The sequence below is a fragment of the Azorhizobium doebereinerae UFLA1-100 genome (genome assembly GCF_000473085.1).
Taxonomy (GTDB): Bacteria; Pseudomonadota; Alphaproteobacteria; order Rhizobiales; family Xanthobacteraceae; genus Azorhizobium; species Azorhizobium doebereinerae.
The window spans coordinates 36249-92388 of sequence record NZ_KI421497.1 but is presented as its reverse complement, the minus strand read 5'-3'; the positions used below and the strand labels follow the sequence as shown (position 1 = coordinate 92388).

Annotated in this window: 50 protein-coding genes and 2 pseudogenes (1 of these 52 running past the window's edge); 23 read left to right on the top strand and 29 right to left on the bottom strand. The window is 70.2% G+C overall.

Annotated elements, in window-relative coordinates; genetic code table 11:
- The 6 genes and pseudogenes from guaD to YU1_RS0126695 all read right to left on the bottom strand — a co-directional run.
- On the bottom strand, positions 1-914 hold the 5' portion of the coding sequence (gene guaD / locus YU1_RS0126720; protein ID WP_029006627.1) for a guanine deaminase. 445 nt of this gene lie to the left of the window's left edge; 914 of the gene's 1359 nt are visible here — the first part of the coding sequence; the start codon lies at positions 912-914; its stop codon lies beyond the left edge, outside the window.
- The gene (locus YU1_RS0126715) at positions 911-2209 is read right to left on the bottom strand and encodes an NCS2 family permease (RefSeq protein ID WP_035716824.1); all 1299 of its coding nucleotides are present in this window, start codon (positions 2207-2209) and stop codon (positions 911-913) included. Before YU1_RS0126715 ends, guaD begins: the two co-directional genes overlap by 4 nt.
- A 24-nt stretch (positions 2210-2233) precedes the next feature.
- Positions 2234-4992 (bottom strand): annotated as a pseudogene (locus tag YU1_RS31590) (molybdopterin-dependent oxidoreductase).
- Positions 4989-5816, bottom strand: a complete 828-nt coding sequence (locus YU1_RS0126705; RefSeq protein WP_029006625.1) for an FAD binding domain-containing protein — start codon at positions 5814-5816, stop codon at positions 4989-4991. Before YU1_RS0126705 ends, YU1_RS31590 begins: the two are co-directional and overlap by 4 nt.
- 96 nt (positions 5817-5912) lie before the next feature.
- The gene (locus YU1_RS0126700; RefSeq protein WP_029006624.1) at positions 5913-6179 is read right to left on the bottom strand and encodes a hypothetical protein; all 267 of its coding nucleotides are present in this window, start codon (positions 6177-6179) and stop codon (positions 5913-5915) included.
- A gap of 68 nt (positions 6180-6247) precedes the next feature.
- A complete protein-coding gene (locus YU1_RS0126695; protein WP_029006623.1) occupies positions 6248-7681 on the bottom strand; it encodes a lipopolysaccharide biosynthesis protein in 1434 nt (477 codons plus the stop codon).
- Positions 7682-7850: 169 nt separating this feature from the next.
- On the opposite strand from YU1_RS0126695, the gene YU1_RS31585 reads away from it, so the two are divergent.
- From YU1_RS31585 to YU1_RS0126680, 3 genes are read left to right on the top strand one after another with little or no spacing between them, the layout of a single operon-like run.
- On the top strand, positions 7851-8711 hold the full coding sequence (locus tag YU1_RS31585; RefSeq protein ID WP_035716822.1) for a chorismate mutase: 861 nt from the start codon (positions 7851-7853) through the stop codon (positions 8709-8711).
- 13 nt (positions 8712-8724) lie between these two features.
- Positions 8725-9861, top strand: coding sequence for a histidinol-phosphate transaminase (gene hisC / locus YU1_RS0126685; protein ID WP_029006622.1), 1137 nt, complete (start codon positions 8725-8727; stop codon positions 9859-9861).
- Positions 9858-10793, top strand: a complete 936-nt coding sequence (locus tag YU1_RS0126680; protein ID WP_029006621.1) for a prephenate/arogenate dehydrogenase family protein — start codon at positions 9858-9860, stop codon at positions 10791-10793. The genes hisC and YU1_RS0126680 overlap by 4 nt, the downstream gene beginning before the upstream one ends.
- A 13-nt stretch (positions 10794-10806) precedes the next feature.
- On the opposite strand, the gene YU1_RS0126675 is transcribed toward YU1_RS0126680, so the two are convergent.
- On the bottom strand, positions 10807-11979 hold the full coding sequence (locus YU1_RS0126675; RefSeq protein WP_029006620.1) for a DUF2125 domain-containing protein: 1173 nt from the start codon (positions 11977-11979) through the stop codon (positions 10807-10809).
- A 337-nt stretch (positions 11980-12316) separates the two neighbouring features.
- Here YU1_RS0126675 and YU1_RS0126670 point away from each other — a divergent pair, with 337 nt between their 5' ends.
- A complete protein-coding gene (locus YU1_RS0126670; protein WP_051357445.1) occupies positions 12317-12907 on the top strand; it encodes a gamma-glutamylcyclotransferase in 591 nt (196 codons plus the stop codon).
- Positions 12908-12938: 31 nt separating this feature from the next.
- Here the strand turns inward: YU1_RS0126670 and YU1_RS33880 are convergent, their stop codons facing one another.
- The 5 genes from YU1_RS33880 to ftsE form a co-directional block, all read right to left on the bottom strand.
- Positions 12939-13352 (bottom strand): hypothetical protein, encoded by a 414-nt coding sequence (locus YU1_RS33880; RefSeq protein WP_210163774.1) that lies wholly within the window; start codon positions 13350-13352, stop codon positions 12939-12941.
- 68 nt (positions 13353-13420) lie between these two features.
- The gene (locus tag YU1_RS0126660) at positions 13421-14185 is read right to left on the bottom strand and encodes a lysophospholipid acyltransferase family protein (protein WP_029006618.1); all 765 of its coding nucleotides are present in this window, start codon (positions 14183-14185) and stop codon (positions 13421-13423) included.
- Positions 14182-14868 carry a YdcF family protein gene (locus YU1_RS31575; RefSeq protein ID WP_051357441.1) on the bottom strand — a complete coding sequence of 229 codons (687 nt, stop codon included), beginning with the start codon at positions 14866-14868 and terminating at the stop codon, positions 14182-14184. Before YU1_RS31575 ends, YU1_RS0126660 begins: the two co-directional genes overlap by 4 nt.
- Before the next feature lie 151 nt (positions 14869-15019).
- A complete protein-coding gene (locus YU1_RS0126650) occupies positions 15020-16003 on the bottom strand; it encodes a cell division protein FtsX (RefSeq protein ID WP_245263469.1) in 984 nt (327 codons plus the stop codon).
- Positions 15990-16649, bottom strand: a complete 660-nt coding sequence (gene ftsE, locus YU1_RS0126645; RefSeq protein ID WP_029006616.1) for a cell division ATP-binding protein FtsE — start codon at positions 16647-16649, stop codon at positions 15990-15992. Before ftsE ends, YU1_RS0126650 begins: the two co-directional genes overlap by 14 nt.
- A gap of 170 nt (positions 16650-16819) precedes the next feature.
- On the opposite strand from ftsE, the gene hpt reads away from it, so the two are divergent.
- Positions 16820-17356, top strand: coding sequence for a hypoxanthine phosphoribosyltransferase (gene hpt, locus YU1_RS0126640; protein WP_029006615.1), 537 nt, complete (start codon positions 16820-16822; stop codon positions 17354-17356).
- A gap of 180 nt (positions 17357-17536) precedes the next feature.
- Positions 17537-19276 carry a hypothetical protein gene (locus tag YU1_RS0126635; protein ID WP_156922522.1) on the top strand — a complete coding sequence of 580 codons (1740 nt, stop codon included), beginning with the start codon at positions 17537-17539 and terminating at the stop codon, positions 19274-19276.
- A gap of 102 nt (positions 19277-19378) precedes the next feature.
- Here the strand turns inward: YU1_RS0126635 and YU1_RS0126630 are convergent, their stop codons facing one another.
- On the bottom strand, positions 19379-22078 hold the full coding sequence (locus tag YU1_RS0126630; protein ID WP_029006613.1) for a TIGR02302 family protein: 2700 nt from the start codon (positions 22076-22078) through the stop codon (positions 19379-19381).
- 519 nt (positions 22079-22597) lie between these two features.
- On the opposite strand from YU1_RS0126630, the gene YU1_RS0126620 reads away from it, so the two are divergent.
- On the top strand, positions 22598-23722 hold the full coding sequence (locus YU1_RS0126620) for an FAD-dependent oxidoreductase (RefSeq protein WP_029006612.1): 1125 nt from the start codon (positions 22598-22600) through the stop codon (positions 23720-23722).
- Between the two features lie 36 nt (positions 23723-23758).
- Here YU1_RS0126620 and YU1_RS0126615 read toward each other — a convergent pair whose 3' ends face one another.
- The 6 genes from YU1_RS0126615 to YU1_RS0126590 form a co-directional block, all read right to left on the bottom strand.
- Positions 23759-24124: a PRC-barrel domain-containing protein gene (locus YU1_RS0126615; protein WP_029006611.1), complete on the bottom strand. Its 366-nt coding sequence runs from the start codon at positions 24122-24124 to the stop codon at positions 23759-23761.
- Between the two features lie 57 nt (positions 24125-24181).
- Positions 24182-24484 carry a PRC-barrel domain-containing protein gene (locus tag YU1_RS0126610; RefSeq protein ID WP_029006610.1) on the bottom strand — a complete coding sequence of 101 codons (303 nt, stop codon included), beginning with the start codon at positions 24482-24484 and terminating at the stop codon, positions 24182-24184.
- 111 nt (positions 24485-24595) lie between these two features.
- The gene (locus YU1_RS0126605; protein ID WP_029006609.1) at positions 24596-24961 is read right to left on the bottom strand and encodes a helix-turn-helix domain-containing protein; all 366 of its coding nucleotides are present in this window, start codon (positions 24959-24961) and stop codon (positions 24596-24598) included.
- Positions 24962-24971: 10 nt separating this feature from the next.
- On the bottom strand, positions 24972-25610 hold the full coding sequence (locus tag YU1_RS0126600; RefSeq protein ID WP_029006608.1) for a Smr/MutS family protein: 639 nt from the start codon (positions 25608-25610) through the stop codon (positions 24972-24974).
- The gene (gene mltA / locus YU1_RS31570; protein ID WP_035716853.1) at positions 25607-26794 is read right to left on the bottom strand and encodes a murein transglycosylase A; all 1188 of its coding nucleotides are present in this window, start codon (positions 26792-26794) and stop codon (positions 25607-25609) included. Before mltA ends, YU1_RS0126600 begins: the two co-directional genes overlap by 4 nt.
- A gap of 109 nt (positions 26795-26903) precedes the next feature.
- Positions 26904-27623: a Tim44/TimA family putative adaptor protein gene (locus YU1_RS0126590; protein WP_029006607.1), complete on the bottom strand. Its 720-nt coding sequence runs from the start codon at positions 27621-27623 to the stop codon at positions 26904-26906.
- A 308-nt stretch (positions 27624-27931) separates the two neighbouring features.
- Here YU1_RS0126590 and glk point away from each other — a divergent pair, with 308 nt between their 5' ends.
- A complete protein-coding gene (gene glk, locus YU1_RS0126585; RefSeq protein WP_029006606.1) occupies positions 27932-28876 on the top strand; it encodes a glucokinase in 945 nt (314 codons plus the stop codon).
- Between the two features lie 2 nt (positions 28877-28878).
- On the opposite strand, the gene YU1_RS31565 is transcribed toward glk, so the two are convergent.
- Positions 28879-29745: a LysR substrate-binding domain-containing protein gene (locus tag YU1_RS31565; RefSeq protein ID WP_035716820.1), complete on the bottom strand. Its 867-nt coding sequence runs from the start codon at positions 29743-29745 to the stop codon at positions 28879-28881.
- A gap of 109 nt (positions 29746-29854) precedes the next feature.
- Here YU1_RS31565 and YU1_RS0126575 point away from each other — a divergent pair, with 109 nt between their 5' ends.
- Positions 29855-30766: a DMT family transporter gene (locus YU1_RS0126575; protein WP_051357439.1), complete on the top strand. Its 912-nt coding sequence runs from the start codon at positions 29855-29857 to the stop codon at positions 30764-30766.
- Between the two features lie 13 nt (positions 30767-30779).
- Here YU1_RS0126575 and YU1_RS0126570 read toward each other — a convergent pair whose 3' ends face one another.
- Positions 30780-31547, bottom strand: a complete 768-nt coding sequence (locus tag YU1_RS0126570) for an RluA family pseudouridine synthase (protein WP_029006604.1) — start codon at positions 31545-31547, stop codon at positions 30780-30782.
- A 135-nt stretch (positions 31548-31682) separates the two neighbouring features.
- Between YU1_RS0126570 and YU1_RS34865 the strand changes: the two are divergent.
- The 3 genes and pseudogenes from YU1_RS34865 to YU1_RS0126560 all read left to right on the top strand — a co-directional run.
- A pseudogene (locus YU1_RS34865) lies at positions 31683-32264 on the top strand (EamA family transporter); the annotation flags it as partial.
- Between the two features lie 5 nt (positions 32265-32269).
- Positions 32270-32803, top strand: coding sequence for a DMT family transporter (locus tag YU1_RS34660; protein ID WP_245263468.1), 534 nt, complete (start codon positions 32270-32272; stop codon positions 32801-32803).
- 194 nt (positions 32804-32997) lie between these two features.
- Complete coding sequence (locus YU1_RS0126560) at positions 32998-33864, top strand: type 1 glutamine amidotransferase (RefSeq protein WP_035716850.1); 867 nt, start codon at positions 32998-33000, stop codon at positions 33862-33864.
- 378 nt (positions 33865-34242) lie between these two features.
- On the opposite strand, the gene YU1_RS0126555 is transcribed toward YU1_RS0126560, so the two are convergent.
- From YU1_RS0126555 to YU1_RS0126540, 4 genes are all read right to left on the bottom strand, one after another.
- On the bottom strand, positions 34243-36240 hold the full coding sequence (locus tag YU1_RS0126555) for an acetyl/propionyl/methylcrotonyl-CoA carboxylase subunit alpha (RefSeq protein ID WP_029006602.1): 1998 nt from the start codon (positions 36238-36240) through the stop codon (positions 34243-34245).
- Positions 36237-37013: an enoyl-CoA hydratase-related protein gene (locus YU1_RS0126550; protein WP_029006601.1), complete on the bottom strand. Its 777-nt coding sequence runs from the start codon at positions 37011-37013 to the stop codon at positions 36237-36239. Before YU1_RS0126550 ends, YU1_RS0126555 begins: the two co-directional genes overlap by 4 nt.
- Complete coding sequence (locus YU1_RS0126545) at positions 37010-38617, bottom strand: carboxyl transferase domain-containing protein (protein WP_029006600.1); 1608 nt, start codon at positions 38615-38617, stop codon at positions 37010-37012. Before YU1_RS0126545 ends, YU1_RS0126550 begins: the two co-directional genes overlap by 4 nt.
- A gap of 225 nt (positions 38618-38842) precedes the next feature.
- A complete protein-coding gene (locus YU1_RS0126540) occupies positions 38843-39466 on the bottom strand; it encodes a TetR/AcrR family transcriptional regulator (protein WP_245263467.1) in 624 nt (207 codons plus the stop codon).
- 370 nt (positions 39467-39836) lie between these two features.
- Between YU1_RS0126540 and YU1_RS0126535 the strand changes: the two genes are divergently transcribed.
- The 9 genes from YU1_RS0126535 (at position 39837) to YU1_RS33230 (ending at position 50206) form a co-directional block, all read left to right on the top strand.
- Complete coding sequence (locus YU1_RS0126535; protein ID WP_084540165.1) at positions 39837-40646, top strand: ABC transporter ATP-binding protein; 810 nt, start codon at positions 39837-39839, stop codon at positions 40644-40646.
- A gap of 8 nt (positions 40647-40654) precedes the next feature.
- Positions 40655-42622 (top strand): long-chain fatty acid--CoA ligase, encoded by a 1968-nt coding sequence (locus tag YU1_RS0126530; protein ID WP_051357437.1) that lies wholly within the window; start codon positions 40655-40657, stop codon positions 42620-42622.
- Positions 42623-43037: 415 nt separating this feature from the next.
- Entirely contained in the window at positions 43038-43931 is an 894-nt protein-coding gene (locus YU1_RS0126525) for a branched-chain amino acid ABC transporter permease (RefSeq protein ID WP_029006596.1), read from the top strand.
- On the top strand, positions 43931-45001 hold the full coding sequence (locus YU1_RS0126520) for a branched-chain amino acid ABC transporter permease (protein WP_029006595.1): 1071 nt from the start codon (positions 43931-43933) through the stop codon (positions 44999-45001). Before YU1_RS0126525 ends, YU1_RS0126520 begins: the two co-directional genes overlap by 1 nt.
- A gap of 86 nt (positions 45002-45087) precedes the next feature.
- Positions 45088-46374 (top strand): ABC transporter substrate-binding protein, encoded by a 1287-nt coding sequence (locus tag YU1_RS0126515; protein ID WP_029006594.1) that lies wholly within the window; start codon positions 45088-45090, stop codon positions 46372-46374.
- Positions 46375-46465: 91 nt separating this feature from the next.
- Complete coding sequence (locus YU1_RS0126510; protein WP_029006593.1) at positions 46466-47308, top strand: ABC transporter ATP-binding protein; 843 nt, start codon at positions 46466-46468, stop codon at positions 47306-47308.
- Between the two features lie 305 nt (positions 47309-47613).
- Complete coding sequence (locus YU1_RS0126505) at positions 47614-48858, top strand: phenylacetate--CoA ligase family protein (protein ID WP_029006592.1); 1245 nt, start codon at positions 47614-47616, stop codon at positions 48856-48858.
- A gap of 80 nt (positions 48859-48938) precedes the next feature.
- Complete coding sequence (locus YU1_RS33875; protein WP_156922520.1) at positions 48939-49421, top strand: hypothetical protein; 483 nt, start codon at positions 48939-48941, stop codon at positions 49419-49421.
- Positions 49418-50206 carry a DUF1828 domain-containing protein gene (locus YU1_RS33230; protein ID WP_084540164.1) on the top strand — a complete coding sequence of 263 codons (789 nt, stop codon included), beginning with the start codon at positions 49418-49420 and terminating at the stop codon, positions 50204-50206. Before YU1_RS33875 ends, YU1_RS33230 begins: the two co-directional genes overlap by 4 nt.
- 109 nt (positions 50207-50315) lie before the next feature.
- Here the strand turns inward: YU1_RS33230 and YU1_RS31555 are convergent, their stop codons facing one another.
- From YU1_RS31555 to YU1_RS0126490, 3 genes are all read right to left on the bottom strand, one after another.
- Positions 50316-50990 carry a YceI family protein gene (locus YU1_RS31555; RefSeq protein ID WP_084540163.1) on the bottom strand — a complete coding sequence of 225 codons (675 nt, stop codon included), beginning with the start codon at positions 50988-50990 and terminating at the stop codon, positions 50316-50318.
- Positions 50991-51064: 74 nt separating this feature from the next.
- Positions 51065-52372, bottom strand: a complete 1308-nt coding sequence (gene ispG, locus YU1_RS0126495) for a flavodoxin-dependent (E)-4-hydroxy-3-methylbut-2-enyl-diphosphate synthase (protein ID WP_029006591.1) — start codon at positions 52370-52372, stop codon at positions 51065-51067.
- Positions 52373-52539: 167 nt separating this feature from the next.
- Entirely contained in the window at positions 52540-53055 is a 516-nt protein-coding gene (locus tag YU1_RS0126490; RefSeq protein WP_035716819.1) for a Fur family transcriptional regulator, read from the bottom strand.
- Between the two features lie 199 nt (positions 53056-53254).
- On the opposite strand from YU1_RS0126490, the gene YU1_RS0126485 reads away from it, so the two are divergent.
- Together YU1_RS0126485 and YU1_RS0126480 are read left to right on the top strand one after the other, a co-directional pair.
- Positions 53255-54040: a 3-hydroxybutyrate dehydrogenase gene (locus YU1_RS0126485; RefSeq protein WP_029006589.1), complete on the top strand. Its 786-nt coding sequence runs from the start codon at positions 53255-53257 to the stop codon at positions 54038-54040.
- Positions 54041-54056: 16 nt separating this feature from the next.
- A complete protein-coding gene (locus YU1_RS0126480) occupies positions 54057-55097 on the top strand; it encodes a patatin-like phospholipase family protein (protein ID WP_029006588.1) in 1041 nt (346 codons plus the stop codon).
- A 137-nt stretch (positions 55098-55234) separates the two neighbouring features.
- Here the strand turns inward: YU1_RS0126480 and YU1_RS0126475 are convergent, their stop codons facing one another.
- On the bottom strand, positions 55235-55726 hold the full coding sequence (locus YU1_RS0126475) for a MarR family winged helix-turn-helix transcriptional regulator (RefSeq protein WP_029006587.1): 492 nt from the start codon (positions 55724-55726) through the stop codon (positions 55235-55237).
- Positions 55727-56140 lie beyond the last annotated feature (414 nt).

Genomic DNA, 56140 nt, shown 5'->3' with positions numbered 1-56140 from the left:
CCGAGGAACAGGTTCGAGGTCGGGCAGTGGGCGAGCGCCGCCCCGGTCTCGTGGCAGGTGCAGAACTGCCGCTCTTGCAGATGCACGCCATGGCCGAACACCGAGCGCGGCCCCACCAGCCCCGCATGGGCATAGATGTCGAGATAGTCCGCCCGCTCGGGAAACAGCCCGGCGATCCAGTCGATCTCCGTCCGGTTCTCGCTGAGATGGGTCTGGAGGAACAGGCCGTCGTGGCGCTTCAGCAGATGGCCGGCGGCTTCCAACTGCTCCGCCGTCGAGGTGCCGGCGAAGCGCGGCGTCACCGCATAGAGCTGCCGGCCGCGCCCGTGCCAGCGGGCGATCAGCGCCTCGCTCTCGTCGATGCCCTGGCGGACGCTGCGGTCCAGCAGGCCGTCCGGCGCGTTGCGGTCCATCAGCACCTTGCCGGCGATCATCAGCGTGTCGAAGCGTTCGCTCTCCGCGAACAGCGCCTCGGCGGACTGGGGATGGACGGTGCAATAGACCATCGCCGTGGTGGTGCCGGCGCGCAGCAATTCGCGCAGGAACACCCTGGCGATGCGGTCCGCATGGGCGGGATCGGCGAACTTCAGCTCGGTGGGGAAGGTGTAGGCGTCGAGCCAGTCCAGCAACTCACCCGCGAACGAGCCGATCATCTCGGTCTGCGGGTAATGCACATGGGTGTCGATGAAGCCGGGGCACAGGAGCGCGTCCGGAAAGGCGCGGATCTCAGTGCCCTCGGCCAGGGTCGGGCGCACCGCGTCATAGGCGCCGAAGGCGGCGATGCGGCCGCCCTCCATCACCAGCAGGGCGTCGGGCTCGTGGGTGAAGCAGTCCTCCGCCGGGGCAAGGAAGGGATTGCCCCGGAAGGAGATGGCGCCTGCGCGCAGGGCGATGCGGTGGCCGCCCGCCGTCACCCGGCGGCGCCTTCATAGACATATTTGAACACGAACACCGCCGCGATCAGCCACACGATCCACTTCACCTCCCGCGCCCGGCCGGTGAGCAGCTTGATGCCGGCATAGGAGATGAAGCCGAAGGCGACGCCGTTGGCGATGGAATAGGTGAAGGGCATCATCAGCGCCGTGACGGCGGCGGGGATGACCTCCGTGATGTCCTCCCAGTCCAGCTCGGTCAAATCGCGCAGCATCAGGCAGGCGACGTAGAACAGCGCCGGGGCGGTGGCGTAGGCGGGCACCGAGCCGGCGAGCGGGGCGAAGAACAGGCAGGCCAGGAACAGCACCGCCACGGTGACGGCGGTGAGGCCGGTGCGCCCGCCCTCCTGCACGCCGGACGCGCTCTCCAGATAGGCGGTGGAGCTGGAGGTGCCGAGCAGCGAGCCGACGAAGATGGAGGTGCTGTCCGCCAGCAGCGCCTTGTTGAGGCGCGCCATCTTGCCGTCCTTCAGCAGGCCGGCGCGGCGGGCGACGCCCATCAGCGTGCCGGTGGCGTCGAACAGCTCCACCAGGAAGAACACCAGCACCACGTTGAGGATGCCCGCGTTCAGCGCGCCCTTGATGTCGAGGGCGAGGAAGGTGGGGGCGATGGAGGGCGGCAGCGAGACCAGGCTGGAGAGCGAGTTGCCGGCGAACAGGAAGCTCAGCGCGGTGACGCCGAGGATGCCCAGCAGCAGCGCGCCCTTGATGCGCAGCACGGAAAGCGCGGCCACCGCGAAGAAGCCGAGGACGGCCAGCACCACGGTGGGCTGGTGCAAATTGCCCAGGGTGACGAAGGTGGCAGGGCTCGCGGCGATGATGCCGGCGCTCTTCAGCGAGATGATCGCCAGGAACAGGCCGATGCCGACCGTGATGGCGATGCGGATGGAATGGGGGATGCCGTCGACGATGGCGTCGCGGATGCGGAAGATCGTCACCAGCATGAAGCAGACGCCGGAGATGAACACCGCGCCGAGCGCCACCTGCCACGTGTAGCCCATGCCGATGACCACGACATAGGCGAAATAGGCGTTCAGCCCCATGCCGGGGGCGATGGCGATGGGATAATTGGCATAGAGCCCCATGACCAGGCTGCCGAAGGCCGCGATCAGGCAGGTGGCGACGAAGACCGAGCCGTGCGGCATGCCCGCGTCGGCCAGGATCTTCGGGTTGATGAAGATGATGTAGGCCATGGTGAGGAAGGTGGTGACCCCCGCCATGATCTCCGTGCGCACCGTGGTGCCGTTTTCCTTCAGCCCGAACACCCGCTCCAGCATGGCAAAGTCCCCCTCGTCCCAGCCTCAAAGATGCGCGCCCGCCCCGCCGCACGCGGCGGCGAGCGCGCTGAAAACCCTGTCACGCGCGAACGGCGTCGCCGTCAGGCGCACGCCCGTGGCATCGCGGATGGCATTGCCGAGCGCCGGCGCCACCGGATTGAACGGGCTTTCGCTCATGGATTTCGCCCCGAACGGCCCCAGCCTGTCATAGGTGTCGGCGAACAGCACCTGTGTGCGCGGCACATCGGCGAAGGCGGGGATGTGATAGTGGCGGAACGCCGGGTTCACCACCGCGCCGTCCTCGCCGATCAGCAGGTCCTCGAACAGCGCCGCGCCCAGCGCCTGCGCCACGCCGCCCTCCACCTGCCCGCGGCACTGCATGGGGTTCATCACCCGCCCGGCGTCCGCCGCCTGCACGCTCTTCAGGATGCGCACCTCGCCGGTCTCGCCGTTCACCGCCACGCTGAAGCCCTGCACGTTGAAGGCGATGGAGCGCGGCGAGCCGTCCGCGCGCCCCTCCGCCGCCAGCGGCATGCCCGTCGCTTCCGCCGCGCGGAAGAGATCGGCCAGGGGCAGCAGGCGGCCGCCCTCCACCGCGACGCCTTCGGGCGTCAGGCGGCAGCGTTCCGGCGTGGTGCCCGCCAGCCGGGCGGCGCAGGCGAGGAGGGCCGAGGCTAGCTTTTGCGCCGCATCCAGCGTCGCCCGCCCGGCCACCACGATGCCGGTGCTGCCATAGGCGCCGGTGTCGTGCCCTACCGCGTCGGTGTCGGCGGCGCGCAGGCGGATGGCATCGGCGCGGGCCGACAAAGCGGTGGCGGCGATCTGGGCATGAGTGGTGAGGCTGCCGTTGCCGAACTCCACCGTGCCCACCGCCAGCTCATAGGCGCCGTCGGCGGTGAGCGCGAGGCGGGCCTGGGCGTAATGGCCGCGCGGGGGAATGGTGTCGATCATGGCCAGTGCCATGCCCCGGCCCACCCGCCACTGCGGCCCACCCGCCACTGCGGCCCGTCCGGCGGCGGCTCGCCCGGCTCCGACAGCGCCTGCTCCACCAGGTCCAGGCACTGGTCGAGGCCGTAGCTGCCATATTCGATGTCGTGGGCGTGGAGGCTGTGGGCGACCATGGGGTCGCCGGGCCGGATCACGTTGCGGCGCCGGAGCGCGAAGGGATCGAGCCCGAGCTTGCGGGCCAGCTCGTCCATGGCGCTTTCGATGGCGAAGATGGTCTGGCTGAGGCCATAGCCGCGGAAGGCGCCGGAGGGCAGGGTGTGGGTATAGACCGCCTCGCCGGTCACCTTCTTGTTCGGGCAGCGATAGACCTGCACCGATTCGTTGCAGCCGTGGAACAGCGTGCCGACGGCATGGTTGCCATAGGCGCCGGTGTCGGACAGCACCTCCATCTCGAACGCGGTGAGCGTGCCGTCCGCCGTCGCCCCGAGCTTCACCCGCACCCGCATGGGATGGCGGGAGGTGGTGGCGGCGAACTGCTCCGCGCGCGTCAGCTCCAGCTGCACCGGCCGCCCGGTCTTCAGCACGGCGAGGCCGACGATGTCCTCCACCAGCATTTCCTGCTTGCCGCCGAAGCCGCCGCCCACCTGTCCGGCGAACACCCGCACCTGATCGCGCGGCAGGCCGAGGACGCCGGCCAAAGCATCGCGGGTGAGGAAGGGCACCTGGGTGGATGAGCGCAGGACGAGGCGGCCGTCCGCGTCCCGCCAGCCGATGGCGCAATGGGTTTCGAGATGGGCATGCTGGAGGCGCTGGGTGCGGACGGTCTCCTCATGGATCACGTCCGCCGCCGCGAAGCCGGCGGCCACGTCGCCCACCTCGCCGGCAAGGTGCGCCACCACGTTGCGGGCGGGGTCGAAGATGCGGCTCTCCGGCCCCTTGTCGCCATGCACCAAAGGCGCGCCCGGCGCGCGGGCAGCCTCCGGGTCGAGCACGGCGGGCAGCAGTTCGTAATCGACCGCGACTGCCCGGCAGCCCGCCTCGGCGGCGGCGACGGTCTCGGCGACGACGGCGGCGACCCGCTGGCCCACATGACGCACCACGGTGTCGAGGATGCGGGTGTCGTCCACGTCGTCGGCGGCGATCTCGTGCCGGCCGGAGGAATAGAGGGTGGCGGGAGCGTCCAGATGGGTCAGCACGGCGATGACGCCGGGCACGGCCAGGGCGGCGGAGGTGTCGATGGACCGGATGCAAGCGTGCGGGTGGGGCGAGCGCACCAGCTTCAGGTGGGTGAGGCCGGGCACGTCCACATCGAGCGTGTAGCGCGCCTGCCCGGTGACGATGGCGGGGCCGGCCGGGGCCGGGTGGCTGTGGCCGCAGGCCTCGCCCGCCAATCCGCGCTCGGCATGGGTGGTGCCGGCGACCGCATCGGCGATGGCGCGATAGCCGGTGCAACGGCACAGGTTGCCCTTCAGCGCGGCAGGCAGGTCCTGGCGCTGGGCCTGGTTGAGGGATGAGACCGTGAGGATGGCCCCGGCGGTGCAATAGCCGCACTGGAAGCCCTGGGCGTCGAGGAAGGCCTGCTGTACCGGGTGGAGCCTGTCGCCCTCCGCCAGCCCTTCGATGGTGGTGACGCTCCGGCCCTCGGCGCGGAAGGCCGGGGTGATGCAGCTGTGCACCGGCGTGCCGTCCACCAGCACGGTGCAGGCGCCGCAATCACCCACGTCGCAGCCGCGCTTGACGCCGAAGGCGCCCAGCTCGCGCAGCAGCGTGCGCAGGCACTGGCCGGGGCGGGGGGCGATGGCGACGGTGCGGCCGTTGAGAATGAGCGTGCTCATGCCGGGCCGCCCTCGGCCAGTTCGCTGCGGATTTGCTGCGCAAAAAGCTGTGTCATGGCGCGGCGCCACGCGGGCGCGCCATGCACGTCGTCATACCAGCCGTCGGCGGGTATAGCGGCGTCGAGCGCGGCCAGAAGTGCTGCGGTGTCAGGCAGGGCCGGGAAATCGAGGCGGAGGGGCCGGGGGGTGGAGGCGGTGACGGTGAGGGCGAAGCGGCCGTCCGCTGCCAGCGTGCCGATGAGGAGCGCGGCGGAGCGGCCGAGGTCGTTCAGGGCGATGCGGCGGAAGGCCCAGCGCAGGTCCATATTGCAAGCCGGCACAAGAATGCTGCGCAGCAATTCGCCCGGTGCCAGCACTGTGCGCTGCAGGCCGAGGATGAAATCCGCCGCCGCCACCTGCCGGCTGCCGCCCGCGGCGGGCCACAGGGTGAGGCGCGCGTCGAGCGCCACAATGAGCGCGGCCATGGGTGCGGCGGCGAGCGCGGTGCACAGGTTTCCGCCAATGGTCGCGGCGGTGCGCACCTTGAACGCGCCATAGAGCGCCGCGCAACAGGCCGGGAACAGGCCGGCGATCCGCGCCCCGGGCGGCAAGAGCGGCTCTTCCAGCTCGGCGAGGGTGCAGGTGGCGGCGATGTCCAGCCCGTCCGGCGTCAAGGCCAGCGCGGGCCAGCCGAGGGCCGTGAGGTCGATCAGCCGGCTCAGCCCCGGGTTCGGATCGGCGAACAGGACCGTGCCGCCCGCAAGCCAGGCATCGCCCGCCTGCCAGGGGCCGATCTCGTCACGGGTCCGGGGTCGGTGGAGGGCGGAGACGGTGTTGAGATCCATGGGCCTTCGCGCTGCGGGGACCGGCTGCCTCCGGTTTCCCATTCTCCCGCATGCGAAGCAAGAAGCACGCCGGAGCCGGGACGCTCGCACCCGGTGCTATCCGCCGAGCACCTTCATCAGCGCGATGGTGGCGCCGACGAGCGCGGCGCCGGCGCCCATGCCGGCGAAAGCCACCTGCCAGGGCGCCAGCGCGTGTTCGCGCGATGCGTTCAACGCCTCGGCGGTCAGCTTCTGCTGCTCCGCCATCAATTTCTGCTGCTCGGCGGCCAGCTTGTGGCTCTCGGCAACGAATTTGCGCGTTTCCTCCTGCATCCGCTCGATGCGGGCGATCTGCTCCTGAACGTCGATGGTGGTGTCGCTCATGGCCGTTCCTCAACCTTGCCGAGTATGGCCGCCGGGGGCGAGGCGCGCAATGCGGCTCCTCGGAGCGGCTACCCCAGCTTCAGCCGGCGGCGGATCGGTTCGGGCAGCTCGGCCGGGTCGATGCGGGGCAGCAGCTTGAAGCGCACCGCCATCCAGCCGATCAGCGGCAGGATGACCACGCCGGCCAGCGGCAGCACCAGCGGCGGCAGGGCGAAGGTGGCGAGCGCGGTCAGCACCACGGTGATGGCGGTGACGAGCCCGAGCCGGGCGAAGCGGTAGGGGATCGGCGCATAATGCTGCGACACCGCATAGGTGATGAGCACGCGGATGCTCTGGGCGACCAATGTGGCGCCGATGGCCCCGGCCACGCCATAGGTCGGGATCAGCGTGTAATAGAGCGCGATGGCGATGCCGGCGCCGATCAGGTTGATGATGAGGGGCGCGAAGCCGTCCTTGCGCAGGAAGCAGCCGATCTCCAGCAGGCTGCCGGTCTCCTGGATGGCGTAGTTGAGCGCGATGAAGGCGATGAAGCCGCTCGCCCCCCAATAGGCCTCGCGGGTCAGCACATGCACCGCGAACGGGCCGCCGAGGCTCACCCCGGCCATGGCACCGAGCACGATGAGATAGCCCAGCGAGACGATGTCGGCGCTGCGCTCGGCCCCGTTCTCCTCCGCCAGCACCATGAAGCGCTTGGGGAACCACCACATGTGGAACGGCTGGAGCAGCACCGCCGTGAGCACGCCGAGCCGCCCGGCGACGCCGTAGAGGGCGATGTCCTGCGGCGTCACATTGGCCGCCAGCACCCAGCGGTCGTAGGAGCCGAGCACGAAGGCGGCGAGCGCGGAGAGCAGCAGCGGGCCGCAATAGACGATCATCTCCCGCCAGCGCACGAAGCGCAGCGAGATGCCGCAGTCCCGCGCCAGATAGACCATCATGGCCGCGCCCTGGGCCAGCGCCGCGCTGGCCGAGGCGATCAGCACCCCTTCCACCCCGAAGCCCAGCGCCAGCAGCGTGGCGGTGACCGCCGCCTGGGCGAAGGCGCGGCTGAGGCTCATGATGAGGAAGGTGCGCGCCGCGCCGCGGATGCGCATCCAGGTAAGCCCGACGCCGAGCACGCCTTCCAGGCAGATGGCGCCGAGCAGGAGCAGGAATTCGGTGCGCGTCACCGGCTCCGGCAGGAGGCCGATGATGGGATGGGAGAATGCCGCGCCCAGCGCCACCAGCACGCCGCAGACGAGCAGCGCCAGCCCGGCATATTCGGCGCACACCGCCTTGCGCGCCTCCCAGGTCTGCGCATCGCCGACGAAGCGGGCGAGCGCTGAGGGCAAGGCGAGGCCGAACAGCAGCGCGCCCACGTCGATGAAGGAGAGCATCACCTCCAGCCGGCCGTATTCGGCGCTGGACAGGAAGTAGGTGTTCACCGGCAGCATGACGAGGCCGATGGCGCGCAGCACCACCAGGCCCACCGTGTAATAGAGCGTCTCGCGTATTGCGCCCGCCACCTGCCGCCTCCCGCTCCATGTTCCGCAATCGCCCATCCGCGCGGGGAAGTCCATGGCGATGCTTGTCCGGGCCCGCCGGCCGTGCGCGGGATGCGGGCCTGCCTTGTGCAACAATTCTTTGATTCGCCGCCCATCTCCCGCTACAGGTCGCGGCAATCCTCGGGTTCCCATGACAGACGCAGCTCAGACACCCTCCCTCGCGGACCTTCGCGCGGAGATCGACCGCATCGACGAAACGATGCACCGCCTGCTCATGGAGCGGAGCGAGATCATCGATCGCCTCGTCAAGGTGAAGCGCACCCAGACCGAAGGCTCCGCGTTCCGTCCGGCGCGCGAGGCCTCGATGATGCGCAGCCTGGTGCAGCGCCATCGCGGGCTGCTGCCGCTCGACACGGTGGAGAGCATCTGGCGCGTCATCATCTCCACCTTCACTTACGTCCAGGCGCCCTATGCGGTGCATGCGGACCTGTCGGTGGGCGAGCCGCTGATGCGCGACAGCGCGCGCTTCCATTTCGGCTTTACCGCGCCGTTCGTGCCGCACATGGGCGCGCGGGCGGTGGTGAAGACGGTGGAGGCCTCCAAGGGCGACCTCGGCCTGCTGCCTGCCGCCATGGTGCCCGGCAGCGATGCCTGGTGGACCGCGCTGGAGCCGGAACAGGCGCCCAAGATCATCGCCCGCCTGCCGTTCGTGGAGCGCGCCGACCATCCCGCCGGCCTGCCGGTGTTCGTGGTCTCCCATCCCATCGCCGACGCGGCGGTGACGGAGGTGGAGACCTTCAGCGTCCGGGTCGCCGGATGGAGCGCCAAGTCGGCGGCGGCGGTGTCGGCGCTGGCCGACGTGCTGGCGGTGTCCGACGGCGCGCTCGACGGCGCGGCGCTGCTGGTGTCGGTGCGCGAGCCCGGCGCCCGCGACGCGGTGCTGGACGCGCTCCGCCAGAGCGGCGCCAGCGTGCGGTCCTTCATTCCCGTGGGGAGCCATGCCGCCCCCTATCGTTTCGGCATGGACAGCGCCGGCTCCGCCCGGCCCTGATGTGGAGTAGGGTATGTCCGTTCCCGCCAAAGAGACCCAGCGTCACCCCGCCCGCCCCGAGCCGCGCCCCGGCGTCATGGCCATCTCGGCCTATGTCCCCGGCAAGAGCCACGCGCCGGGCGTCGAGAAGGTGTTCAAGCTCTCCTCCAACGAGACGCCGCTCGGCCCGAGCCCGGCCGCCATCGCCGCCTACCAGGCCGCCGGCGCCAATTTGCAGGATTATCCCGACGGCTCGGCCAGCGTGCTGCGCGAGGCCATCGGCAAGGCCATGGGCATCGATCCCGAGCGCATCATCTGCGGCGCCGGCTCGGACGAGCTGCTGGGCCTGATCGCCCATACCTATATCGGCCCCGGCGACGAGGCGGTGTTCAGCACCCACGGCTTCCTGGTCTACAAGATCGCCACCCTGGCCTCCGGCGGCACGCCGGTGGCGGTGCCGGACACCGACGACCTGGTGGCCGACGTGGACGCGCTCATCGCCGCGGTGACGCCGCGCACGCGGGTGCTGTTCCTGGCCAACCCCAACAATCCGACCGGCACCTATCTGCCGTTCGACGAGGTGCGCCGCCTGCACGCGGCGCTGCCGCCGCACGTCCTGCTGGTGCTGGACGCGGCCTATAGCGAATATGTCCGCCGCAACGATTACGAGACCGGGCTGGAACTGGCGCTCTCGGCCGAGAACGTCATCATGTGCCGCACCTTCTCGAAGATCCACGGCCTCGCCGCGCTGCGCATCGGCTGGGCGGTGTCCTCGGCCGCCGTCATCGACGCGCTCAACCGGGTGCGCGGGCCGTTCAACATGAACGCCCCGGCCATCGCCGCCGGCGCCGCCGCCATCGCCGATGCCGGCCATGTGGACCAGGCGGTGGCGCATAACGACCGCTGGCTGCCGTGGCTGGCCGGGGAGCTGACCGCGCTCGGCCTCAAAGTCACGCCCAGCGTGGGCAACTTCGTGCTGATCCACTTCCCGACCTCGCCCGGCCGCACCGCCGCTGAGGCGGATGCCTTCCTGACCCGGCGCGGCATCATCCTGCGCCAGGTCCGCGCCTATGGCCTGCCGAATAGCCTGCGCATGACCATCGGCACGGAGGAGGCCAACCGCCTGGTGGTGGCGGCCCTGTCCGACTTCCTGGCCGGGGCGGAGCGGTGAGCGCGCCCCTGGTCGGGCGCCTTGCGGTCATCGGTGCCGGGCTGATCGGCTCGTCCATCGCCCGCGCCGCGCGGGAGAAGGGGCTGGCCGGCACGGTGGTGGTCGCCGATCGCGATCCGGCGGTGCGCGCGCGCGTGCGCGAGCTGGGCTTCGCCGACGTGGTGGCCGACACCGCCGCCGATGCGGCGCGGGACGCGGACATCGTCATCGCCTGCGTGCCGGTGGGCGCGTCGGGCGCGGTGGCGGCGGAGGTGGGTCCGGCCCTGAAGCCGGGCGCGATCCTCTCCGACGTCGGCTCGGTCAAGGCGGCGGTGGTGGAGATGATGGCGCCGCACGTGCCGGCCCATGCTCAACTCGTTCCCGCCCATCCGGTGGCGGGCACGGAATTCTCCGGCCCCGACGCCGGCTTCGCCAGCCTGTTCGAGAACCGCTGGTGCATCGTCACGCCCACCGCCGATGCCGATCCCCAGGCGGTGGCGGCGCTGGAAGCGCTGTGGCGGGGCATGGGCGCGAACGTGGAGACCATGTCGCCGCAGCACCACGATCTGGTGCTGGCGATCACCTCCCACGTGCCCCATCTCATCGCCTACAACATCGTCGGCACGGCCGAGCACCTGGAGCACACGCTGACCTCCGAGGTGATCAAGTTCTCGGCCGGCGGTTTTCGCGACTTCACCCGCATTGCGGCGTCCGATCCCACCATGTGGCGCGACGTGTTCCTCTATAACCGCGAGGCGGTGCTGGAGATGCTGGGGCGCTTCACCGAGGACCTGTCCGCCTTGCAGCGGGCGATCCGCTACGGCGACGGCGACGCGCTGTTCGAACACTTCACCCGCACCCGCGCCATCCGCCGCTCGATCATCGAGCAGGGCCAGGAGACGGCGGCGCCCGACTTCGGCCGCCGGGTGATCAAGGACGGCGCGGCGGGCTGAGCCGCCGCGCGCGCTATTGCGCCGGAGCCGGCGTGGCCGGGGCGGGCGCCTGAGGCGTAACGGCTTGCGGCGTGATGGATTGAGGCGTGATGGACTGGGGCGCGGGCAGCGGCGCCACCGGCGGCGGGAACAGCGGCGGCACGATGCCGACCGGGATCTTGCCCAGCTTCAGCGCGCCCTGGTCGAAGGCGATGGAGAAGGTCACGCCCTTGCGGCCGGCCACGTCGCCCTTCTTGCCCGCCATGGCGAGGGCGCCGACGATGGGCACGTATTCCGGCGAGATGAGCCCGGCTTTGCTGAGGTTCCTCAGCGTGTCCTCGATGCCGGCGAAGCCGAGCACGAGCTGGCCGTTGAGCCGGCCCTGCCCATCCACCAACAGCGCGCCGGTCGCGTTGGCGGCGGCGGACGGCGTGGTCAGGGTGAAGCCCTGCAACTGCATCATGCCGCCGGACATGGCCCAGGCGCGCAGCCGGTCGGTCACCGACATGGGGCGCAGGTCGTCCACGGCGGTGACCGTCATCTGCACCGCCAGGTCCAGCGGGCCGGCGCTGCCGGTGCTGGCGAGCTGCGGGCTCTCCCCGCCGGCGATGGACAAGGCGAAGTCGATGCCGTCGCGGGCGCCGTTCTCGCCGGGACGGCGGCGGGCGTGGGTCTCGATCTGCTTGGCGGACAGCAGCGGCGTGGCGGAGGCATTGCCCGGCGCCTGCTCCACCATGGGCGTGTTGACCACGAGGTCGAACCGGACCGGGCGGCCGGTGCTGTCGCCGACGCCGCTCATCTGGAGCAGCGACCAGGAGGCGGTGTAGACCTGCCCGGTGGCCTGGTCCTCGATGCGCGCCGGCGAGGCGAACTCGGCGACGATGTGGCTCGGGTCCCACACCTGCGCCACCGCATGGGCGGCGGCGGCGGAAATGCGGAAGCTGTCTCCGCCCTGGGTGACCAGAACCGGGTCGCGGCACATCAGCTCGAAGCGGAAGGGAAAGCCTTCCAGCGCGCGCTCGGAGCAGCTCCACTGGCGGCCCAGCAGCTTCTCGCGGGCAATCCAGGCGTCGATCTCCCCGTCGGCGGTGCGGGCGGCATAGACCCACAGGCCGGACCAGCCGATGCCCAGGAGGACGAGGAGCGCCAGCGGCAGCGCGATGATCCAGGGCCGCCGGCGCCGGGGCGCGGGTTCGGTGACAGACATGCGTTCCCTTCGTGTCTCACGCTGGGCGCAACGGCCTCCGGATGGCAGCAGGTCCTGCGGCCACGCGAACACCTCCGGCCCGAGGGGCGGTCGAGAGCAGGTTCAGGGCTGTAGAGCATGTTTGGGACCAGTTGAAGACCCAAACGCGCCCCGGTGCCGCAGCTTTGATGGGCCTGCCCCGCATTTTGCCGGCCGGGCGGCGGCAGGCGGGTGGAGCAATCTGCGATTTGCCGGTGTGCGGAACCGCCCATGCCCTAATTCCGGCTTTATGCTTGCCGATCGAGACCCCTCGGCCACGGCGGTATCGCCGCAGCCCGCGCCAGACGTCCGGACCCGCATGCCTGCCGACCAGTCTTCCCCCCGCCTCCCCCCGGCCGGCCTCGTGCCGGTGCCGGACCACGACCCCTGGGTGTTCGCCTATGGCTCGCTGATGTGGAACCCCGGCTTTGCCTATGCCGAGCGGGTGGAGGCGACGCTGATCGGCTGCCACCGGGCGCTGTGCATCTATTCCTTCCATCACCGCGGCACGCCGGAGAAGCCGGGCCTGGTGCTGGGGCTGGATCTCGGCGGTTCCTGCCGGGGCATCGCCTATCGCGTGGCGGCGCAGGACTGGCCGGTGACCCACGCCTATCTCACCGAGCGCGAGCAGATTTCCGGCGTCTACCGGGAGACCATGCGGCGGGTGCGGCTGCGCAATGCGGCGCGCGCAGACGCGCCGGCGGTGGCCTATGTGGCCAACCGGGCGCACCCGCAATATGCCCGCGGCTTGACGCTGGACGACCAGCTGCACCTGGTGCGCCGCTCGCACGGCCAGTCGGGCCCCAACCGGGACTATGTGCTGGCGACCATGGAATTGCTGGCCGAGATGGGCATCGAGGACAGCGGCCTCGCCTGGATCGCGCAGAAGCTGCGCGAGGGGCACGGCTGAGCGGCCGGGATGGTGTCGCTGGGGCGAGGCCTCAGGCGGCGTGGCGGCGCTCGGCGTCCTGGGTGCGGCGGGCCGGGGCGGGCAGCGCCAGCATGTCCATGGCGCAGGGGCGCGGCGTCAGCAGCCGCCGGAGCGCCTCGGGCGCGTCCTCGCCCATCACATGGATGTGGATTTCTTCCGCCATCGCCCGGCGCGCGGCCCGGTTGGCCGCCTCTCCGGGCATGCCGGCCCACACCGCGATGGAGCCGGCGGGGGTGCGCCGGACCGCGATGGCGAGGGCCTCGGGATAGTCCGGCGCGTCGTCCGCCGGATACACCGAAAACACATGGCGGACGCCGTCCTGATCGCGCCAGAAACGATAGCGCGCACCCAGCGCGCCATCGGTAAGGCCGCTCAGCCGACCAGCGTCAGACAATGGAATGAGGAGCGAATCAGTGGCGTTCATGAGAACGAAACTAGAACGCCGATTCGGACCCCGCAACAGTTTTCCACAGGGTATGGTTACGGGGATAATTACGGAGCGGCGGGGACGGGGGCGGGCGCGTCCGGTCCCAGGTCCGCGCGGCCTTGCGCCAGCAGGCGGTCGCTGGCGGTCTCGATGTCGCTCTGGAGCCGGCTGAAGAACGCGTCCCGCGGCAGGCCGGGCGGGATCGGCGGCAGGATCTCCACCCGGATGGTGCCCGGCCGCCGGATCAGCGCGTTGCGCGGCCAATAGAGGCCGGAGTTCAGCGCGATGGGCAGGCAGGGCACGCCGAACGAGGTGTAGAGATGGGCGACGCCGAACTTGTAGGCGGGCGGCGCGCCGGGCGGGCGGCGCGTGCCCTCGGGGAAGATGATGATCTGGCGGCCGGTGGCGAGCTCGGCCCGCGCCCGCGCGGTCATGCTCTTCAGCGCGGCGGCGCGGGCGCCGCGATCGATGGGGATGACCCGACCCTTGGTCAGGTACCAGCCGAACAGCGGCAGCCACATCAATTCGCGCTTCAGGATGAAGGTGGCGTCGCTGAACAGCGGCAGCAAAGCGAGGGTCTCCCACGCCGACTGGTGCTTGGAGGCGATCAGCAGCGGGCCGGCGGGGATGTTCTCGCGCCCGACGACCTCCACCTTGGTGCCGACCACCACCCGCAGCAGGAAGCCGGTGATCCGCGCCCATGGCAGCACGATGCCGTGCCACATGGCCTGCCGCGATATGAACGGCAGAACCGGCAGGCACACCAGCATGTAGAGGATGGTGACGCTGTAGAACAGCAGCTGGAACAGCAGAGAACGCAGCAGGGTCACTCGGGCTTCCTGTCCGCCCCGTGAATCGATCCGGCCATGGATGCCTGCGCGCCCGGCGCGGGAGCGGGCGACGCCGCCGGCGCGGCCTTGGGCGCGACCGCCTGGGCGGGGCGGATCTTGGCCTGCGCCATCATGTACTTCAAATATTCCTTGAGGAGGAGCTTCACCGTCTGCGGGTCGGTCCACCACCGCGGCGCCTGCATCCGGTCCGTCACCACCGGATAGGGTTGCAGCTCCACTTCCGGCAGGGCGCGGCCCAGTTCCACCAGGGCGCGGGGCATGTGCCAGGCGGAGGTGACCACCACCAGCGAGCGGAAGTGCTGCGCCCGCGTCCATTCGGCCGCCTCGATGGCGTTGCCGAAGGTGTTCAGCGCCCGGTGGCCGAGATCGACGCAGCAATCCAGCAGGTGCTCGTTGTCCGGCAGGGTGCGGCGGATCTCGTCCGGCGAGGTGGTGCGGTTGACGCCGGTGATCAGCAGGCGCTGGCCGTGGCCGGAGGCCAGCAACTGGACGCCGTCGGAAATGCGCGAGGCCCCGCCCGTGAGCACGACGATGCCGTCGGACCGCTTGAGCTGCGCCGGCTCGCGCGGCGCGATGGCGGTGGTGAACACGACGAAGCCGCCCACGAACACCAGGGCGAGGCTGCCGAAGGCAAATGCCAGCACCACCGCCGCGCGGCGCACCCAGAAACCCGGTCCGCGCCGCGGCGCCCTGCCTGTCGACTGTTCGGGCCGGGTCGTGCCGGCCGTCTGGGTCACCGTCATGGCCGAAGGATGCCCGACAAATGCGGCAGACGCGAGGACTTCGGGGCAGCCGCGGGCGCGGCCCCGCGCCTCATGTGATGGTCCGCAGGGTGCGGTAGACGGTGATGCGCGAGGTCAGCGCCGTGACCAGCGCGATCACCACCACCGCGGCGACGATGCCGCCGAAGCCGAGCCAGCCGGGATCGAGCCAGGTGAGGATGCCGGGATTCTCCGGATCGGCCTCGAAGCCGAAGCGGGGCAGGCTCATGAGCGCGCCAAACAGCGCCGCCGCCGCCACCCCGCCCAGCACCCCGCCCTGGGTGCCGATCTTGAGGAAATGGCGCTGGAACTGGGCGGCGATGAAGCCGTCGCGGGCGCCGACGAAATGCAGCACCTCGACGATGGAGCGGTTGGTGGCCACCGCCGCGCGGGTGGCGAACACCACCGAGAGCACGGTGGCGGTGGCGACCAGCGCCAGCAGGCCGAAGCCGACATACATCACCCCCTCCGCCATGGCGCCGAGCCGCCGCGACCAGGTGCGGTGGTCGTCCAGCGCGGCGGTGGGGATGCGGTCGGTGAGGGTGCGGCGCAGCCGGGCGAGGTCGGCCGGGACCGATGGATCGAGCCGCAGCACCACGATGCGAGGCACCGGCAGGTCGGAATAGTCCAGCCCGGCGCCGAGCCAGGGCTCCAGCAGGCGGCTGGTCTCGGTGTCGGTGAGCACGTGGGCTTCGGCGATGCCCGGGGTCTGCCGGGCGAGGTCCACGGCGGTGCGCACCTGGGCGTCGGTCACCGCCTTGTCGCCGGCGCGGATCTGGATGGTCACCTCGCGGGTCACGTCGCTGCGCCAGGCGCCCGCCGTGGTGCGCACCGCCATGACCGAGCCGATGGTGAGCGCGGCGAGGAAGGTCATGATCGCCACCACCGCCACCAGGGCGCGGCCGGCCACCGTGGCGCGCGGCACGATGGGCGTGACCGGGGCGGCCTTCGGCTTCAGCTTCGCCGGGCGCGGCTTGTCCGGCGTGCCGGCCGGCGGCGGGGGGGCGGGGAGGGGGGGCGTCTCAGTCGTAGACATAGAGCCGTCCGTCCGCGATCACCAGGCGGCGGGCATCGAACTGGTCCATCAGCGCGATGTCGTGGGTGGCCAGCAGCACCGAGGTGCCGGAGCGGTTCAGCTCCACGAACAGGCGCAGCAGGCGGCGGGCCAGCGTCGGGTCCACATTGCCGGTGGGCTCGTCGGCGAGCAGGAATTCCGGCCGGCCGATCAGCGCGCGGGCGATGGCCGCGCGCTGCTTCTCGCCGCCCGAAAGCACCGGGGGCAGCACGTGCATGCGGTCGCCGAGCCCGACCCAGTGCAGCAGCTCCGTCACCTCGGCGCGGTAGCTTGCCTCCTCCTTGCCGAGCACGCGCAGCGGCAGGGCGACGTTCTCATAGGTGGTGAAATGGTCCAGCAGGCGGAAGTCCTGGAACACGATGCCGATGCGGCGGCGGATCACCGCCACCTCGTCGGGATCGAGCGAGGAGACGTCGCGCCCGAACATGGTGATGAGGCCGCGCGTCGGCTTCAGCGAGAGGAACAGCAGGCGCATCAGGGTGGTCTTGCCCGCGCCGGAGGGGCCGGTGAGGAACTGGAACGAGTTCGGCTCGATGCCGAAGGTCACGTCCTTCAGCACCTCCGGCCCCATGCCGTACCTCAGGCCCACATTCTCGAACCGGACCACGCCTTTCACCTTCCTCGAATCGCGACCGCCTTCGCGCGCCACCATAGAGCGGGAAGACGTCAGGGTGAATCCAGCGGAAGCCCGGCTTCCGCGGCGATTGGGGGCGCCCCGCCTGCGCGCCCTGGACGATCTCCCTCCGGCGCGGCATGCTCGGACACCACGGAGGAACCATGTCCTTACCACCCGTTAAAGTTCTGTTTGATGAGAACCGCATTGCCGCCCGGAATCGCGAATTGGCCAGCGAAATCGCCGGCGCGGGGCTGGAGAAGCTGCTTGTGGTCGCGGTCCTGAAGGGTTCGTTCATCTTCGCCGCCGACCTGCTGCGCGCCATGCACGCTTCCGGCATGGCGCCGGAAATGGAGTTCGTCCACCTCTCCAGCTACCGCGACGCGCAGGTGTCGTCCGGCCAGGTGGCGATCCTGCGCGACGTGGAGAGCGACGTGCGCGGCCGCGACGTGCTGCTGGTGGACGACATCCTCGAATCCGGCCGGACGCTCGCCTTCGCCAAGGATCTGCTGATGGCGCGCGGCGCCCGCCGGGTGCTGGTGGCCGTGCTGCTGGAGAAGCCCGGCAAGCGGGCGGTGCGCGTGGATGCCGACTATGTGGGCTTCGTCTGCCCGGACCTGTTCGTGGTCGGCTACGGCATGGACGTCGCCCATGCCTTCCGGCAATTGCCGTTCATCGGCCATATCGAGCAGTTGGGGTAGCAGCGCCGCGTCGCGCGTCCTGAAAGCCGGCCCGCGGGCCGGCTTTTTGCTGTCCGGTGCCGCTCGGCGGTCCGGTTGCATGCCTCGGAATGGATTGTTCCGGGTTGTATTGTTCTCTTTTTGTTCTATGCTGACTTCCAGCACATATGCCGAGGCGGGCGTTGGCCGGGGGGCTGGCTCATGTCGATGGAAAGCCATGTGATGTTTCGCGGCCCGCTGCCGTCCCGCGCGGCGGTGAACGGGGCGCTGAAGGAGCTGGGATTTCCCGTCGCCCTCGGCGGGCGGGGCGGGCTGGAGGGGCATCGCGGCCGGATGCCGGTGCGGCTGCGGCGCGCGGCCGCCGGGGTCGAGTTCGACGTGTTCGACGACCAGGAATTGCTGGCCCGGTTCGCCGGCGAGATCGATCCGGCCTTCGACCGCACCGCGAGCTTTCGCTGGGGCGGCGACACGGAGGAGATGCTCGCCGGCCTGTGCGCTGCCGCCGCCCTGGCGCATCTCCTGGGTGCGGCGGTGTTCGACGAGGCGGAGGATGCCCTGCTCGATGCCGACGGCGCCATCGCCGTGGCCCGCAAGAATCTGCAGGCGGCCGCGGCCGCTGCCGAGGCCGAGGCGGCCAAGGGGCGCCAGCCCGGCACGCGGCCGGCGGACCTCAAGCGCTATCTCGCTCCGCTGCTGGCCCTGCGGCCGGACCTGCGGCTGGTGGGCCGCTCGCTGGTCATCACGCCGGTGCGCCATCTGCTGCGCGGGGTGTTCTTCGACCGCACATCTGATCGCTATGCGTTTCGCATCGAGCGCCAAGTCCGGCCACTCTACCATCACCCCAATGGACCGATCGTGCGCAAGACACTGCACGATGGCCATTGGGCGGTCTGGGAGCCAGATTTCGTGCCGCTGCTGCTGGACCGCCTGGATGAGGAGGTATTCGCGCCGCTCGGTCCCATAACGTCCCTCGGCGCGTTCGCGCAGGACATCGCCGCCAGGTCCAGGATGCGCCGCTCCGAGTGGTCTCATGCCCTGTCGCCGGTGCGGGCCTTCCTCCTGGCCGGCGAACGGGCGCAGGCCGAGGCCTATGTGGAGGAACTGGAGCAGACGCAGCCGGCGACCGCCCGCGAACAGCGGTCATATCTGTCGCGGCCGATTGGAGAGTTGTGCGCCGAGCTGCACGCCCTGGAGGCTGCGGCGGCGGCAGAACTGAAGCTGGGAGAGGATTGGCTGCCGACGCCGTTTCCCGTCGAGCTGCCGCAGGAGGCGCCGGCGCGGCGGAACGCGTTGACCCGCGATCCCGAGTTCGCGCGCCAGCCCTGGCCGGAACCGCCTCGGTCCCTTTTCCAACCCTTGCCCGATGTGCCCGGCGAGGAGCGGTTCGCGAGCCGGTGGCTGCGTGTTGCCGACGGACCGAAGCTGGTCGGTCCGCTGTCGCGGGCGGAGGCCGAGCGGCGCTACGACCGGCGGGAGCGGTTTTGTGTCGCCTACCTTGTGCCGGAAACGGACACCCGCCTGCTGGTCAGCTATTGGGGCCGCGATCCGGGCGATCCCAGTCCCGTCATGAACCCCGAGCATGTTCCCGGCCGGCGCCTCGGCTTGTTTGTGCAGACGGCGCGCTGGACCCTGCATGTCTCGTTCAACGAAGCTTTGGGCAGCGGGGAGACGGTCGATTTTACCACTGTATCGGTCATGGACCGGGCGGAGGACTGCCGCGTGTGGGAATCGTCCTTCGTGGTGAAAAAGGCGGATTGCTCGGTCCATGATTTTCGCGACGGGCGCCAATACCGGACCTGGACCGCGAGCGACGCGGACCTGGCGGCGCTCACGGCGCCGCTGCCCGGCTTCGGCGACCATGACGGGCTGCTGGCGCGAACCGCCGCCTATCTGGAGAAGACCGGCTTCGGCGTCATCCCCGACCTGCGGGCCGACGCCTGACGGGCCGCATCGCGCATGGCGGCCGGCGCCTCGACCGGGGCCACACAGAGCCATCGGGAGAGCGGCCGGAGCGCATGTCCGGAGCGCGTTGTCCGAGGTCCCTCAGAAATTGCGCAGCAGGCGCTCGATATAGTCCAGCTCCTGCTGCGGCCGCTCGTTCTGCTCCAGGCGGCGGCGCAGTTCCTCCAGCACCTGGCGGGCGCGCTGGGCGTCCACCTCGTCCGGCACCTTCACCGAGAAATCGTCGCCATAGTCCTGGGTGCGCATGGGCCGGCCCAGCGGGTCGGTGCGCTGCGCGCTCTCGCCGGACGGGCCGCCGGGGCCGGGACCGTTGGGATCGCCCTGCTGGCCGTCGGCGAGCGCCTGCGCGCCCTGGCGCAGCGCCTGGAGCGCCCGGCCCTGGGCATCGAGCGCGCCCTGGCCGTTGCCCTCGCCCAGCGCGCCCTCGGCGTCGCGCATGGCCTGCTCGGCCCGGCCGAAGGCGTCGCCCGCGCGCCCGGCGGAATCGCCGCCGGGTTCGCCCTGGCCGTTCTGGCCCTGTCCCTGCTGCCCTTGCTGGCCCTGGCCGCGTCCCTGCTGCTGCTGGCGGAACTGCTCCAGCATCTGGCCGAGGCGCCGGCGCAGCTCCTGCTGGCCCTGCTGGAGTTCGCCGAAGCCGGTGTCGCCCTCCTGGCCGTCCTGGCCCTCGCCCGGCTGTCCCTGCTGGCCTTGCCCTTGCTGACCTTGCCCGCGCTGGCCCTGCTGTCCACGCTGGCCCTGTTGCCCCTGCTGTCCGCGCTGCCCGGGGCGGCCCTGCTGGTAGGTGCGGTCGCGCAGGCGCTGCTGCTCCTGGATCATGTTGCCCAGTTCGCTCTGGCCCTGCTGCCCCTGCTGGCCGGCCTGGCGGTTGCCCGGCTTCATGCCGTCCATCATGGCCTGCAATTCGTCCAGCAGCTGCTTGGCGGCGTCGCGCGAGCCGCTGCGGGCGAGGTTCTCGATGCGGTCCACCATGCGCTGGAGGTCCTGCGGGCGGATCACGCGGGTGTTCTGGTCGAGCGGGCGGGCGTCCTTGCCGCCGTCGCGCTGCGCCTGCTCGGCCATCTGGCGCATCATCTTGTCCATGGCCTGGCGCAGGTCCTGGGCGAGGCGCTTGATCTCCTCATCACTGGCGCCGCGCTCCAGCGCCTCGCGCAGAGCCTCCTGGGCGGCCTTCAGCTCGCGCTCGGCGGCGCTGAGCGTGCCGTCCTCGATCAGGACCGCGACCTCCCACAGATAGTCCACGACGCCGCGCAGGTCGTCGTCCGAGCGGGCGTTCTTCAGCCGGTAATAGGCCGTGCGCAGGCCGAGATACTCGCTGGAGGGGATGGCGAACTGGGCGGGCGCCAGGGTCAGGGCGGCGAGCACCGCCTCGACCCGGCCGCGGGCCGCGCCGTCGAGCGCGAGGCGGCGCCGTTCCTCGATCAGCGCCCGCGCCACCGGCTTGGAGAAGGTCCGGGCCGGCAGGCGCGCCACGCGGGTGTCACTGACGCCCTCGTTGCCGGCCTCGTCCTTGGCCTTCAGCGTCACCGCCACGCGGGCGCCGGCCCAGGGATGGGTCATCAGGTCCTTGGTGGTCTGCGCCGTGCCGCCGCGGCTGCTGCCCTGCGGCAGCGACAGGGCGAAGTCCGGCGCCGGCACCAGCGGCCGGCCGGCCACCGGCGCGGGCGAGCCGGGGCGGGGAAACAGGCCGCGTTCCGGCGCCAGCGGGGCGAAGGTGGCCTGGGCCTCCTTGACGCCATAGTCGTCCTCGACGCGATAGGTCAGCACCAGCGTGTTGCGCGCGCCCGGCTGCGGATCCTTGGTGAAGGCGATGCTGGGCTTGCCGTCCGGCACCGCGCCGATGCGCCAGGTGGCGCTGCGCTGGTCGGGACCGACGAAGCTCACGCCGCCGGGGCCGGCGATGGTGAAGCGCCGCTCGCCCGCGGCGGCGTCGGCCTTCTGCGCCGGGGCGGGCGCGCCGGCGTCTCCGGCGGCCGGCTCGGCCGGCTTCACCTCTTCCAGGCCCCCGTCCACCTTCAGGCCGGCAAGGCCGGTGCCCGCCGCGCGCACCACCAGCACGCTGCCGGCGGGAACCGAGACGGCGGCGGCCTGCGCCGTGGTGGCATCCTCCGAGCGCAGGCCCGGCAGCACCAGCGGCGGGCGGCCGGTATAGGCCGGCGGGTCGATCCAGGCATCGACGCGATAGGTCTGCGGCACCACGGCGCCGCGCCAGTCGAAGGCGGTGCGGATGCGGCTCCAATGGTCGCCCGGCGACAGGAAGAAGCCGGCGACGACGGCGAGCAGCGCCAGCGCCCGCAGCGCGCGCGGGTCGCGCGCGGCGAGGCGCGGGGCGGGCAGGCCGGCGCGCAGGGCGCGCGCGGCGGCAAGGGTGCGGGCCACATGGGCGCGCCAGAGGGCGGCGCCGATGGGATCGTCCGGCTTGGTGGCGAGCGTATCGCCCATGGCGGTGGCGGGACGGTGGGCGAGGCCGCTGGCCTGGTCGAGCCGCGCCAGCGCCTCGGCGCGCGAGGGCAGGCGCACGTGCAGCGCCGGCCACAAAGCGGCGAGGCCGAGGGCCAGGAACAGGACGATGCCGATGATGCGCCCGAGCGGCGGCAGGATGAGCCAGAGCCCGGCCCAGGACACCACGAGGAACAGGGCGAGGGCGACGCCGAAGGTGACGAGGGCGGGCCACGCCCGCTCCCACAGGATGACATGGCGCGCGCGCCGCAGGGCGCGCTCAAGCGCCTGGGCGGCCTGGCCTTCCACGCTGCGTGGCCTGTTCCCTTCCGGTGTCGCGGTCACGGACCCTCCGCTCGACACAGCCCGTCCAAAGAAGGGAGCTTAGCACGGGAGGGCCGTCCCGCCAGCGCGGGCGGGGCCGCCGGCGGTCACAAGGCTGTTGGGCCGCGCCCGGCCGGCGCGGCCCGGCACCGTCGGGAGGTCGCGTCCCCGGTCATTCACGCCCTGGAAGGACGGGATGCACCGGAACGGGCAGAGACGAGCGCCAGCGCTCAAGGCGGGTATTCCGGCGGGCTGTTCAGGGTGGGATGGGGCCCGCGACGCCGATGTCCTTGCGAGGGGCGGTAGCGCCGCTCGCGTGCGTCACTTCCGCCATTGGTCGGGACCTTAATTGTATCGCGCCGTCGATCGCTGTAACGTCGAACCGTCGCGAAAATGACGGCCCGTCCCAAGCCGTCGAATGCATCCTGGCCCAGCGTTTAGCGCGGTCAGGCCAGCGTCTCCCAGCCAATCGCCTGACGAGTCAGGCCTTCGCCGCCGTCAGCGTCTTTGCGCGCCGCGGCTGACGACAGGAGCGCGTCCATGCCTTTCCCCCTCACAATCATCGGCGCCGGGCTCGGCGGCCTCACCCTCGCCCGTGTTCTGCATCTCCGCGGCATCCCGGCGACGATCTACGAAGCCGAAGTCTCCGCCAGCACCAGAACACAGGGCGGGCTGCTCGATATCCACGCGCACAACGGCCAGATCGCGCTTAAGGCCGCCGGGCTTTTCGAGACCTTCCTCGACCGTGTTCGCACCGGTGAAGATGCCAAACGCATCGTCGAGAAGGATGGGACAATTCTGTTCGACAAGCCGGGGAGCCACAGAAATGATCGCCCGGAGATCGACCGTGGCGATCTTCGCCAGATGCTGATCGATTCCCTTCCGCCTCAAACGATCAAATGGGGTCACAAGGTCACCGGCATCGAGCCGCGCGGCGACGGACGGCACCGGATCAGTTTCGCCAACGGCTCCACGGCGGTGACTGACCTGGTGGTGGGCGCTGACGGCGCCTGGTCGAAGGTGCGCCCGCTGCTGTCGGACGCGACGCCGGCCTACACGGGCACTTCGTTTGTCGAAACCACGGTGCTGGAGGGCGCCACGCGCCTGAAGGCCAGCGCCGACGCGATTGGCGAGGGCACCTTGATGGCCGTGGCTCCGGGCCAGGGCATTCTTGCTCATCGTTACGCGGACGGCACGCTTCGCACCTACGCTGCCCTGAACCGGCCATGGGATTGGTTCGTGGCCCTGGATTTCAGCGACGCGGGAACCGGTCTTGCCCAGGTCGCCGAACAGTTCGCGGGTTGGGCGCTGCCACTCACCGCTCTCATCACGGCAAGCGACACGAGCCCAATTCTTCGGCCCATCTTCGCGCTTCCGGTCGGCCATCGCTGGAACCGCGCCCTCGGCCTGACCCTGGTCGGCGATGCGGCGCATCTGATGTCCCCCTTTGCGGGGGAGGGGGCGAACCTCGCCTTGCTCGACGGCGCCGAGCTCGCCGAGGCGATCATCGCCAATCCCGATGATATCGATGCCGCGCTCGCCAGATATGAGAACAGGCTGTTTCCTCGAAGCGCCGACGTCGCCGCCGAGACCGCCCGCAACCACGCGCGGTTCTTCGGCGTCGATGCTCCTCACAGCGTGGTGGCTCTCTTCAACCACCCTTGAGCCGTCGGTTCGCCGAGCCCGCCGGCCCCGTGAATGCTACATGCCCCAGTAATAGGGCGCGTGGTAGTAATCATGCAGGCGGGTTTCATAGTCGCGGTCCCAGCGCGGCCGGTCCTCGGCGCCGTAATGCGGCGCGCCCTTGAGCTGGTCGCGCGACAGGTCGACCACATAGCCGCCCTGGCCGACGTCATAGTCGAGCGTGGACCAGGGCAGGGGGTGATAGCTCTCCCCGAGACCGAGGAAGCCGCCGAACGACATCACCGCATAGGCCACCTTGCCCGAGCGCTTGTCGATCATCACGTCGTGGATGGCGCCGATCTTCTCGCCGGCGCGATTGTAGACGCTGGTGCCGGCGACCTTGTCCCCGGCGATGAGGCTGTGGGTTTCTTCGATCACGTCCATGGGATTCTCCTCTGGTGTCGTGCGCCCGGCGCGCTCCGGGCCAATTTGGACCTGCCGTCAGATGGCGGCGGCGTAGGGGGAGAAGGCCGGCGCGCCGTCCGGCTGGCGCAGCGGCACGCCGAGCACGTAGCCGCCCTGGCGGGTGTCGTACTTGAGGCTGACCCAGGGCACCTGCCGCTCGTCGCCGCCGAGCCCCAGCACGCTGCCGAAGGTCACGATCGCCCCGGTGATGACGCCGCTGCGCTTGTCGATGAGCACGTCGCCCACCATCCCGAGATGATTGCCCTCGGTGTCGTAGACGTCGGTGTTCTTCACCTTCCCGATGGAGATGAGCGAGGTGGTTTCATCGCGATGTTCCATGGCGGTTCTCCCGTTGCGGCGCCGGTCGTGCGGCGCCGTCTCCAGGAAGGAACGCCCGGAGCAAACCGGGGTTCCGCGCGGCCTGGCGTAAGGGAGTACCCGAAGGGGCGGTCAGGCCCGCTTGCGCAGGATCTTCAGGCGCCCGAGCAGCTCGGCCACCGCCTCCGGCGGCAGGTGGGCGATCTCGACCGCCAGCAGGTTGGCCAGTTCCGTGGCCTCGGGCGACAGGCCGGCGGTGTCCACGGTGACGCGCGGATGGGAGACCTCGGCGAGGCGCTGGAGGTCCTCCGCCTCGTCCCAGATCACGTTGAAATAGGCGATGATGCGCTGGACCATGGCCCAGGTGGGCTTGCCGCGCTTGCCGTTTTCCAGCGCCGACAGATAGGTCGGCGACACGCCGATGGCCACCGCCATGTCGGACAAGGTGGCGCCGCGCGCCGCGCGCAATTCCCGCACCCGGCGGCCGAACGGGGTCAAGGCCTTGTCCTCATGGCCGCGCCCGCCGGCGGCGGATGCGCACATAGAGCGCGCCGTCCCCGCCATGGTGCCGCGCGGCATTCTCGAAGCCCACCACATAGGCGCGCAGGGTGTGGTCGGTCAGCCATTGCGGCACGATCCGCCGCAGCACGCCCCGGCCGCCGTCGAGCCCGCCGCCGAAGGCCTCCTCGCGGCCGCCCTTGCCGGTGATGACGAGGACGAGGCTGTGCCCGGCCGCCTGCGCCTCGACCATGAACAGGTGCAGCCGGTGGTGGGCGGCGGCCTGGGTGAGGCCGTGCAGGTCGAGCCGGGCATCCACGTCGGCGCCGCGGTTGAGCTTGCGCCGCACCTTGGGCTCCAGCTTCGCCAGCGGCGGCGGGGCGGGTACCGGCGGCACCAGGGGCTTGCGGGCGGCGGGCTTGGGTGCGGCGGTTTTGGGCGGGCCCGGCTTGGCCGAGATGGATTTCGGTGCGGGCCTGGCCGGATCGTCCTCGGGCAGCAGGGCGTCCGGCGGCACCGGCTCCGGCGCCTTGGGCGGCGGCAGGGCCAGCGTGCGGGCCGGGCGCAGGGGGGCGACGGAGCGCGCCACATGCTCCCAGAGATGGCGCTCGTCCTCGCGCAGGTGGCGGCGCCGGCCCTTGCGGGTCATGGCGTGCCCCCCGCGAGGCGCGGCACCAGGAGGAAGAAGGCGCCGGGGTCGCGGATGCGCCCGGCGATCCGTCCCGCCTCCGGGCCGGCGCCGAAGAACAAATCGGCGCGGGCGGGGCCGACGATGGCCGAGCCGGTGTCCTGCGCGATCATCAGCCGCTGGAACGGCGTCTCCGGCGCGGCCGAGCGGATCGGCAGGCGGGCGCTGATGAAGACCGGCGTGCCGTAGCCGTGCAGCGCCCGGTCGATGGCGATGGAGCGGCCCGGCGTCAGCCCCACGCCCTGGGCGCCCAGCGCGCCTTCGTCGGCGCCGAGCGGCACCGCCTTGAAGAAGACGTAGGAGGGGTTCTCGCGGCGCAGCGCCCGGCCGGCGGCCGGGTCGGCCTCCATGAAAGCGCGGATGCGGTCCATGGACATCTCGCTGCGCGGCACGAGGCCGCGCTCGATCAGCAGCCGGCCCACCGGCACGTAGCCCTGCCCGTTGTGGCCGTCGTAATTCAGCCGCATCACCCGCCCGTCGGGCAGGCGGACGCGGGCGGAGCCCTGGATCTGCATGAAGAACAGGTCGATGGGGTCCTTCAGCCAGCAGATCTCCAGCCCCCGGCCGGCCAGCGCGCCGTCCTCGATGGCGGCGCGGTCCCAATAGGGCACGCGCCGGCCGTCCTCCAGCCGGAACACCGGGCCCTTGTTGCTGGGGGCGGCGGCATCGCCGGGGATCAGGTCGGGCGGGCGGGCATAGACCGGCACGCCATAGCCGGCGCCGGGCGCCAGCGCGCCCTCCACCTCGGGCTCGTAATAACCGGTGAGGAAGCCCTGCGGGCCGGTGTCGGGCCGGATGGCGTAGGGGCGGAAATTGGCTTCGAAGAACAGCCGGGCCACATCGGACGACGGCGCGGCGGTGCCGAGCGCCCGCGCCGCGCGGCAGGCCTGGCGCAAGCCGGGCAGCAGGCGCGGGTTGGAGGCGGGGCCGACCTCGGCCGGCGCCGTCTCGATGGCGCGGCAGGAGGTCAGGAAGGTCGAGAAGGCGGCGGCGGCATCGTCCGCGGCCCAGCCGGGCAGGTCGCCGAAGCCCACCGGGCTGAGCGTCGCCCCGGCGATCTCCGGCGCGGCGACCGGATGCAAGGCTTCGGCGGAGGAAGCCTTGGCGGCGGAGGGTGCGACAGCGGGGCGCGGAGCGTCGGGCATGGCTGCTGCGGCGGCGCCGATCAAGGCGAGGCCCGCCCCGAGGATCGCCGCCGCGACTGCGCGGCGGCCGGGCCACCGCCCCGTTCTGGCCGGCGCCCGCATGGCCGGGCTACTGCGCGGCTTCGGTCGCCACGAGCTTCCAATTGGGGTCGCGGGAGCCGAGTTCGCGCGCGAAGGTCCACACGTCGGTCACGTCGGCCACGGTGTCGGGGCTGCCGTCCACCACCTCGCCGTCGCGGCCGCGGGTGACCGAGATGAGCTGCGAGACGAATCGCAGGGTGAGCTGCGCGGTGCGCCCACGCACGCTGGCTTCCACCAGCTCGGCCTTCTCGATGGCAACGAAGCGCGATTCCATGGTCTCGCCGCGCGCCTCGCGCTCGCCGATGGCCGAGACGAAGCCGTCGTAGACGTCCTTGGAGAGCAGGTCCTTCAGCATCTTGCGGTCGCCGGAGGCGAAGGCCAGCACGATCATCTCATAGGCGGACTTGGCGCCGGTGATGAAATGCTTGGCGTCGAAGTCGCGCTCGGCGGCGGCGATCTGGTCGAGGGCGGCGGCCAGCGGCGAGCCCTCCTCGGCCACGCCCTGCCAGCGGAAGCCACCGGGCAGCGGCGGCGCGGCCGGCGTCGGGGCGGCCGGATTGGGCGCCACGTCGGGCGCGCGCTCTGGCAGGTTCACCACGTTGTCCTGCGCCGGCGGACGCGCCGCGTCGCGGGAGAAGGGGTCGTAGGGCGGGCGTTCGCGCCCCGTCCGCTGGCCGAGCACGCTGCGCAGCCGCACGAAGATGAACACGGCCAGAGCCAGAAAAATAATCGTATAGATATCGAGCACTGCGCTTCGCCATGCTGCCGGTGACCGAGGCGGGAGGCCGCGAAAACCGGGTGTTGTCCCTTGCCGGGGAGCCTGCGCGCCGCTGCCGGACGGCACGTGCCTCGCCATTCTCCCCTTTATGTACGCCGCTTCGGGGTAAGCGCCAGTCCCCTGGACACATCCCTTGTCGGACCCTCACCTTACGGGACCATCCGCGCCGACGCCACTGGGCGGTATCACGAGCCGCCGGACCCCATGGCGGTTTTGGGCGTTTGGATCACGGACCCTCAGCTTGTAGGGTCCCCGTCCCGCGTTACCGGAGACCCTCCATGGCTTCCACGGTCCTGCTCGCCGACATCGGCGGCACCTCCACCCGCATCGCCCGCGCCGGGGCCGACGGCCGGCCGTTCGACGTGCGGGTCGAGGCCAATGACGGCCACGCCACGCTGGAGGAGCTGTTCACCGCTTATTTCGAAGCGACCGGCGGCGCGCGGCCGGAGGCCGGCGTGTTCGCGGTGGCCGGGCCGGTGGACGGCGACGCGGTGAAGCTGACCAACCGGGCCTGGAGCTTCTCGCGGCCGGAGCTGGCCCGCACGCTGGGGCTCGCCAGGCTGCAGGTGTTCAACGATTTCGTGGCGCTGGCCCATGGCGTGCCGACGCTCGGCCGCGCCGATCTGCTCCAGGTGGGCGCCGGCAAGGCGGTGCCGGGCGCGCCCATCCTGGTCTGCGGTCCCGGCACCGGCCTCGGCACGGCGCAACTGCTGCCGCATGGCGACACGTTCGAGGTGATGCCGAGCGAGGGCGGGCACGTGCGCTTCGGCGCGGTGATGGCGGACGAGGCGCGCATCCTCGCCCACATGGTGCGTGACCTCGGCTCGGTGAGCGTGGAGCGGGTGCTGTCCGGCTCCGGCCTGGTGCGGCTGCACGAGATCCTCGCCGGGGAGGCGCTGACCTCGCAGGCCATCATCCGCGCCGCCCTCGTGGCCGACGGCCCGGAGCGGGAGACCTGCCACGTCTTCCTGCGCATCCTCGGGCGCATCCTCGGCGACTATGCCCTGCTCTTCGATGCGCGGGGCGGGGTCTATATTCCCGGCGGCGTCGCGGCGGCGATGGCGCATTTGTTCGCCGAATCGCCCTTCCGCGCCGCCTTCGAGGACCATGAGCCGTTCGCGGCGCGGCTTGCCGGCGTGCCGACCCATGTGGTGGTGCATCCCACCCCCGGCCTTGCCGGCACCGCCGCCATCGGCCGCCGCCTGCTGGCATCCATGGCCTGATTTCACGCCGCCCGCGCGGCCAGCGCGCCGGGCGCGGCGCAGAACTCTGCCACCACGGCGGCCAGGGCCTCGGCGGCGGGGCCGGCGCCGTCGCGCACGCACAGCGCCAGCTCGGAGGCGGCGATGACCGGCAGGCCGTCGGCGGCGGCCAGCACCCGGTGCGCCGGCTGCACCGCGCGGCGCTCCAGCAGGGCGATGCCGAGCCCGCTCTCCACCGCCGTCTGGATGCCGACGAGGTTGGGGCATTCATAGGCGATGCGCCAGGTGCGGCCCGCCCGCTCCAAGGCGTCCACGGCGCGGTTGCGGTAGAGGCAGCCCTGCGGGAAGGCCACCAGCGGCACCGGGTCGCGCGGCACGCCGGCCCCGGCGCCGCCGACCCAGACCAGATGCTCGGCCCAGGCGGCGCGCGCGCCGGCGCGGCCGGGCTCGCGCTTCAGCAGCACCACGTCGAGATCGCCTTTCTTCAGGTCGGCCTCCAGGTCGAGGCTGAGGCCGCAGCGCACGGCGAGGCGCACGTCCTGATGGGCGGCGGCGAAGGCCGCCACCACGCGGGTCAGCGCGGCGACCGCGATGTCGTCGGGCATGCCGAGCCGCAGCACCACCGCCGGCGCCTCGGCGGCGAGCGCGGCCTTGGCCTCCGCCGACAGCGCCAGGATGCGGCGGGCATAGCCGAGCAGGCGCTCGCCATCCTCGGTCAGGCGCACCTGCCGGCCGGCGCGGGCGAACAGGGCGCGCCCCGCCGCCAGCTCCAGCCGGCGGATCTGCTGGCTGACGGTGGATTGCGTGCGGTGGACGCGTTCGCCGGCGCGGGTGAAGCCGCCCGCATCCACCACGCTGACGAAGGCATGCAACAGGTCGAGGTCGAGCATGGCCGGGGCTCCGGGCATTCCATTTGGATTTCCACTATTAGGCATGAAAACATCGAATTTCTCAATTCGATCCGCCTGTGGCTTGGTGGCCCCCGAGGAGACGCCAAAGATGTCCACCGCCAAGCTGACCACCACCCCCGCCGCCACGGCGCAGCCGTTCGGCACCACGCCGCTGCTGATCGCCTTGTTCTGCGTGCTGTGGAGCTCGGCCTTCGCCGCCGGCAAGGTGGCGCTGGTGGACTGCCCGCCGCTGCTGCTGCTGACCCTGCGCTTCCTGTTCGCCGGCGGCCTGATCCTTGGCGCCTGCGCGCTCACCGGCGCGCTGAAGCGGCTGAGCGGGCGGGACTGGGCCTCGCTCATCCTCGCCGGCATCCTCAACAATGCGGTCTATCTGGGCCTGAGCTTCACCGGCATGACCATGGTGTCCTCCGGCTTCACCGCGGTGATCATCTCGGCCAATCCGCTGCTCACCGCGCTGGTGGCCGGGCCGGTGCTGGGCGAGCGGCTCACCTTGCGCAAGCTGGGCGGCCTGCTGCTGGGCATGGCCGGCGTCGCCATCGTGCTGCGCTCGCGCCTCGCCGGCGGCCACGAGGGGCTGACGGGCACGCTGTTCATCCTCGGCGCGCTGGTCGCCCTCACCAGCGGCACACTGGTCTACAAGCGGCTGCGCACGTCGTCCGGCCTGTGGCAGGCGAGCGGCATCCAGTGCCTGGCGGGCGGCATCGCCTTGCTGCCGGTGGCGCTGGCGACCGAGAGCGTCTCCGCCATCCATGTGACGCAGCCCTTCCTGTGGGCCTTCGCCTATCTGGTGGTGGGGGTCTCGGTGGGCGGCTACAGCCTGTGGTACTTCATCCTCGGCCGCTCCACCGCCACCGAGGCCACCGCGCTGCACTTCCTGATGCCGCCGCTCGGCCTGTTCTTCGGCTGGGCGCTGCTGGGCGAGCATGTGCCGCCGCTGGATTTCCTCGGCGTCGCGCCGATCGCCGCCGGCATCTGGCTGGTGACGCGCGAGCGGCGGTAGCGCGCGATAAAGGTCAGTCGAAGGCGGTGTCGGCGGCGGCTTCCAGCGCCGCCGGGTCGAGCCCCAGCGCAGTGAGCGTCTCGGCCATGTGCGGCGGCAGGGGCGCGCGGGCGTCCAGCGGCGGGCCGTTCTTGGCCACCGGCAGCACCACGCGGCGCGAATGCAGGTGCAGCATCGGCCCGCCCGGCAGGCGCGAGGCGCCGCCATAGATGGCGTCGCCCAGGATCGGGAAGCCGAGATGGGAGAGGTGGGCGCGCAGCTGGTGGGTGCGCCCGGTCACCGGCGAGAGCGCCATCACCGCCAGCCCGTCCACGCGGGCCAGCACCCGCCAGTCGGTGATCGCCTCCAGCCCGCCGGGGGTACCCTTGGGCACCGCCTGCATCCACCAGCCGCGATGCGGCGAGCGCTTGGCCAGCGGCTGGTCGATGCGCCCCGCATCCTCCGCCGGCGCGCCCTTGGTCACCGCCACATAGGTCTTGTCCACCTTGCCCTCGGCGAACAGCCGGTTGAGCAGCGCCAGCGCCTTGGCATGGCGGCCCAGCACCAGGCAGCCGGAGGTGTCCTTGTCGAGCCGGTGCGCCAGCTCCGGCGCGCGCGGCAGGCCGAAGCGCAGGCCGGGCAAATGGTCGTGCAGCGTCTCCCCGCCCTTGGGGCCGGGATGCACCGGCAGGCCGGCGGGCTTGTCCAGCACCAGCACCATGCCGTCGCGATGGAGGAGGCGCGCGGCCAGCGGCGAGGGCGTGTCGCCGCCAGGGGCAGGGGAAGGGGAAGCTGAAGACATGGCGCAACCGGGGTGAGGACGGGGCGGACGGCATCCAGATAGCATGCCGGCCGGGCTTTCGCCGCCCCGGACGGCGCGGGCCGCCCGCGCCGTCCCACGCGATGCCCTGCGTTCCGCGCGGTGCCGCTCCGCGCCATGCGCATGGGCGGCGGGGACCGCATGCAGCTTTATCTGTTTCGCCCGTTCCCGCCCGCGCGCTATCCCTGTTTCAAAGGATTTAAAGGCTGGCCGCCGCCGACGTGGCCACGGGGGAGACATGCCGCACCATCGCCCGCGCGACAGGCGCCCGTCCGTTCGCCGCGTCCCGTGCTGCGTCCCCCGCCGCGCGCGGGGGGCATGAGGCCCGGCATGCACGCGCCCTCCCGCCCGGCCGCCGCCTCGCGCCTCGTCGGCATCGGCCTGATGTGCCTCGCCGTGTCGTCCTTCGCCGTCTCCGACGCGACCGCCAAATGGCTCAGCGCGCACATCAACGTGGCGATGATCGTGTGGGCGCGCTACGTCATCCACTTCGCCATCGCGCTCATCGTCTTCAATCCCTGGACGGTGCCCGGCCTGCTGCGCACCCGCCGGCCCTGGCTCCAGATCGGCCGCTCGGCGCTGCTGTTCGGCTGCACCCTGCTCAATTTCACCGCGCTCCAGTATCTTCAACTGGACCAGACGGTCTCCATCATGTTCTCCGCCCCCTTCTTCGTGGCGGTGTTCGCCGGGCCGATGCTGGGCGAATGGGTGGGCGCGCGGCACTGGGCGGCCATCACCGTGGGCTTCGCCGGCTGCTGGTGGCCCAGCCGGGCTCCGGCATCCATCCGGCGGCGCTGCTCTCGCTCGGCGCCTCGCTCTGCTACGCGCTCTATGCCATCGCCACCCGCATGCTGGCGGACAGCGACAAGACGCCGACGACGCTGTTCTATTCCTCGCTGGTCGGCTCCGTGGCGGCCTCCCTGCCCTTGCCCGTCATGTGGGAGACGCCGCACGAGCCGCTGGTGTTCGGCGCCCTGCTGGTGCTGGGCGCGGTGGCCGGCGGCGGCCACATGCTGCTGATCATGGCCCACCGCCACGCCCCTGCGGCGACGCTGGCGCCCTATCTCTACATCCAGATCATCGGCATGGTGGTGCTCGGCTGGCTGCTGTTCGGCCAGGTGCCGAGCGCCTGGACGCTGGCCGGGGCGGCCATCGTGATCGCGTCGGGCATCTATCTCCTGTTCTACGAGCGCAAGGCGCGCGCCGCCCGCACGCTGGAGGCGACGCTGGGGGATTGAGCGACAAGCCTAGTGGATCAAAGAGTTGTGGTTCGACCCGCTTGCGGCAGATGGGTTTCATCTGTCGCGGTCGAACCACTGGCGCACCTCTCTTTCGTCAAAATGCGCTCTATGCTGCGAACGCGAACATGCGGGCCGGCGGCCTCCGCCGCCCGTCATGGCCGTCCGCCCCTCCCATCCTGCCCTGGTCCGTCATGCCCGCTCCCCGTCTCCTGGTCGTTGAAGGAAATGTCGCCGAAGCCCGCGCGCGGCAGGTGAGCTTCGGAGGCGAGGCGGCGAGCGAGGGCTATGCCCGGCTGCTGCGCGAGATCCTCCCCGCGGCGGTGGTGGACATCTGCTATCCCGCCGATCCCGGCGCCAATTTGCCCGACAGCGCGGGCCTGGACGGCTATGACGGCATCGCCATCACCGGCTCGTCGCTGAACATCTACAATGGCGGGGTGGAGGTGCAGCAGCAGATCGACCTGATCCGCTCCGCCTTCGACACCGGCACGCCCATCTTCGGCAGCTGCTGGGGCCTGCAACTGCTGACCACGGCGGCGGGCGGGGCGGTGCGGCGCAATCCGCGCGGCCGGGAAGTGGGCTTCGGCCGGCGCATCCGCGTCACCGAGCACGGGCGCGACCACGGCATGTTCGCCGGCAAGCCCGAGGTGTTCGAGGCCATGACGGTGCATCTGGACGAGGTGGAGACGCTGCCCCCCGGCGCGCGCCTGCTCGCCACCAACGAGCATTCCCAGGTGCAGGCGGCCGAGTTCAAGGCCGGCCGCAGCACCGCCTGGGGGGTGCAGTACCACCCCGAATATCCGTTCCGCGAGATGGCGGCGATCTTCCGCCGGCTCAGCCCGTCGCTGGTGGCGGAGGGCTTCTTCCTCGACGAGGATGAGGAGAGCGCCTTCATCTGCGACCTGGAGAAGCTGGAGCGCGACCCGGCCAACGCGGCGCTGGTCTGGCGCCACGGGGTGGACGGGGCGGTGATCTCCAAGGAGCTGCGCACCGCCGAGGTGCGCAACTGGATCGCCCACCAGGTCCTCCCCGAACGCAGCCGCCGCGGCCGGGCGTAGGGGCGCGGCGTTTAGGGTTGGTCTTTCCGCGCTGGCGCGCGGCGCCACCCGACCCTTCCCGCAAGCGGGAGAACGCCTTTTCGCGAACGTCCCGGATAGGGCGCGCACGGCTTTGGCTGGGCACGCCATACTCCCTCCCCCCTTGCGGGGGAGGGTTTGGGGAGGGGGGTGAAGCGGCTGCCCCTTCACGCGTGTTCAAAAGCCGGGCGCCTTCTTCAGGCGGGTCGCCATCGGCGCGCGTTTCACCCCCCTCCCTGCCCTCCCCCGCAAGGGGGGAGGTGCCCGCGTCGGCAGGGTGATCCTGCGCAAGCGGGAGAGGGCGTTTCCGGCGTGGTTCGGGTGGGGGCCAGCTTCGGTCGCGACGCCCGCTTCCGCCCCTCAGCCCGCCTCGTCCAGCACCAGCAGTTCCGCGCCTTCGTCCACCAGGTCGCCGACGGCGAAGTTCACCGCCTGCACCACGCCGTCGCGGGGGGCGGTGACGGTGTGCTCCATCTTCATCGCCTCAACCACCACGAGGGCGGCGCCCTTCAGCACTGCCTGGCCGGGCTCCACGGCGACGCGGATCACCGTGCCCGGCATGGGCGCCACGAGGCGACCGGCGGTGCCGGTGGCGTCGATGGAGGCGACGCGGGGATCGACGAACTCCACCGTCCGCTCCAGCCCGCCCGCGAACACCGTGAGCTTCATGCCCGAGCGCACCACGCGCGCCTTCAGCCGCACCCCGTCGAGCCGGGCGGCGAGCGTGCCGTCGGCCTCGCGCGCGCCCTCCACCGCCAGCGGCCCGCCCGGCAGGTCCAGCACGAAGCCGCTTGCCTTGTAGTGGGCGCGCACGGCGATGCGGGCGCCCTGGTCGGAGAAGGTGAGGTCCACGTGGGCGGCGCGGTTGAGCCGCCAGCCGGGGGCGAGGCCCCAGGGCGAGAAGGGATCGGCCGGATCGGCGGCGGCGGCCGAGACGCGGGCCTCCTCCAGCAGGATGGAGAGGGCCGCGAGTGCCAGGATGCGGTCGTCCACCGGCTCGGGCGCCGGCAGCAGATCGGCGGCGTGGCGGGCGATGAAGCCGGTGTCCAGCTCGGCCGCCGCGAACGCCGGATGGCCGGCGATGGCGGCGAGGAAGCTGCGGTTGGTGGCGAGGCCCACCACCTCGGTGGCGGCCAGCGCGGCGCAGAGCCGCCCCACCGCCTCGGCGCGGTCGGCGCCGGCGGCGATGATCTTGGCGATCATCGGATCGTAATGGATGGAGACGGCATCGCCCGCGCGCACGCCCGCGTCCACCCGCACGCCCGGCACGGCGAACGGCAGCGCCAGATGGTCGAGCCGGCCCACCTGGGGCAGGAAATCGCGCTGCGGGTCCTCGGCATAGAGCCGCACCTCGATGGCGGCGCCGATGAGCGGGATGTCGGCCTGGGCCAGCGGCAGCTTTTCGCCGCGCGCCACCCGCAATTGCCACTCCACCAGATCCTGGCCGGTGATGGCCTCGGTGACCGGATGCTCCACCTGGAGGCGGGTGTTCATCTCCATGAAGAAGAAGTCCTCGCCCTCGGCGATGAACTCCACCGTGCCGGCGCCCACATAGCCCACCGCCTTGGCGGCATCCACCGCCGCCTGCCCCATGGCGGCGCGGCGCGCCGGCGAGAGGCCGGGGGCGGGGGCTTCCTCCACCACCTTCTGGTGGCGGCGCTGGATCGAACAGTCGCGCTCATGCAGGTAGACCGCATGGCCGTGCGCGTCGGCGAACACTTGCACCTCGATATGGCGCGGGCGGGTGAGGTATTTCTCGATCAGCACCCGGTCGTCGCCGAACGCGCTCTTCGCCTCGCGCTGGGCGGAGGCGAGGGCGTCGGGAAATTCGGCGTCGAACGTGACCACCTTCATGCCCTTGCCGCCGCCGCCGGCGGAGGCCTTGATGAGCACGGGATAACCGATGCGCGCGGCTTCCGCCCGCAGCAAGGCGGGCTCCTGGTCCTCGCCGTGATAGCCGGGCACCAGCGGCACGCCGGCCTTTTCCATCAGCGCCTTGGCGGCGCTCTTGGAGCCCATGGCGCGGATGGCGGCGGCGGGCGGGCCGACGAAGACCAGCCCCGCCGCCGCGCAGGCGTCGGCGAAGTCGGCATTCTCCGACAGGAAGCCGTAGCCGGGGTGGATCGCATCCGCCCCGCTGGCCTTGGCGGCGGCAAGGATGGCGTCGATCTTCAGGTAGCTCTCGCGCGCCGGGGCGGGGCCGATGGGATAGGCCTCGTCGGCGGTCTCCACGTGCAAAGCGCGGGCGTCGGCCTCGGAATAGACCGCGACGGTGGCGATGCCCATGGCTTTCGCGGTGCGCATCACCCGCACGGCGATCTCGCCGCGATTGGCGATGAGAAGCTTGCGCAGGCTCATGCCCCGGTCCAGTTCGGTTTGCGTTTTTCCAGGAAGGCGGCGAGCCCCTCGCGGCCTTCGGCGCTGGCGCGCTGGTCGGCGATGCGGTGGGCGGTGTCGGCGATGACGGCGTCGGACAAGGGCCGGTCCACCGCCGCCACCAGCGCCTTGGTGGCGGCGAGCGCCGCCGGGCTCGCCGCGCGCAGCGCCTTCAGGTGGCGGGCGAGGGCGGCGTCGAGATCGGCGGCCGGCACCACCTCGTGCACCAGGCCGAGGGCGCGGGCGGTGTCGGCGGAGAAGCGCTCGGCGGTGAGGAAATAGCGCCGCGCCGCGCGCGCGCCCATGGCCCGCACCAGATAGGGGCTGATCACCGCCGGGATGAGGCCGATGCGCACCTCGGTGACGGCGAATTCCGCCTCCGGCACCGCCACGGCGATGTCCGAGCAGGCGATCATGCCGGTGGCGCCGGCGAAGGCCGAGCCGTGCACGCGGGCCAGCGTCGGCTTGGGGCAGGTGTCGATCACCCGCATGAGATGGGCGAGCTTCTCCGCGTCGGCGAGATTCTCGGCGTGGGAATAGCCGGCCATGCGGCGCATCCAGTTGAGGTCGCCGCCGGAGCAGAAGCTCGGCCCCTCGGCGCGCAGCAGGATGGCGCGGACAGTGGGATCGGCGGCGGCGGCCTCATAGGCGGCGGTCAGCGCGGTGATGAGCGCGTCGTCGAAGGCGTTGTGCACCTCCGGCCGGTCGAGGGTGAGGAGCGCGACGCCGTCCTCAAGCGCGGTGCGCAGGCTCACATGCGGAACACGCCGAAGCGTGTCTCCCTCGCGGGGGCGTTGAGGGAGGCGGAGAGCGCCAGCGCCAGCACCATGCGGGTGTCGGCGGGGTCGATCACGCCGTCATCCCACAGCCGGGCGGAGGAATAATAGGGGTGGCCCTGGGCCTCATACTGCGCCTGGATGGGGGCCTTGAAGGCGGCTTCCTCGTCCGTGCTCCAGGCGCCGCCGCGGCCCTCGATGCCGTCGCGCTTCACCTGGGCCAGCACGTTGGCCGCCTGCTCGCCGCCCATCACCGAGATGCGGGCGTTGGGCCACATCCACAGGAAGCGCGGATCGAACGCGCGCCCGCACATGCCGTAATTGCCGGCGCCGAATGAGTTGCCGATCACCACGGTGAATTTCGGCACGCTAGCGCAGGAGACAGCCGTGACCAGCTTGGCGCCGTCCTTGGCGATGCCGCCGGCCTCGTATTTCCGCCCGACCATGAAGCCGGTGATGTTCTGGAGGAACACCAGCGGGATATTGCGCTGGCAGCACAATTCGACGAAATGCGCGCCCTTCTGCGCGCTTTCGGAGAACAGGATGCCGTTGTTGGCGATGATGCCAACCGGATAGCCGAAGATGTGGGCGAAGCCGGTGACCAGCGTCTGGCCGTAGAGCGGCTTGAACTCGTCGAACTCCGAGCCGTCGACGATGCGGGCGATGATCTGGCGCACGTCGAACGGCCGCTTGGGGTCCTGCGAGACGATGCCGTAGATCTCCTCCGGGTCGTAGAGCGGCGCGCGCGGCGCGCGGATCTCCAGGCCGTGGGATTTCCGCCGGTTCAGCCCGGCGACGATGGTGCGGGCGATGCCCAGCGCATGGGCGTCGTTCTCCGCCATGTGGTCGGCGACGCCGGAGGTGCGGGTGTGGACGTCCGCCCCGCCCAGTTCCTCGGCGGTCACCACCTCGCCGGTGGCGGCCTTCACCAGCGGCGGGCCGCCGAGGAAGATGGTGGCCTGGTTCTTCACCATGATCGACTGGTCGGCCATGGCCGGCACATAGGCGCCGCCCGCCGTGCACGAGCCCATCACCACGGCGATCTGGGCGATGCCCTCCGCCGACATGCTGGCCTGGTTGAAGAAGATGCGGCCGAAATGCTCGCGGTCGGGGAACACCTCGTCCTGGTTGGGCAAATTGGCGCCGCCACTGTCCACCAGATAGAGGCAGGGCAGGTGGTTCTCCCGCGCGATGGCCTGGGCGCGCAGGTGCTTCTTCACCGTCATGGGGAAGTAGGTGCCGCCCTTCACCGTGGCGTCGTTGGCGACGATCATGCACTCGCGGCCCGACACCCGGCCGATGCCGGTGATAAGGCCGGCGGCGGGCACGTCGTCCTCATACAGGCCGTAAGCGGCGAGCTGCGAGAGCTCCAGGAAGGGCGAGCCGGTGTCGAGCAGGGTGCGGATGCGGTCGCGCGGCAGCAGCTTGCCGCGCTTCAGGTGCCGCTCGCGGGCCACTGCCCCGCCGCCCTCGGCGATGCGGTCCACCTCGCGGCGCAGGTCGGCGACGCTTGCCGCCAGGGCCTCGCGATTGCGCGCAAACGCCTCCGCGCGGCGGTCCACCGCATCCTCGATGATCGCCATTGAGCGTCCTCGTCCCTGAGCGTCCCGGCCGGACTGTGCGTGCGGAAGACAGGCGCCCGAACGCCGGCCGGGATGGCCTGCGCCCTGGATGGCATGTCCTCCGCCGCCGATCCGTGCCGGCGTTCTTCTTTTAAGGGGCGCTGCCCGGCGGCCCGCGATGCGGGCGGACGGACAACGACCTTGGAAACGATCGTGCGTTTTTTTAATCCGCCCCGCAAGGGGGAATTACGCCCGCTTCAGCGTGGTGGCGGCGGCCGCCGCGGGCAGGCCCGTGGCCGCCACCCCGCCGGTGACGAGATCGGTATAGATCGCCACCAGATCATCCTGGCTGAGCCGTCCGTCGGTGCGGTACCACATGCAGATGCCGGTGAGCATGGAGATGATGGCGTAGGTGGAGACGCGGGGATCGGCCACGTTGAAGGCGCCCTCCGCCGCGCCCTGGCGCAGGATCTCGTCCAGCATGCCCTCGTAGCGCCGGCGCATGGCCACCACCTCGGCGCGGTGGCCGTCCTCCAGGCTGCGGATCTCCATGTTGGCGATGAAGACGTGCGCCTTGCGCGTCATATGGTAGCGCAGGTGGAAGCCCACATAGGCCCTGAGGCGGTCCATGGGGGCGGTGAGGCCGTCGAGCGCCTCCTCCGCCTTGCCCATCAGGTCCTCCATGTGGTCGCGCACGATGTCGAACAGCAGGCTCTGCTTGTTGTCGAAATATTTGTAGAGCGAGCCCGATTGCAGGCCGACCTCCGCCGCCAACTGACGCAGGCTCATGGCCTCGTAGCCGTGCTTGTAGATCAGCTTCACGCCGGCCTGGCGGATGGCCTGTGCCGTGCGCGCGCCGTTTGAACCCACTGTCCGCGCCATTGCGCCTGTGCCCCGGCGGTTCGGCCCCGGCTGGGGCCGTCCGCTGTGTTGATCCCGATTCGAACCCGCGCAACGCCCTTGCGGGGCCGGACCCTTCGGTGTTGGATGACGCTGCGGACCCGCCGCGGCGCCGGCTACAGTGATCGCCCGCGCGCGGCGGCGCAAGTCGCCCCCGCGGCGGCCGGCCCCCGACGAAGGAGGGCTTGACCGAACGAAAAAAGAACGTTCGATTGTTTCCATAACACACCCGGCGCATGACCGGGACAAAGGCGCCCTACGCCAACATCAGACGGGCGCCGCAACGGGGGACACGCACGGCCGAAGGCCGGCGCAGCCCGCGACATCGAGGGAGGACGGCTTGGGCGCCACGCTTCTGGACGTGCGTGACATCTCGCTGCGCTTTGGCGGCCTGAGGGCGCTGAGCGACGTTTCCTTTTCCGTTGAGAAGGGCGAGCTTTTCTCCATCATCGGGCCGAACGGGGCCGGCAAGACCTCGCTGCTGAACTGCATCTCCGGGCGCTATTCGCCGAGCGAGGGCAAGATCAGCTTCGAGGGGCGCGAGATCACCCGGCTGAAGCCCAACAAGCGGGCCGCCATCGGCATCGGCCGCACCTTCCAGAACCTCGCCCTGTTCCACCACATGAGCGTGCTCGACAACATCATGGTCGGGCGCCACCACCTCTTGAAGAACAACTTCCTCACCGGCGCGCTCTACTGGTTCGGCGGCGCGCAGAAGGAGGAACTGGAGCACCGCCGCAAGGTGGAGGATGTCATCGACTTCCTCGACATCCAGCACGTGCGCAAGGCCACCGCCGGCACGCTCTCCTACGGCCTGCGCAAGCGCGTGGAGCTGGCCCGCGCGGTCGCTCTTGAGCCAAAGCTCATCCTGCTCGACGAGCCGATGGCCGGCATGAACCTCGAAGAGAAGGAGGACATGGCCCGCTACATCGTCGATCTCAACGAGGAATGGGGCATGACCATCATCATGATCGAGCACGACATGGGGGTGGTGATGGACATCTCGCACCGCGTCATGGTGCTCGATTTCGGCCGCAAGATCGCCCATGGCCTGCCGGCCGAGGTGCTGGCGGACCCGCATGTGCGCAAGGCCTATCTCGGCGAGGAAGATGCCGAGATCGAGCCCGCGCCCGAAGCCCTGTCCGCGTGAGGCCGGCGATGCGCGACACCCCTTCCGACGCCCTGGTGGCCGGCTATCCGGACGTCACCCGCCACGACACCTTGCCGAAGCTGCTGGCGCTCCATGCCGCCGCCCATCCCGGCGAGGTGTGGCTGCGCGAGAAGCACCTCGGCATCTGGAACGCCTATAGCTGGCTGGAGGTGGCCGAGCGCGTGCGCCGCATGGCGCTGGGCCTCGTCGATCTCGGCGTGGCGCGGGGCGAGGTGGTCGGCCTCATCGGCGACAACCGGCCGGAATGGCTGATGGGCGAGATCGCCGCCCATGCGGTGGGCGGCATGTCGCTCGGCATCTATCGCGATGCCTTGGCGGACGAGGTGGCCTATCTCATCACTTATGCCGGAATGCAGGTGATCTTCGCCGAGGACGAGGAGCAGGTGGACAAGCTGCTCCAGCTCGGCGAGCAGATCCCCACCGTGCGGCACATCGTCTATGCCGACCCGCGCGGGGTGCGCAAATACGACGACCCGCGCCTGATCGCCCTGGCCGACGTGGAGGCGCGCGGCGCCGCGCTGCACGCGGCCGCGCCCGCCCGCTACGACGCCCTGGTCGCCGCCGGCTCCGGCGCCGACGTGGCGATCCTGTGCACCACCTCGGGCACCACCTCCCATCCCAAGCTCGCCATGCTCACCGGCGGGGCGCTGCTGCGCCATTGCGCCGCCTATCTGGCGGCCGACCCGCGGGGACCTGAGGACGAATATGTCTCCGTGCTCCAGATGCCCTGGATCATGGAGCAGATCTACGCTTTTGGTCAGGCGCTCATCTCCCGCATGAAGGTCAACTTCGTCGAGGAGCCGGAGACCACCATGGCCGACATGCGCGAGATCGGCCCCACCTTCGTGCTGTTCGCCCCGCGGGTGTGGGAGCAGATCGCCGCCGACGTGCGCGCCCGCATCATGGACGCCTCGCCGTTCAAGCGCGCCATGTTCGATTTCGGCATGAAGCTGGGCCTGAAGGCGCAGGACCAGGGCCGGCGCTCGAAGCTCGCCGATGTCATCCTGTTCCGCCCGCTGCGCGACCGGCTCGGCTTCTCCAACCTCGTCTCCGCCGCCACCGGCGGGGCGGCGCTGGGGCCGGACACCTTCCGCTTCTTCCTGGCCCTGGGCGTGCCCATGCGCCAGCTCTACGGCCAGACCGAGATGCTGGGCGCCTATACCCTGCACCGCCGGGACGAGGTGGATTTCGACACCGTGGGCAAGCCGTTCGAGGGGGTGGAGATCCGCATCGACGATCCCGACCCGAACGGGCTGGGCGAGATCGTCACCCGCCACCCCAACCCCTTCGCGGGCTATTACCTCAACCCCGAGGAGACGGCGAAATCGCTGGAGGCGGACGGCTGGATGCGCACCGGCGACGCCGGCTATTTCGACAAGCGCGGCCATCTCGTCGTGATCGACCGCGTGCGCGACCTCGCCCGCACCGCGCAGGGCGACCGCTTCTCGCCGCAATATATCGAGAACAAGCTGAAGTTCTCGCCTTACGTGGCCGAGGCGGTGGTGCTGGGCGACGGGCGGGAGAGTCTCGCCGCCATCATCTGCATCCGCTTCCCCATCGTGTCGAAATGGGCGGAGAAGAACCGCATCTCGTTCACCACCTATACCGATCTGTCGTCGCGGCCGGAGGTGACGGAGATGATCCGCCGCGAGGTGGAGCAGGTGAACAAGACGCTGGCGGAAAAGCAGCGCCTCTCGCGCTTCCTGCTGCTCTACAAGGAGCTGGACGCGGACGACGGCGAACTGACGCGCACCCGCAAGGTGCGGCGCGGTGTCATCAACGAGCGCTACGGCGCCATCATCGACGCCATGTACCGGGGTGACCGGACCATCGACGTGGACACCACCATCGCCTTCCAGGACGGCACCAAGCAGCGCATCCGCACGGTGCTGAACGTCATCCACCTCGACCCCGCCGCGCCCGTGGCGGGCGCCGGCAAGAAGAGGGCGGCGTGATGGGGCGGGCGTTCGTCGGCGGCTTAGCCGCTTGGCTTTCGGTGCGGATGCGCGCGGCGGGCCGGCGTTCCGGGTCGGAGCGGCTTCACCCCCTTCCCCAACCCTCCCCCGCCCAACCCTCCCCCGCAAGGGGGGAGGGGGCCTGTCGCCCTGCGGGGCGGGGCATCCAACGCACCGACGTCCTCCGGGCGCGCCCGGAACCCTCCCCCCTTGTGGGGGAGGGCAGGGAGGGGGGTGACGCGCTCTCCGTTGTCGGGCCGCCGCCAGCGGGAGTGCATGCGCGTCCTCTTCTCCAGGCGCGCCGCAACTCCCTCTCCCGCTTGCGGGGGAGGGCGGGGGTGGGGGCCGGCCGCAAGGCCGGACCGGCCGCCATTCGCATCGCGCCGTCCGTCCGCATCTTCACGAGGCTCGCCCGATGACCTCCTCGCTCCTGCTCCAATTGATCATCAACGGCCTCATCATCGGCACGCTCTACGGCGTGGTGGGCATGTGCTTCGTGCTCATCTACAAGGCCTCGCAGGTGGTGAACTTCGCCCAGGGCGAGTTCCTGCTCATCGGTGCCTGGACCTGCTGGTACCTGATGACGGCGTGGCAGATCCCCTTCATCTGGGGCTTCCTGTTTTCCATCGCCTTCATGATGCTGTTCGGCCTCGCTTTGCAGATGCTGGTGCTGCGGCCGCTGATCGGCGAGCCGATCATCTCGGTCATCATGGTCACCATCGGCCTCAGCATCTTCTTCCAGGCGCTGATGAAGTGGATGTTCGGCACCTTCGCCCAGCCGTTCCCGCCGATCTTCCCGGTGGCGAAGGTGGAGATCCTCGGCCTCCAGGTGCAGAGCGCCTATCTGATGTCCACCGGTGTCAGTCTCGCGATCATGGCGGGCTTCGCCTGGTTCTTCAAATATTCCCGCGTCGGCCTCGCCATGCGCGCCACCGCCTTCTCGCAGCAGGTGGCCCAGTCGCTGGGCATCTCGGTGCGGCAGATGTTCGCTCTGTCCTGGGGCATCTCGGCGGCGGTCTCGGCGGTGGCGGGCGTGGTGGTGGGCATCGTCAACGGCGTGTCGTCCGCTCTGTCCTACTTCGGCATCAAGGTGTTCCCGGCGGTGATCCTGGGCGGGCTCGACAGCATCTTCGGCGCGGTGGTGGGCGGGCTCATCATCGGGGTGCTGGAGAACGTGGCGCACTATTTCGACAGCCAGTTCCTGCATTGGGGCAACCTCTATGAGATCGTGCCGTTCTACGCGCTGATCGTCATCCTCATGATCAAGCCCTACGGCCTGTTCGGCACCCGCGACATCGAGAGGGTCTGATGGCGACCGATACCCTGCGCCCCTGCGGCGACTATCGCTCCAGCTACCGCGCCGACCAGACGCTGTTCACCACCCGCCTGACGCTGGCCTGCTGCGTCGCCGGCGTGGTGCTGCTGGCGCTCGCCCCGCTGGTGCTGTCGAGCTATCTGGTCAGCCTGCTGATCCAGATCGGCTATCTCGGCATCGCCGCGCTGGGGCTGAACATATTGGTCGGCTTCTCCGGCCAGATCTCCATCGGCCACGCGGTGTTCTACGGCTTCGGCGGCTTCGCCTCCGCCTTCCTCGCCGAGCACGGCGTGCCGGTGCCGCTCGCCATCATCCTGGCCGGGCTGTGGACCACGGTGGTGGGCCTGCTGTTCGGCCTGCCGGCGGCGCGGGTGAAGGGGCTGTATCTGGCCATCGCCACGCTCGCGGCGCAGTTCATCCTCCAGGACTTCTTCGTGCGCGCCGCCTGGTTTACCGGCGGCTCGTCGGGGGCGGTGGCGGCGCCCTTCACCATCCTCGGCTTCGACTTCTCCGGCGATGCCCGCTACTTCTACGTGGTGCTGGTGTTCTTCGTGGTGCTGTACGTGGGCGCCGCCAACCTGATGCGCAGCCGCGACGGCCGGGCGCTGATCGCGGTGCGCGACCATTATCTCTCCGCCGAGATGATGGGGGTGAACCTCACCAAGTACCGCACCATGGCGTTCGGCATCTCCTCCTTCTACGCCGGCATCGCCGGGGCGCTGTACGCCCACTACATCGGCTACATGTCGGTGGAGGGGCTGGACATCCTGTTCTCCATCCAGTTCCTCGCCATGATCATCATCGGCGGGCTGGGCTCGGTGATGGGCTCCCTGCTCGGCACCATCTTCATGGTGCTGCTGCCGGAGCTGACCGGGGCGCTGGCCGGCGCCCTGCAAGGCAGCGCCATCGACCAGGCGCTGCATCTGAAGGACGGCATCACCTATCTGCGCGAGATGCTGATCGGCGCCGTCATCATCCTGTTCCTGATCTTCGAGCCGGACGGCCTCGCCCACCGCTGGCGGCAGATCAAGGCCTATTGGAAGCTCTATCCCTTCTCCTATTGATCGTTGCATCATGAGACCGGGCCGGCACCGGGGGCGGCAAGATCCCCGGGCCGGCAGAGGAAACGCCAAAGAGAGGACCTAAATCCATGAGGACCGCAGCCTTTTCGTTCGTCTCCGCGCTGGCGCTCACGCTCGCCGCGCCCGCCCTCGCCCAGCAGACCATCAACATCGGCCACCTGGCGGACTATTCCGGCGGCACGTCGGACGTGGGCCAGCCCTACGGCCAGGGCGTGCAGGACACCATCGCCTTCATCAACAAGACCGGCGGGGTGAACGGCAAGACCATCAATTCCGACTTCAACGAATATGGCTACCAGGTGCCCCGCGCGCTGGCCGCCTTCAAGAAGTGGACCTCCGGCTCGGACAAGGTGGTGGCGATCCAGGGCTGGGGCACGGCCGACACCGAGGCCCTGGTGGCGCTGGTGACCAAGGAGCAGATCCCCTATTATTCCGGCTCCTACGCCGCCACCCTGACCGACCCCACCGGCAAGGGCGGCCCCAAGAGCGAGCGCGCCGCGCCCTACAACTTCTTCTACGGCCCGTCCTATTCGGACGCCGCGCGCGCCATGGTGCGGTGGGCGGCGGACGACTGGAAGGCCAAGGGCGGCCAGGGCAAGCCCAAGTGGGTGCACATGGGCGCCAACCACCCCTATCCCAACTCGCCCAAGGCGGCGGCGGAAGCCTATGCCAAGGAGCTCGGCTTCGATGTGCTGGAGCCCATCACCTTCGCCCTGACGCCCGGCGACTACACCGCCCAGTGCCTGACGCTGAAGCAGGCGGGCGCCAACTACGCCTATCTCGGCAACACCGCCGGCTCCAACATCTCGGTGCTGAAAGCCTGCGAGACGGCGGGCGTGAAGGTGCAGTTCCTCGGCAACGTCTGGGGCATGGGCGAGGAGGCCATGAAGGCCGCCGGCACCGCCGCCAACGGCGTCGTCTTCCCGGTGCGCACCGCCGTCACCTGGACCGGCACGGCGCCGGGCCTCGCCACCTTCAAGGAGGTCTCCAAGCAGTCCGACCCGTCGGGCAACGCCTACCGCTCGGTGCATTACATGACCGCGGTGTGCACGGTGCTCTACATGAAGGAAGCCATGGAGTGGGCCGACAAGAACGGCGGCGTCACCGGGCCGAAGATCGCCGAGGGCATGTACCAGAAGAAGGACTGGGTGCCGCAGGGCACCGAGGGCGTGTGCAATCCCTCCACCTGGACCGCCACCGACCACCGCCCGACCATGACCGTGGACCTCTACCGCGCCGTGGTGAGCGGGCCGACCGACGCGCCGCTGGCCGACCTCGTGAAGTCCGGCGCCATCAAGCTGGACAAGGTCGCCACCATCAAGCTCGACCGCAAGACCGACCTGCTGGGCTGGTGAGCCCCGCCGCCAGACCGGCACGGGGGCGCGCCCGGCGCGCCCCCACCTCCTGATCCCCCGCAGTCCCGATCCCCGACCGCCGGAGCCCGCCATGACTGACGCCGCACTGAAGATGGATGCCGCGCCGGCCCCGGACGCTGCCGCCCCGCTGCTGGCGGTGGACAATATCGAGGTGGTCTATAACGACGTCATCCTGGTGCTGCGCGGCCTCTCGCTGAAGGTGCCGAAGGGCCAGATCGTGGCGCTGCTCGGCTCCAACGGCGCCGGCAAGTCCACCACGCTCAAGGCCATCTCCGGCCTCCTGAAGTCCGAGGACGGCGAGGTCACGCGCGGCCAGATCACCTTCGAGGGCGAGGCCATCAAGGGCATCGAGCCGGACCGCATCGTGCGGCGCGGCATCTTCCAGGTGATGGAGGGCCGCCGCATCATCTCCGACATGACCGCGCTGGAGAACCTGCGCCTCGGCGCCTTCACCCGGCGCGACAACGGGGTGAAGGACGACATCGACCGGGTCTATCATTATTTCCCGCGCCTCAAGGAGCGCACCGGCCTTGCCGGCTATCTCTCCGGCGGCGAGCAGCAGATGCTGGCCATCGGCCGCGCCATCATGGCCCGGCCCAAGCTGATCCTGATGGACGAGCCCTCCATGGGCCTCTCGCCGCTGCTGGTGAAGGAGGTGTTCGCCATCATCAAGCAGCTCAACAAGGATCTCGGCGTCACCATCCTGCTGGTGGAGCAGAATGCCCGCGTGGCGCTGTCGGTGGCCGACACCGGCTACATCATGGAGCAGGGCAAGATCGTGCTGGACGGCACCGCCGAGCAGTTGCAGTCCAACGAGGACGTGAAGGAATTCTACCTCGGCCAGGGCGGCGGCGAGGAGCGCAAGTCGTTCAAGAACCTGAAGTCGTTCAAGCGGCGTAAGCGCTGGCTGTGAGGGGGCGTTCCCTTCGGCGCGTCATGGACGGGATTGACGGGACAGGGTCATCCGACGGAGCGGGCTTCACCCCCCTCCCCATCCCTCCCCCGCAAGGGGGGAGGGGGCAGGTGGCGCGGGATGACGGACCGCGCGGCGGATCGCCTTGAGGTATTTCAGCAACGCTGCCTTGCCCACGTGGCGGCGCCATATGATGCGGGGGCTCCTCCCCCCTTGCGGGGGAGGGAAGGGAGGGGGGTGAAACGGCCGGGGCAGAAGCATCACGGACCCGATCTCCCCAGCACCGGAAACGAAAGAGCGCAAGCATGACCGACGGCCGGTATTACGACGCCCTGGAAACCCGCGACCCGGAGGCGCGCGAGCAGGCGCTGATGGCGGCGCTGCCGCACCAGATCGCCCGCGCCAAGGCGCGCTCGGCCTATTTCGGCGCGCTGCTGAGGGACGTGGACCCGCACGCGGTGACGAGCCGCGCCGCGCTCGCCCGGCTGCCCGTCACCCGCAAGTCGGACCTCTTGGACTTGCAGCCGAAAAGCCTGCCGTTCGGCGGGCTCAACGGCACGCCGCCGGGCGGGCTCGCCCGCATCTTCATGTCGCCCGGCCCGATCTATGATCCGGAAGGGCGCCGCACGGACTATTGGCGCTTCGCCCGCGCCCTTCACGCCGCCGGTTTCCGCGCCGGCGAGATCGTGCACAACTGCTTCTCCTACCACCTGACGCCTGCCGGCTCGATGATCGAGAGCGGCGCCCATGCCATCGGCTGCGCCGTGGTGCCGGGCGGGGTGGGGCAGACCGACCTGCAATTGCGCGCCATCGCCGACATCCGGCCGCACGGCTATGGCGGCACGCCGTCCTTCCTGAAGATCCTCTTGGACAAGGCGCGGGAGGAGGGGGCGGACCTCTCCTCGCTCACCAAGGCGCTGGTCTCGGGCGAGGCCTTCTTCCCCGCCCAGCGGGCGGAATTCCAGGCGGCGGGCATCGCCGCGCTGCAATGCTACGGCACCGCCGACCTCGGCCTCGTCGCCTATGAGAGCCCGGCGCAGCAGGGCATGATCGTCGATGAGCATCTGATCATCGAAATCCTGCGCCCCGGCACCGGCGACCCGGTGGAGGAGGAGGGCGAAGTCGGCGAGGTGGTGGTGACGCTGCTGGAGGAGGATTATCCGCTGGTGCGCTTCGCCACCGGCGACCTGTCCGCCGTGCTGCCGGGGGTGAGCCCCTGCGGGCGCACCAACATGCGGCTGCGCGGCTGGCTGGGGCGGGCCGACCAAGTGACCAAGATCCGCGGCATGTTCGTGCATCCGGTGCAGGTGAGCGCGGCGGTGAAGAAGCACCCCGCGGTCGCCCGCGCCCGCCTGGTGGTGGAGCGGGCCGGGGACGGCGACGACATGATCCTGGAGATCGAGGTGGCGGATCTTTCCGCGCTGGCGCAGGAGCGCCTGCTGGAGGATCTGCGCGCCTCGACCAAGCTGCGCGCCCGCCTCGTGCCGCTCACCCCCGGCACGCTCCCCGCCGACGCCAAGACCATCGAGGACCGCCGGCCGGTGGGGTGAATTTGACGAATGTGGAGCAACTATCACATATGTAGTATTGCCCTGATGTAGCGTGTCGTGGGGCCGCGCGGGGGGATCCGGTGATCATCAGACTTCGGCGCATCGTACAAGCGCCAAAATCGGATATTAAGGTCGGGTCATGGCATTCGGGGAAAGTTCCGAAAGCGGACTTTCCAATGGCAAGGCAAGCCTACGGTCTTGGCACTTCGTATCGCTGGTGCGTCATATCGTTCGTCGCACTTGGCGTTGAATGCAAGGTTCTGGTCGTCTTTAATGCCGGGAAGCAGAAGTTTGAGGCGATCCTCGGGGCCATCGTCAGCGGAGCATTGCGCGTGCTCTGCTCTTACGAATATCACCCCTCGGAACCGGGTTGGCATTGCCACGCAGCGTGCGACAACGTGGCGAAGGTGCCGAACGGATATATGCGAGGCCCCTGGGTTAAACGCATCCCCCACGCAAAGCGGGCTCACAAACGCCAAGATTTTGATATCAAAGATGAATTGTCGGCGCAGCGATTTGCGTTCAAGTGTTATAAGATAGAAGTAGAAGGCTCGTTACTATGAAGGAGCAGATTTGTAGAGCCTTTTGCGACGAAATTCGCGTGAGAGAAGTGCCGGCGGGGCTCGCAATAGGCACGGCTTTTCGTCGTGCTGACGGTGACGCCATCGGCTTTTACGTTATCAAGAGTTCTCTCGAGAGCAACTTGGCGCGTCTTGAGGACGATGGAACAACTATCCCGTACCTGGAGGCGGCTGGTGTGGATTTCGACACTCAGACCCGCCAAAAAGCGTTAACAACCGTCCTTGAGGAATATGGTGCTCAATACGATCGAGACGAGGCCGTTATCCGCACTCCGGATATGCCAGAGCATGAAATTGCGAGGGCATCGATCGGATTTGCGGCGCTTCTGCTGCGTCTATCCGATTTTTTGCTCCTGAGCCAAGAGCACGTCGAAAGTGCGTTCAAGGACGATGCAAAAAAGCGCATTATGGAAGCGATCGGTACTCGCGCAAAAATCGAAGAGGATGCGGTCGTAAACGATCACTTAAACGAGGTTAAGCCTGATCTTGTTATCAGAGCGCCAAACCGTGACCCCGTTGCGATTTTCTTGGCACAGTCGGCGCAGCGTGTGAACGATGCAATATTTTTGCAGATGGCAGCCTTGTATGAGTCCAGAGATGCTCTCTCGGTGATTGCCTTGTTAGAGAGCGATAGCTCAATTACGTCCAAACTGCGCCAGCGTGCATCAAATCGCCTCAGCGCGTTGCCGGTGTACCGGCATGACGAAGGGCAGGCGGTCCAGAGAATTGTTCGTGAGGCTGTTGGCGCGGAAGGATTGTTGCATTGAGCGCGTAAAAGCTCGGTGAAAATGCAAGGTGCAGGCCTGCGGATGGGACCGCTTTGAACGCACTCTTGACGCAACGGTCACGACGTCAAGACGATGGTCTGCCCCCCCCTCACTCCTTCGCCACGAACTCCGCCTCGATCCGCAGCGTCACCTGGTCGCCGATGCCCGGCAGGCCGGTCGTCAGGCCGAAGTCGGAGCGGGTCAGCGTGCCGGTGGCGTCGAAGCCCACGTGGTAGAGCTTGTCCGTGGGGTTCACCCCCGCCTTGTGGAAGGTCACGTCCAGCGTCACCGGCCGCGTCACGCCGAGGAAGGTCAGGGTGCCCGTCACCTTGGCGGTGGGGCCGGACGGCACCACGCCGATGGAGGCGAAGGTGATGGTGGGGAAGGCCTCGGCGTTGAAATAGTCCGGCCCCTTCAGCCGCGCGTCGAAGCGCGGGTCGAGCGTGCCCACTGCGGCGCTCGCCAGGGTCACCTCCACCTGGCTGTTCTGCGGCGCGGCGGGGTCGAGGGTCAGCGTGCCGGCCGAGGCCGGCAGCAGCCCGCTATAGGTGGAGAAGCCGCGATGGCTGAGGCTCCACACCACCCGCGCATGGCTGGCGTCGAGCCGGTAGGTGCCGGGCTTCACCATCGCCGGGTCGGTGGTCGTCTCCTGCGCCCGGGCCGGCGGCGCGGCGAGGATGGCGAGCGCGCAGGCGGCCGGCGCCAGCAGGCGCGAAAGGAGGCGGCGCAACCGGAAACCGCGCGCGCGGGGGCGCAAGAGGGCGAGAAGGCGCGGAACGGGCATGGCGGCGGCATCCCTGAAAGCTCCGGCCGCAGCGGTCTGCCGCCGCGGCACGGGTCGGCTCCCATGAATCACGCCTATTCGGCGGCGTCCACCGGCTGTGCGGTCGCGGGGGCGGGCTCCGCGGGGCGCTGTGCCCCCACCCCGAAGCGCTTCGCCACATAGTCCTCCACCATGGCGCGGAACTCCACCTGGAGGTTGGGGCCGCGCAAGGTGCCCACCTTCTTGCCGTCCATGTAGATCGGCGCGCTGGGGATCTCGCCGGTGCCGGGCAAAGAGATGCCGATGTCGGCATGCTTGCTCTCGCCCGGGCCGTTCACGATGCAGCCCATCACCGCCACGTTCAGCGTCTCGACGCCGGGATAGGACTTCTTCCACTCCGGCATGCGCTCGCGGATCATGTCCTGCACGCCCTGCGCCAGCTCCTGGAAGGTGGTGGAGGTGGTGCGGCCGCAGCCGGGGCACGCCGCCACCAAAGGCACGAAGGTGCGCAGCCCCATGGTCTGGAGGATTTCCTGCGCCACCTGCACCTCGCGGGTGCGGTCGCCATTGGGCTCGGGCGTCAGCGAGACGCGGATGGTGTCGCCGATGCCGGCCTGGAGCACCACGCCCATGGCGGCGGTGGAGGCGACGATGCCCTTCGAGCCCATGCCCGCCTCGGTGAGGCCGAGGTGTAGGGCATAATCGGCGCGGCGCGAGAGCTCGGTATAGACCGCGATCAGGTCCTGCACCGCCGAGACCTTGGCGGAGAGGATGATGCGGTTGCGCTTGAGGCCGATCTCCTCGGCCAAGGCGGCGGACAGCAGAGCCGAGCGGATCAGCGCCTCGCGGGTCACGGCGCGGGCCTCCGCAGGCTTCGCCAGCTTGGCGTTCTCGTCCATCAGCGCGGTGAGCAGCTCCTGGTCGAGCGAGCCCCAGTTGGCGCCGATGCGCACCGCCTTGTCATGCTTGATGGCGGTCTCGACGATGGCGGTGAACTGGCGGTCCCTCTTGGCGCCGAAGCCGACGTTGCCGGGATTGATGCGGTATTTGTCCAGCGCCTGGGCGCAGGCGGGATGGTCGGCCAGCAGCTTGTGGCCGATATAATGGAAATCGCCCACCAGCGGCACGTCCACGCCCTGGCGGACGAGCCGCTCCTTGATGCGCGGCACGGCGGCGGCGGCCTCGTCGCGGTCCACCGTGATGCGCACGATCTCCGAGCCGGCGCGGGCGAGCGCCGCCACCTGGCGCACGGTGCCGTCGATGTCGGCGGTGTCGGTATTGGTCATGGACTGCACCGCGCAGGGCGCGTCGCCGCCGACGATCACCTTGCCCACCGGCACGGCGACGGTGCGCCGGCGCATGGCGGGGCCGGCGTGCAGCAGTTCGTCCGGCACCACCGGCATCGGTGCACCGTCACCCTTGGCGTGGGGGTCCTGTGTCATCGCTCTGGTCCTTCGCCGGCAAAGCCGAACCTCGATCCGGCGGCGGGGGGCGGGGCCCGTGCGCCGGCCCGCCGGACGTATGCGCCCGGCCGGTGGCCGTCAACCGCCCCGGTGTCGTCCTGGCTCGGTCACGCTTCGCCTTGGGGGCGGCAGCGGGCGCACAGGCCGGCCACCTCCAGCACCCGCTGGCGCGGCGCGAAGCCGGCCGAGCGCGCCGCCCAGGCCAGGTCCCGGCCGATGGCGTGGGAGCCCACCTCCTGCGTCGCGCCGCACTGCTCGCAGATCAGGAACACCACCACGTCCTCGGGATCGTGCACATGGCCGCAGGCCAGGAAGGCGTTGCGGCTCTCGATGCGGTGGGCGAGCCCCTCCGTCACGAGGAAGTCCAGCACCCGGTAGACCGACATGGGCGGCGGGCGGTCGCCCTCCGGCCCCAGCCGCTCGACGATCTCGTAGGCACCCAGCGGCACGTGGCTCTGCGCCAGCACCTGCATCACGCCCCGGCGCAGCGGGGTGAGGCGCAGGCCCTTCTCGGCGCAGCACTTCTCCACCCGCGCCAGCGCGCCGCTGACGCATTCGTCATGATCATGGTCGGGACCGTGCGCGTGGGACACGGCGCCCGGCACAGGCGCTTCGGTGTTCATGCTCCGCAATGTAGCGAGGACGGCGGCGTCTTGCCATGCCTCCCCGCGCTTTGCGGGGCGCGAAGCGTTGCGCAAAGCGCCTATCCGTCGCAAGGTCGCCGGGCGGGCGGGCGCACGGGTATGACGCGACCGTCACAACCCTTCACTATAAGAGGCGGACCGGGGCCTCGCGCCCGCCGCAAGCTGAGGAAGATCCATCATGTCGATCAAGGGTAAGGTCGCCGTCGTCACAGGCTCCACCAGCGGCATCGGGCTTGCCTACGCGCGCGCCTTCGCGGCGGAGGGCGCCAATGTGGTGATCAACGGCCTCGGCGACGCGGCGGCGATCGAGGCCGAGCGCGCCCGGATCGAGAGCGACTTCGGCGTCAAGGCGCTCTATTCCGACGCCAACATGCTGAAGGCCGACGAGATCGCCGGCATGGTCAAGCTCGCCGAGACCGAGTTCGGCGCCTGCGACATCCTGGTCAACAATGCCGGCATCCAGATCGTCTCGCCGATCGAGGACTTCCCGATCGACGGCTGGAACAACATCATCGGCATCAACCTCACCGCCGCCTTCCTCGCCATCCGCGCCGCGGTGCCGGGCATGAAGGCGCGCAAGTGGGGCCGCATCATCAACACCGCCTCGGCCCATGCCCTGGTCGGCTCGCCCTTCAAGTCGGCCTATGTGGCGGCCAAGCACGGCATCGCCGGCCTGACCAAGGTGGTGGCGCTGGAAACCGCCACCTTCGGCATCACCTGCAACGCCATCTGCCCCGGCTATGTGTGGACGCCGCTGGTGGAGAAGCAGATCCCCGACACCGCCAAGGCCCGCGGCATGACCGAGGAGCAGGTGAAGAAGGACGTGCTGCTCGCCGCCCAGCCCACCAAGGAATTCGTGACGGTGGAGGAAGTGGCGGCGCTGGCGGTGTTCCTGGCCGGCGACAACGCCCGCTCCATCACCGGCGCCATGCACCAGATCGACGGCGGCTGGGTCGCGGAGTGAGGCGGCGGGTATCCGCATGACCCGGCGTGGCGGCCCGAAGACCATCAGCCTCGCCCTCCAGGGGGGAGGCGCCCATGGCGCCTTCACCTGGGGGGTGATCGACCGCCTGTTGCAGGAGGACGATTTCGTCGTCTCCGGCATCTCGGGCACCAGCGCCGGGGCGATGAACGCCGTGGTGATGGCCTCGGGCCTCGCCAAGGGCGGGCCGGAGGCGGCGCGCGCCGCGCTCGGCCAGTTCTGGCGCGACGTGTCGCGTGACGGCCACCTCTCGCCGCTCCAGCGCACCGCGTTCGACCGGCTGCTGGGCTCCTGGTCGCTGGCCAAGAACCCGGCCTATCTGGCCTTCGAGATGGCCTCGCGCTATCTCTCGCCCTATGACGTCAACCCGCTGAACATCAATCCGCTCAAGGACATCCTGACCGCCCACGTGGATTTCGAGGCGATCCGGGCGTCGGACGTGAAGGTGTTCGTCTCGGCCACCAACGTGCGCACCGGCCGGGCCCGCATCTTCGGCCATGAGGAGATGACCGCCGAGGCGGTGATGGCCTCCGCCTGCCTGCCGCAGCTGTTCCAGGCGGTGGAGATCGACGGCGTGCCCTATTGGGACGGCGGCTACATGGGCAACCCGCCCTTGTTCCCGCTCTATGAGAAGACCGAGGCGGACGACCTCGTCCTGGTGCAGATCAACCCGATCCTGCGCGAGGAGACGCCGCGCACGGCGGCGGAAATCCAGAACCGCATCAACGAGATCACCTTCAACGCCTCGCTGCTGGCGCAGCTGCGGGCGATCGACCACGCCTCCCAGCTCATCGAGCAGGGGCTGCTGACGCGCTGGACCCTGGGCGGCTCCAGCTTCCGCCGGGTGCGGCTGCACCGCATCGGCGGCGACGACCAGCTCACCGACCTCGATTTGTCCTCCAAGCTGAACCCGGAATGGGCCTTCCTCCAGCATTTGCGCGACCTCGGCCGGGCCAGCGCGGACGCCTTCCTGACCGCCCATTACGACGACATCGGCCGCCGCTCGACGTTGAATCTCAGGCTGGAACTGGCGGATTAGGGGCGGGGAGGGGCGAGCCTTCCCTCCGCTGCGCTGCGGGCCCCCACCCCGGCCCTCCCCCGCAAGCGGGAGAGGGGGTGCGGTGGCGCCGGCCCCAGCCGGAACCCTTGAAATTCAGCGGGAGAGACCTCCCCCGCTCACGCCTCGTCGTCGTCCTCGGCGGGCTCGATCTCGTCGTCGACGCCCTGGTCGGCGCCCAGCTTGGCGGCGAGGCTCTTCTCCACCTTGCGCAGCAGCTTGCGCAGGCGCTTGCGCTCCTTGTGGTCCAGGTTGCCGACGATCTCGGCCTCCAGCGCGTCCCAGATGCCGTCCACCGCCTGCCCGCGCTCGCGGCCGGAGGCGGTGAGGAAGACCCGCACCAGCCGGCCGTCGCCATCGGTGGCGCGGCGCTCCACCAGACCCTGGGTGGTCAGGCGGGCGATGGTCTTGGAGGCGGTGGGCGGGCGCACGCGCAGCGCGGCGGCCAGATCCCCCATGGTGCGCCCGTCATGCTCCACCAGCAGCTTCAGCACCGACTCCTGGCCGGGAAACAGGCTGAGGTCCGCCAGCAGCCGCGCCGACAGGGCGCGTTGCAGCCGGGCGGTGTGGTTGAGCCGGTAGCCGATGGTCTTCGCGATCGGATCCTTCATCCTGTCCCCTCGTGCCGGCGTGCCGGCCGTTGCAGGCTTCTCCGCGCGCCGGACGAGCCCGCACGGCCCGGCCTTGCGCGCCATGCGCGGTCCGCGAAACCGGATCGCTTCCCAGGGCATCGGCCGTCCCCGTCTGGCCTCGCCGCCCGGCGCGGGCGGTCGTCGGTGGGCGGAAGCTGAGCCGAAGCGGCGCAGCGTCATCCTTATCCCCGCGCCGGCTTACAATTTTACAACAGGATGCCGCTCCGGCTCATTATCGCAGCGAAAAAGTGCGGGGCGGCGGACGGTTTGCGCAGATCCCGCCTCCGGCCCCCACGAGTCCCGCCTCCGGCCGCCTCAGAACGTCACGCTGGCGGTGCCGCGGACGGTGTTGCTCTGGGTGCCGGAGGCGAAGGCGCCGTCATAGCTGACGCC

What these genes read in the sequence shown, in the direction of transcription:
- YU1_RS0126715 (WP_035716824.1), bottom strand. Translation starts at nt 2,209, where the DNA reads ATGCTGGAGCGGGTGTTCGGGCTGAAGGAAAACGGCACCACGGTGCGC.
- YU1_RS0126705 (WP_029006625.1), bottom strand. Translation starts at nt 5,816, where the DNA reads ATGGATCTCAACACCGTCTCCGCCCTCCACCGACCCCGGACCCGTGAC.
- YU1_RS0126700 (WP_029006624.1), bottom strand. Translation starts at nt 6,179, where the DNA reads ATGAGCGACACCACCATCGACGTTCAGGAGCAGATCGCCCGCATCGAG.
- YU1_RS31585 (WP_035716822.1), top strand. Translation starts at nt 7,851, where the DNA reads ATGACAGACGCAGCTCAGACACCCTCCCTCGCGGACCTTCGCGCGGAG.
- hisC (WP_029006622.1), top strand. Translation starts at nt 8,725, where the DNA reads ATGTCCGTTCCCGCCAAAGAGACCCAGCGTCACCCCGCCCGCCCCGAG.
- YU1_RS0126675 (WP_029006620.1), bottom strand. Translation starts at nt 11,979, where the DNA reads ATGTCTGTCACCGAACCCGCGCCCCGGCGCCGGCGGCCCTGGATCATC.
- YU1_RS0126670 (WP_051357445.1), top strand. Translation starts at nt 12,317, where the DNA reads ATGCCTGCCGACCAGTCTTCCCCCCGCCTCCCCCCGGCCGGCCTCGTG.
- YU1_RS33880 (WP_210163774.1), bottom strand. Translation starts at nt 13,352, where the DNA reads ATGAACGCCACTGATTCGCTCCTCATTCCATTGTCTGACGCTGGTCGG.
- YU1_RS0126650 (WP_245263469.1), bottom strand. Translation starts at nt 16,003, where the DNA reads ATGTCTACGACTGAGACGCCCCCCCTCCCCGCCCCCCCGCCGCCGGCC.
- hpt (WP_029006615.1), top strand. Translation starts at nt 16,820, where the DNA reads ATGTCCTTACCACCCGTTAAAGTTCTGTTTGATGAGAACCGCATTGCC.
- YU1_RS0126635 (WP_156922522.1), top strand. Translation starts at nt 17,537, where the DNA reads ATGTCGATGGAAAGCCATGTGATGTTTCGCGGCCCGCTGCCGTCCCGC.
- YU1_RS0126620 (WP_029006612.1), top strand. Translation starts at nt 22,598, where the DNA reads ATGCCTTTCCCCCTCACAATCATCGGCGCCGGGCTCGGCGGCCTCACC.
- YU1_RS0126615 (WP_029006611.1), bottom strand. Translation starts at nt 24,124, where the DNA reads ATGGACGTGATCGAAGAAACCCACAGCCTCATCGCCGGGGACAAGGTC.
- YU1_RS0126610 (WP_029006610.1), bottom strand. Translation starts at nt 24,484, where the DNA reads ATGGAACATCGCGATGAAACCACCTCGCTCATCTCCATCGGGAAGGTG.
- YU1_RS0126600 (WP_029006608.1), bottom strand. Translation starts at nt 25,610, where the DNA reads ATGACCCGCAAGGGCCGGCGCCGCCACCTGCGCGAGGACGAGCGCCAT.
- mltA (WP_035716853.1), bottom strand. Translation starts at nt 26,794, where the DNA reads ATGCCCGACGCTCCGCGCCCCGCTGTCGCACCCTCCGCCGCCAAGGCT.
- glk (WP_029006606.1), top strand. Translation starts at nt 27,932, where the DNA reads ATGGCTTCCACGGTCCTGCTCGCCGACATCGGCGGCACCTCCACCCGC.
- YU1_RS31565 (WP_035716820.1), bottom strand. Translation starts at nt 29,745, where the DNA reads ATGCTCGACCTCGACCTGTTGCATGCCTTCGTCAGCGTGGTGGATGCG.
- YU1_RS0126575 (WP_051357439.1), top strand. Translation starts at nt 29,855, where the DNA reads ATGTCCACCGCCAAGCTGACCACCACCCCCGCCGCCACGGCGCAGCCG.
- YU1_RS0126570 (WP_029006604.1), bottom strand. Translation starts at nt 31,547, where the DNA reads ATGTCTTCAGCTTCCCCTTCCCCTGCCCCTGGCGGCGACACGCCCTCG.
- YU1_RS34660 (WP_245263468.1), top strand. Translation starts at nt 32,270, where the DNA reads ATGGGTGGGCGCGCGGCACTGGGCGGCCATCACCGTGGGCTTCGCCGG.
- YU1_RS0126560 (WP_035716850.1), top strand. Translation starts at nt 32,998, where the DNA reads ATGCCCGCTCCCCGTCTCCTGGTCGTTGAAGGAAATGTCGCCGAAGCC.
- YU1_RS0126555 (WP_029006602.1), bottom strand. Translation starts at nt 36,240, where the DNA reads ATGAGCCTGCGCAAGCTTCTCATCGCCAATCGCGGCGAGATCGCCGTG.
- YU1_RS0126545 (WP_029006600.1), bottom strand. Translation starts at nt 38,617, where the DNA reads ATGGCGATCATCGAGGATGCGGTGGACCGCCGCGCGGAGGCGTTTGCG.
- YU1_RS0126530 (WP_051357437.1), top strand. Translation starts at nt 40,655, where the DNA reads ATGCGCGACACCCCTTCCGACGCCCTGGTGGCCGGCTATCCGGACGTC.
- YU1_RS0126525 (WP_029006596.1), top strand. Translation starts at nt 43,038, where the DNA reads ATGACCTCCTCGCTCCTGCTCCAATTGATCATCAACGGCCTCATCATC.
- YU1_RS0126520 (WP_029006595.1), top strand. Translation starts at nt 43,931, where the DNA reads ATGGCGACCGATACCCTGCGCCCCTGCGGCGACTATCGCTCCAGCTAC.
- YU1_RS0126515 (WP_029006594.1), top strand. Translation starts at nt 45,088, where the DNA reads ATGAGGACCGCAGCCTTTTCGTTCGTCTCCGCGCTGGCGCTCACGCTC.
- YU1_RS0126510 (WP_029006593.1), top strand. Translation starts at nt 46,466, where the DNA reads ATGACTGACGCCGCACTGAAGATGGATGCCGCGCCGGCCCCGGACGCT.
- YU1_RS0126505 (WP_029006592.1), top strand. Translation starts at nt 47,614, where the DNA reads ATGACCGACGGCCGGTATTACGACGCCCTGGAAACCCGCGACCCGGAG.
- YU1_RS33230 (WP_084540164.1), top strand. Translation starts at nt 49,418, where the DNA reads ATGAAGGAGCAGATTTGTAGAGCCTTTTGCGACGAAATTCGCGTGAGA.
- YU1_RS31555 (WP_084540163.1), bottom strand. Translation starts at nt 50,990, where the DNA reads ATGCCCGTTCCGCGCCTTCTCGCCCTCTTGCGCCCCCGCGCGCGCGGT.
- ispG (WP_029006591.1), bottom strand. Translation starts at nt 52,372, where the DNA reads ATGCCGGTGGTGCCGGACGAACTGCTGCACGCCGGCCCCGCCATGCGC.
- YU1_RS0126490 (WP_035716819.1), bottom strand. Translation starts at nt 53,055, where the DNA reads ATGAACACCGAAGCGCCTGTGCCGGGCGCCGTGTCCCACGCGCACGGT.
- YU1_RS0126485 (WP_029006589.1), top strand. Translation starts at nt 53,255, where the DNA reads ATGTCGATCAAGGGTAAGGTCGCCGTCGTCACAGGCTCCACCAGCGGC.
- YU1_RS0126480 (WP_029006588.1), top strand. Translation starts at nt 54,057, where the DNA reads ATGACCCGGCGTGGCGGCCCGAAGACCATCAGCCTCGCCCTCCAGGGG.
- YU1_RS0126475 (WP_029006587.1), bottom strand. Translation starts at nt 55,726, where the DNA reads ATGAAGGATCCGATCGCGAAGACCATCGGCTACCGGCTCAACCACACC.